Annotated in this window: 46 protein-coding genes and 5 pseudogenes (2 of these 51 cut by a window edge); 13 read left to right on the top strand and 38 right to left on the bottom strand. The window is 59.6% G+C overall.

The window, feature by feature from the left end; genetic code table 11:
* From FX982_RS17620 to tssA, 8 genes are all read right to left on the bottom strand, one after another.
* On the bottom strand, positions 1-334 hold the 5' end (the start) of the coding sequence (locus FX982_RS17620) for a sigma-54 interaction domain-containing protein (protein WP_172611810.1). 1,184 nt of this gene lie to the left of the window's left edge; only the first 334 of its 1,518 coding nucleotides appear in the window; its start codon is at positions 332-334; its stop codon lies off the left edge, out of view.
* A 10-nt stretch (positions 335-344) separates the two neighbouring features.
* Positions 345-2,993: a type VI secretion system ATPase TssH gene (gene tssH / locus FX982_RS17615; RefSeq protein ID WP_172611809.1), complete on the bottom strand. Its 2,649-nt coding sequence runs from the start codon at positions 2,991-2,993 to the stop codon at positions 345-347.
* The gene (gene tssG / locus FX982_RS17610; RefSeq protein ID WP_172611808.1) at positions 2,993-4,012 is read right to left on the bottom strand and encodes a type VI secretion system baseplate subunit TssG; all 1,020 of its coding nucleotides are present in this window, start codon (positions 4,010-4,012) and stop codon (positions 2,993-2,995) included. The genes tssH and tssG overlap by 1 nt, the downstream gene beginning before the upstream one ends.
* Positions 3,976-5,763: a type VI secretion system baseplate subunit TssF gene (gene tssF, locus FX982_RS17605; protein ID WP_172611807.1), complete on the bottom strand. Its 1,788-nt coding sequence runs from the start codon at positions 5,761-5,763 to the stop codon at positions 3,976-3,978. The genes tssG and tssF overlap by 37 nt, the downstream gene beginning before the upstream one ends.
* A 110-nt stretch (positions 5,764-5,873) precedes the next feature.
* Positions 5,874-6,293, bottom strand: a complete 420-nt coding sequence (gene tssE / locus FX982_RS17600; RefSeq protein ID WP_172611806.1) for a type VI secretion system baseplate subunit TssE — start codon at positions 6,291-6,293, stop codon at positions 5,874-5,876.
* A 13-nt stretch (positions 6,294-6,306) separates the two neighbouring features.
* Positions 6,307-7,782 (bottom strand): type VI secretion system contractile sheath large subunit, encoded by a 1,476-nt coding sequence (gene tssC / locus FX982_RS17595; RefSeq protein WP_172611805.1) that lies wholly within the window; start codon positions 7,780-7,782, stop codon positions 6,307-6,309.
* 26 nt (positions 7,783-7,808) lie between these two features.
* A complete protein-coding gene (gene tssB, locus FX982_RS17590) occupies positions 7,809-8,312 on the bottom strand; it encodes a type VI secretion system contractile sheath small subunit (RefSeq protein ID WP_172611804.1) in 504 nt (167 codons plus the stop codon).
* Positions 8,313-8,343: 31 nt separating this feature from the next.
* The gene (gene tssA / locus FX982_RS17585; protein ID WP_172611803.1) at positions 8,344-9,900 is read right to left on the bottom strand and encodes a type VI secretion system protein TssA; all 1,557 of its coding nucleotides are present in this window, start codon (positions 9,898-9,900) and stop codon (positions 8,344-8,346) included.
* A 666-nt stretch (positions 9,901-10,566) separates the two neighbouring features.
* On the opposite strand from tssA, the gene FX982_RS17580 reads away from it, so the two are divergent.
* Positions 10,567-11,085: an Hcp family type VI secretion system effector gene (locus FX982_RS17580; RefSeq protein WP_122534661.1), complete on the top strand. Its 519-nt coding sequence runs from the start codon at positions 10,567-10,569 to the stop codon at positions 11,083-11,085.
* 735 nt (positions 11,086-11,820) lie between these two features.
* Here FX982_RS17580 and FX982_RS17575 read toward each other — a convergent pair.
* The 4 genes and pseudogenes from FX982_RS17575 to FX982_RS17560 all read right to left on the bottom strand — a co-directional run bounded on the left by FX982_RS17575 (position 11,821) and on the right by FX982_RS17560 (position 14,373).
* Positions 11,821-12,264, bottom strand: a complete 444-nt coding sequence (locus FX982_RS17575; RefSeq protein ID WP_172611802.1) for a hotdog fold thioesterase — start codon at positions 12,262-12,264, stop codon at positions 11,821-11,823.
* A 75-nt stretch (positions 12,265-12,339) separates the two neighbouring features.
* Positions 12,340-12,798 (bottom strand): phosphohistidine phosphatase SixA, encoded by a 459-nt coding sequence (sixA, locus tag FX982_RS17570; protein ID WP_172611801.1) that lies wholly within the window; start codon positions 12,796-12,798, stop codon positions 12,340-12,342.
* Between the two features lie 209 nt (positions 12,799-13,007).
* Positions 13,008-13,340: pseudogene (locus FX982_RS24565) on the bottom strand (DUF4389 domain-containing protein); the annotation flags it as partial.
* A 7-nt stretch (positions 13,341-13,347) separates the two neighbouring features.
* Positions 13,348-14,373 carry an NAD(P)H-dependent glycerol-3-phosphate dehydrogenase gene (locus FX982_RS17560; protein WP_172611799.1) on the bottom strand — a complete coding sequence of 342 codons (1,026 nt, stop codon included), beginning with the start codon at positions 14,371-14,373 and terminating at the stop codon, positions 13,348-13,350.
* Positions 14,374-14,686: 313 nt separating this feature from the next.
* On the opposite strand from FX982_RS17560, the pseudogene FX982_RS24880 reads away from it, so the two are divergent.
* The 4 genes and pseudogenes from FX982_RS24880 to fabB all read left to right on the top strand — a co-directional run.
* Positions 14,687-15,056 (top strand): annotated as a pseudogene (locus FX982_RS24880) (hybrid sensor histidine kinase/response regulator); the annotation flags it as partial.
* 68 nt (positions 15,057-15,124) lie between these two features.
* Positions 15,125-16,624 (top strand): annotated as a pseudogene (locus tag FX982_RS17555) (response regulator); the annotation flags it as partial.
* A gap of 210 nt (positions 16,625-16,834) precedes the next feature.
* Complete coding sequence (gene fabA / locus FX982_RS17550) at positions 16,835-17,350, top strand: 3-hydroxyacyl-[acyl-carrier-protein] dehydratase FabA (protein WP_122538421.1); 516 nt, start codon at positions 16,835-16,837, stop codon at positions 17,348-17,350.
* 10 nt (positions 17,351-17,360) lie between these two features.
* Entirely contained in the window at positions 17,361-18,587 is a 1,227-nt protein-coding gene (gene fabB, locus FX982_RS17545) for a beta-ketoacyl-ACP synthase I (RefSeq protein ID WP_122538419.1), read from the top strand.
* Between the two features lie 214 nt (positions 18,588-18,801).
* On the opposite strand, the pseudogene FX982_RS24875 reads toward fabB, so the two are convergent.
* Positions 18,802-19,398: pseudogene (locus FX982_RS24875) on the bottom strand (methyl-accepting chemotaxis protein); the annotation flags it as partial.
* Between the two features lie 309 nt (positions 19,399-19,707).
* Positions 19,708-20,412, bottom strand: a pseudogene (locus tag FX982_RS24870) (MCP four helix bundle domain-containing protein); the annotation flags it as partial.
* Positions 20,413-20,618: 206 nt separating this feature from the next.
* Here FX982_RS24870 and FX982_RS17535 point away from each other — a divergent pair.
* Positions 20,619-21,482: a pirin family protein gene (locus FX982_RS17535; protein WP_172611796.1), complete on the top strand. Its 864-nt coding sequence runs from the start codon at positions 20,619-20,621 to the stop codon at positions 21,480-21,482.
* 108 nt (positions 21,483-21,590) lie between these two features.
* On the opposite strand, the gene FX982_RS17530 is transcribed toward FX982_RS17535, so the two are convergent.
* Together FX982_RS17530 and htpG are read right to left on the bottom strand one after the other, a co-directional pair.
* Entirely contained in the window at positions 21,591-22,316 is a 726-nt protein-coding gene (locus FX982_RS17530; RefSeq protein ID WP_172611795.1) for a dienelactone hydrolase family protein, read from the bottom strand.
* Positions 22,317-22,394: 78 nt separating this feature from the next.
* Positions 22,395-24,299: a molecular chaperone HtpG gene (gene htpG, locus FX982_RS17525; protein ID WP_172611794.1), complete on the bottom strand. Its 1,905-nt coding sequence runs from the start codon at positions 24,297-24,299 to the stop codon at positions 22,395-22,397.
* Positions 24,300-24,626: 327 nt separating this feature from the next.
* Here htpG and FX982_RS17520 point away from each other — a divergent pair, with 327 nt between their 5' ends.
* A complete protein-coding gene (locus FX982_RS17520) occupies positions 24,627-24,878 on the top strand; it encodes a hypothetical protein (RefSeq protein ID WP_065986299.1) in 252 nt (83 codons plus the stop codon).
* 101 nt (positions 24,879-24,979) lie between these two features.
* On the opposite strand, the gene brnQ is transcribed toward FX982_RS17520, so the two are convergent.
* From brnQ to sdhC, 10 genes are all read right to left on the bottom strand, one after another.
* Positions 24,980-26,293, bottom strand: a complete 1,314-nt coding sequence (gene brnQ, locus FX982_RS17515; RefSeq protein WP_172611793.1) for a branched-chain amino acid transport system II carrier protein — start codon at positions 26,291-26,293, stop codon at positions 24,980-24,982.
* A gap of 313 nt (positions 26,294-26,606) precedes the next feature.
* Positions 26,607-27,494, bottom strand: a complete 888-nt coding sequence (sucD, locus tag FX982_RS17510; RefSeq protein ID WP_037009399.1) for a succinate--CoA ligase subunit alpha — start codon at positions 27,492-27,494, stop codon at positions 26,607-26,609.
* On the bottom strand, positions 27,494-28,660 hold the full coding sequence (sucC, locus tag FX982_RS17505) for an ADP-forming succinate--CoA ligase subunit beta (RefSeq protein WP_004882574.1): 1,167 nt from the start codon (positions 28,658-28,660) through the stop codon (positions 27,494-27,496). The genes sucD and sucC overlap by 1 nt, the downstream gene beginning before the upstream one ends.
* A gap of 201 nt (positions 28,661-28,861) precedes the next feature.
* A complete protein-coding gene (gene lpdA, locus FX982_RS17500) occupies positions 28,862-30,298 on the bottom strand; it encodes a dihydrolipoyl dehydrogenase (RefSeq protein WP_172611792.1) in 1,437 nt (478 codons plus the stop codon).
* 172 nt (positions 30,299-30,470) lie between these two features.
* Entirely contained in the window at positions 30,471-31,715 is a 1,245-nt protein-coding gene (gene odhB / locus FX982_RS17495; RefSeq protein ID WP_122624268.1) for a 2-oxoglutarate dehydrogenase complex dihydrolipoyllysine-residue succinyltransferase, read from the bottom strand.
* Between the two features lie 42 nt (positions 31,716-31,757).
* A complete protein-coding gene (locus tag FX982_RS17490; protein WP_122538403.1) occupies positions 31,758-34,589 on the bottom strand; it encodes a 2-oxoglutarate dehydrogenase E1 component in 2,832 nt (943 codons plus the stop codon).
* 269 nt (positions 34,590-34,858) lie between these two features.
* Entirely contained in the window at positions 34,859-35,563 is a 705-nt protein-coding gene (locus FX982_RS17485; RefSeq protein ID WP_122538402.1) for a succinate dehydrogenase iron-sulfur subunit, read from the bottom strand.
* 11 nt (positions 35,564-35,574) lie between these two features.
* Positions 35,575-37,347, bottom strand: a complete 1,773-nt coding sequence (gene sdhA, locus FX982_RS17480; RefSeq protein ID WP_122538400.1) for a succinate dehydrogenase flavoprotein subunit — start codon at positions 37,345-37,347, stop codon at positions 35,575-35,577.
* Positions 37,348-37,350: 3 nt separating this feature from the next.
* Positions 37,351-37,719, bottom strand: coding sequence for a succinate dehydrogenase, hydrophobic membrane anchor protein (gene sdhD, locus FX982_RS17475; protein WP_172611791.1), 369 nt, complete (start codon positions 37,717-37,719; stop codon positions 37,351-37,353).
* A complete protein-coding gene (sdhC, locus tag FX982_RS17470; RefSeq protein ID WP_172611790.1) occupies positions 37,713-38,087 on the bottom strand; it encodes a succinate dehydrogenase, cytochrome b556 subunit in 375 nt (124 codons plus the stop codon). Before sdhC ends, sdhD begins: the two co-directional genes overlap by 7 nt.
* A gap of 362 nt (positions 38,088-38,449) precedes the next feature.
* Between sdhC and gltA the strand changes: the two genes are divergently transcribed.
* The gene (gene gltA / locus FX982_RS17465) at positions 38,450-39,739 is read left to right on the top strand and encodes a citrate synthase (RefSeq protein WP_037009384.1); all 1,290 of its coding nucleotides are present in this window, start codon (positions 38,450-38,452) and stop codon (positions 39,737-39,739) included.
* A gap of 85 nt (positions 39,740-39,824) precedes the next feature.
* Here gltA and FX982_RS17460 read toward each other — a convergent pair whose 3' ends face one another.
* From FX982_RS17460 to FX982_RS17420, 9 genes are all read right to left on the bottom strand, one after another.
* Positions 39,825-40,433 (bottom strand): START domain-containing protein, encoded by a 609-nt coding sequence (locus tag FX982_RS17460; protein WP_172611789.1) that lies wholly within the window; start codon positions 40,431-40,433, stop codon positions 39,825-39,827.
* A 44-nt stretch (positions 40,434-40,477) separates the two neighbouring features.
* On the bottom strand, positions 40,478-40,735 hold the full coding sequence (locus FX982_RS17455; protein WP_172611788.1) for a YkgJ family cysteine cluster protein: 258 nt from the start codon (positions 40,733-40,735) through the stop codon (positions 40,478-40,480).
* Between the two features lie 94 nt (positions 40,736-40,829).
* Positions 40,830-41,507, bottom strand: coding sequence for a translation initiation factor 2 (locus tag FX982_RS17450; protein WP_172611787.1), 678 nt, complete (start codon positions 41,505-41,507; stop codon positions 40,830-40,832).
* 156 nt (positions 41,508-41,663) lie between these two features.
* Complete coding sequence (locus FX982_RS17445) at positions 41,664-43,103, bottom strand: PLP-dependent aminotransferase family protein (protein WP_122538388.1); 1,440 nt, start codon at positions 43,101-43,103, stop codon at positions 41,664-41,666.
* A 150-nt stretch (positions 43,104-43,253) separates the two neighbouring features.
* A complete protein-coding gene (locus FX982_RS17440; RefSeq protein WP_172611786.1) occupies positions 43,254-44,069 on the bottom strand; it encodes an OmpA family protein in 816 nt (271 codons plus the stop codon).
* Positions 44,066-44,419, bottom strand: coding sequence for a DUF4398 domain-containing protein (locus FX982_RS17435; RefSeq protein WP_172613090.1), 354 nt, complete (start codon positions 44,417-44,419; stop codon positions 44,066-44,068). Before FX982_RS17435 ends, FX982_RS17440 begins: the two co-directional genes overlap by 4 nt.
* Before the next feature lie 21 nt (positions 44,420-44,440).
* Positions 44,441-45,262, bottom strand: coding sequence for a substrate-binding periplasmic protein (locus FX982_RS17430; protein ID WP_438826335.1), 822 nt, complete (start codon positions 45,260-45,262; stop codon positions 44,441-44,443).
* A gap of 130 nt (positions 45,263-45,392) precedes the next feature.
* Positions 45,393-46,322, bottom strand: coding sequence for an electron transfer flavoprotein subunit alpha/FixB family protein (locus tag FX982_RS17425; protein WP_122538382.1), 930 nt, complete (start codon positions 46,320-46,322; stop codon positions 45,393-45,395).
* Positions 46,322-47,071 (bottom strand): electron transfer flavoprotein subunit beta/FixA family protein, encoded by a 750-nt coding sequence (locus tag FX982_RS17420; protein ID WP_065986283.1) that lies wholly within the window; start codon positions 47,069-47,071, stop codon positions 46,322-46,324. Before FX982_RS17420 ends, FX982_RS17425 begins: the two co-directional genes overlap by 1 nt.
* 561 nt (positions 47,072-47,632) lie before the next feature.
* Between FX982_RS17420 and FX982_RS17415 the strand changes: the two genes are divergently transcribed.
* The gene (locus FX982_RS17415; protein ID WP_172611784.1) at positions 47,633-49,297 is read left to right on the top strand and encodes an electron transfer flavoprotein-ubiquinone oxidoreductase; all 1,665 of its coding nucleotides are present in this window, start codon (positions 47,633-47,635) and stop codon (positions 49,295-49,297) included.
* 202 nt (positions 49,298-49,499) lie between these two features.
* Here the strand turns inward: FX982_RS17415 and FX982_RS17410 are convergent, their stop codons facing one another.
* On the bottom strand, positions 49,500-50,405 hold the full coding sequence (locus FX982_RS17410) for an AraC family transcriptional regulator (protein WP_172611783.1): 906 nt from the start codon (positions 50,403-50,405) through the stop codon (positions 49,500-49,502).
* A gap of 177 nt (positions 50,406-50,582) precedes the next feature.
* On the opposite strand from FX982_RS17410, the gene FX982_RS17405 reads away from it, so the two are divergent.
* Positions 50,583-51,635: an NAD(P)-dependent alcohol dehydrogenase gene (locus FX982_RS17405; protein ID WP_172611782.1), complete on the top strand. Its 1,053-nt coding sequence runs from the start codon at positions 50,583-50,585 to the stop codon at positions 51,633-51,635.
* Positions 51,636-51,681: 46 nt separating this feature from the next.
* Here FX982_RS17405 and FX982_RS17400 read toward each other — a convergent pair whose 3' ends face one another.
* Both FX982_RS17400 and FX982_RS17395 read right to left on the bottom strand, forming a co-directional pair.
* Positions 51,682-52,386: an AlgP family protein gene (locus FX982_RS17400; RefSeq protein WP_172611781.1), complete on the bottom strand. Its 705-nt coding sequence runs from the start codon at positions 52,384-52,386 to the stop codon at positions 51,682-51,684.
* A gap of 214 nt (positions 52,387-52,600) precedes the next feature.
* Positions 52,601-53,404 carry an IclR family transcriptional regulator gene (locus tag FX982_RS17395; protein WP_172611780.1) on the bottom strand — a complete coding sequence of 268 codons (804 nt, stop codon included), beginning with the start codon at positions 53,402-53,404 and terminating at the stop codon, positions 52,601-52,603.
* A 240-nt stretch (positions 53,405-53,644) separates the two neighbouring features.
* Between FX982_RS17395 and FX982_RS17390 the strand changes: the two genes are divergently transcribed.
* The 3 genes from FX982_RS17390 to eprS all read left to right on the top strand — a co-directional run.
* The gene (locus FX982_RS17390) at positions 53,645-54,664 is read left to right on the top strand and encodes a metallophosphoesterase (RefSeq protein WP_254074814.1); all 1,020 of its coding nucleotides are present in this window, start codon (positions 53,645-53,647) and stop codon (positions 54,662-54,664) included.
* Positions 54,665-54,923: 259 nt separating this feature from the next.
* Entirely contained in the window at positions 54,924-55,124 is a 201-nt protein-coding gene (locus FX982_RS17385; RefSeq protein ID WP_172611779.1) for a helix-turn-helix domain-containing protein, read from the top strand.
* A 719-nt stretch (positions 55,125-55,843) separates the two neighbouring features.
* Positions 55,844-57,671, top strand: the 5' portion of a protein-coding gene (gene eprS, locus FX982_RS17380; RefSeq protein WP_172611778.1) for an autotransporter serine peptidase EprS. 1,175 nt of this gene lie beyond the right edge of the window; only the first 1,828 of its 3,003 coding nucleotides appear in the window; the start codon lies at positions 55,844-55,846; its stop codon lies beyond the right edge, outside the window.

Genomic DNA, 57,671 nt, shown 5'->3' with positions numbered 1-57,671 from the left:
TGGTTTCGTGGAGGCTGCCTGGCAAATCGGCAATGCACACAATGCGGTTCTGGCACAACGCAAACTGCAGCAGTTGATCGCCGTTGTAATCGGCTGGGAGGCTGTGTGCCCCACGGGGTTGCACGCTGCCCTCAAGACACTCGGCAGTCATGCCCAAACTCGTGTGTGTCGCGTCGAGCAGATAAAGCTGGGTCAGCTCGCACCCGCTCAACTCGGCAAGTCCGACCACAAGGCCGCCCAGCAGTGCAGCATCGTCTGCAGCACGTGCGAGGCGAGTGAACTGCTCCAGCAACACTTCGGCATAGGCCAGCGGCTGTGGCACCTGTAGGAACATGGCACCCATCTCAGGCAAACTCGCAGGTCACGGCGCCGCCATGATCAAGCGTTGCGTGCACCGATGTGAGACGTTGGCCTGCGGCCATGGCGTCGAGCAGCCGGTCAGCCACCTGCGGCAGAACGTGAAGCTCCAGCAAGTGGTCGATCAGACGTGCGCCGCTGTCGCCCTGGCTGCAGCGTTCAAACAGTTGATCGACCAGCGCCTCGGAAAAGGTGAACGCCAACTGACGGCCGTTCAAACGCTCACCGAGACCTTTCAGTTTGATCTCGATCAGCTCACGCAGCACCGACCCGCTCACCGGGTAGTACGGGACGACGCGCATGCGTGCGAGCAGCGCCGGTTTGAAATGTCGCGCGAGAACCGGAAGGAGATGCTCCTCAAGCACCTGCGCAGAGGGACGCGCGCCGTCGGCGCAGAGGTGGCTGATGAGGTCGCTTCCAAGGTTCGAGGTCATCAGGATCAGCGTGTTGCGGAAGTTGATCTCCCGCCCTTCCCCATCGTTGGCCACGCCCTTGTCGAAGATTTGATAGAACAGGTTCAGAACGTCCGGGTCAGCCTTTTCGACTTCGTCGAGCAGGACCACGGAATACGGCCTCTGCCGCACCGCTTCGGTGAGCATGCCGCCCTCGCCATAACCGACATAACCCGGTGGCGCGCCAATCAGACGCGAGACGGTGTGCTTCTCCTGAAACTCGGACATGTTAATGGTGGTGATGAACCGCTGGCCGCCGTACAGCAAGTCGGCGAGGGCCAGCGCTGTCTCGGTCTTGCCGACCCCGCTCGGTCCGACCAACAGGAATACGCCGACCGGTGCGTCAGTTTTGTTCAGGCCGGCAGCAGTCGCGCGCATTGAACGATCAAGGGCGTGAACAGCTGGCTCCTGACCCCGAATGCGGGCGCGCAGGTCAGTGGCAAAGCTGGCGACCCTGGCGTTGTGCTCCCGCGCCAATTGCGCCAAGGGGACGCCGGTCCAGGCACTGATCACTTCGGCAACAAGCCGAGGGCAGACTTCGAAGCTCACCAGCCGTTCTGTGGCCTGGGCCTGAGTCAAAGCGCGGTGAGTCTCGTTGAGCTCGACTTGCAGGTCTTCGATACTTTGCGCTTGATCGATGGACCGGTTTTCGATCGCAGCACCTTCGGTACCTTCCGCAACGGTAACGTTCTGTTCACCTTTTGCCCGATCACGCGCTAGCGCCAGTCGCTGACGCAGATCGAGCAGTTGCTTGGCCAACCCTTTCTGTTCGGACCAGAGAGATTCGAGAGCACGGCTTTCTTCGTCCGCAGCGCGCAGACGGTCTTCCAGCGCATTCAGTGCGGGAAGATCAATGGGCAAACCGGCTTCTGCGTCGCGTCGCAACGCATGACGCTGACGGCTGCCTTCAGCCCGTTCGCTGCGCAGACGCTCAAGACTTCGCGGCGCGGCAGCGAGGCTGATGCGGACGCGGGCGCACGCCGTGTCGAGCACATCAACGGCTTTGTCCGGCAACTGCCGGCCAGCCAGATAGCGAGCAGACAACTCGGCGGCGGCCACCACTGCATCGTCACGCAAATAGATGCCGTGGCTTCGCTCGTAGACCTGCGCGAGGCCACGGAGAATAGTCACCGCTTCATCAACGGTCGGTTCGAGCAGCTGCACTGGCTGAAAGCGACGGGCGAGCGCCGGGTCTTTTTCAAAATACTTTTTGTACTCGGACCAGGTGGTCGCAGCAATGGTGCGCAGTTCACCGCGCGCCAGTGCCGGCTTGAGCAGATTGGCTGCATCGGAACCACCTGCCTCACCCCCGGCCCCGATCAGGGTGTGGGCCTCGTCGATGAACAAAATGATCGGCTTGGGCGACGCTTTGACCTCGTCGATCACTCCCTTGAGGCGACGCTCAAACTCCCCTTTGACGCTGGCGCCGGCCTGCAGCAGGCCCATGTCCAGCGACAGCAGCTCAACGCCCTTTATTGCATGGGGCACTTCACCGGCGGCAATGCGCGACGCCAGCCCCTCAACGATCGCCGTCTTCCCAACGCCGGCCTCACCCACGACAATCGGGTTGTTTTTCCGCCGTCGAGCGAGAATATCCACCATTTGCCGAATGGCCTCGTCACGGCACAGCACCGGATCGAGTTTGCCGTCTCGCGCTTGTTGGGTGAGGTTATGGGTGAAGCGCGCCAGCAATGACTCGTCGGCCGCACCGGGCTTCGTCCTGTCGGAATGCTCCCGCTGCGACAAGGCGAAAGCTTTCAATCGCTCCGTATTCAGGCGGGCCAGCAGTGCCTGATACCGGCTGCCTGCGTAACGCATGGGGTTGCGCAACAGCGCGAGCACTAACGCACCCTGCTCAACCTGGGTCTGGCCCAATTCGAGGTTGGACACCAGCAGAGCGTCCTGCAACCACTGCACCAGTTCCGGCGCGAATACCGGGTTGCGTGACGCGCTGTTTTCCACCCGCATCTGCAGCGCCGCGCGGAATTCACCCGCGTCCACATCGGCATCCTGCAGCGCTCGAGAAAGCAGGCCCTGCGGGCGCTCCAGCAAGCACAGCAAAAGATCTTCGACAAGGACCTTGCTGCCGCCGCGTCCCACACAGCGTTCAGCGGCGTGCTCCAGGTCGCGACGGCTTTCGCCGTCGAGGGCCTGAATAAGTTGTTGCAGGTTGACGTTACTCATTATCCGGCTGTCCTTATTGATTTGCTGGCCAGGGTCACCACGCCGTCCGCGCGTTCGCGGCCCAGCCAACTGGTCCATCCCAGGCGACACGCGTTCTGCTCGGCCAGGCGCAGTTCGCGAATTTCGTCCTGACGCAGCGCCAGGCGAACGTCGTAATCAAGCGGGTCACGCAGCGTGAATCGCACCAATGCGCACAGCGGCTGGTAACCCGCGCCAATCGGCAGGAACTCGTGAAAACGCTGCCAGCCAAGCTCTCGAATATGAATGCGGAACTTGCCACTGCGGTCGCGAACGTGTTCGCCAAGCACCAGGTCCTCGCCTAGCTGGCTGTTGGCTTGGCCAAGACTGTTGCGCTGCTCTTCGAGAATTTCCACGCGACGCTCCATGCATTGCTCGATCGTCAGTTCTGCGTGTTTGAAGTAGTAACGCAGCACCGCCTCGATCAGCGCTGCCGAATGCGCGCGCAAGCTGAGCAAACCGAGGTACGGCAGCAGTCGCTTCCAGTTCAGCTCTCGTGCACTTCGAATGTCCTCGCTGCCCAGTCCGATCAACGCGAACAACTGCGAAGAAAACGGATCGATCGCGCCGCTTTCAAAACGCGCGCGGTAGCGATATTTTTTCCAGATCGGCAGCATCAGCCGATGCAGGCGATGGTGAAACAGATCGAGAAACTGGCGAGTGGGATTGCCCGACTCGCTGTCACCCAGGGCTTGCTCGCTGTAGAACGCCGGCAAGGGTGATCCAGACCCGACAAGCCCCAGCAGGTTGAAGCGCAGGCGTGCACGCATCAGCCCGGATTCTTCAAAAAACTCCACACAGTCCACATCACTGCCTGGGAAGCCCAGGCTCGGGTTGGCCTGGAATTCCAGCTGGTCGTACAAGTCGTCATCGTTCAGATGCGGCTGTGCAGTGCGCAGTCGCTCGATGACCAGCAAAACGGCCTGAAACAGCGAGTATTCGCGTATACCTTGGGTCAGCCCGCTCAAAGCAGGGGCTGCAGGCCCATACGGGGTGTCCATTGGTACACCTCTCCCTGTGTGCTTTTTACGCGCAGTTCGTGATACGAATTGAGGCTGGCGTAAAGCGCGAAAAATTCGTTGAGAACAGAGGCGAACACGAACACATCGCCCTCCCCGATATAGCCCTGCGGATCGATGGTCAGTTCGGTGCGCAACCCGCGTACCGGCAACCCTCTGTGCAGCCGGTCGACATGCTGATGCCGGATCGACTTGAGTCCGCCCAGCAGGCGCTCACTGACCTTTGCGGCGTGCGGGTCGTAATAGCGCGGCAGGTCGTATGTTTCGAGGATCACCTTCAACGCGTTGACGTCGGCGAGGGACAGGTAGTTGAGCGACATGTTGCTGATCAACTTCCAGAGGAAGTCCTGATTCAGCGGCGGCGCATAACACGGTGTGCCCGGGGTGATGTTGCGGAAGGTCAGAAATTCCGGCGTCTGTTCGCAGGCAATGCAGATGTCACCCAACTTGAGCTTGCGCGGCAAATTCTGGTTGGTGCACATCATCTCGATCGACAGCGTTTCTGATGTTTCAATGGGACGCATGCCAAAGCTCAGGTAGGTGTCGAGGCCATCGTGAAGCGATGACGAACGCTGGCGAATGCTGTAATGCGGTTGGCGGTCAGGCACATCGAAACTAGGGTCATGTTCGAACGATTCGAACGGCACGTACGTCTCGTAACCCAAGCCGCCGGGCTTCCAGCCGATCACGGATTCGACCGAAAACACGCCGCAGTTTTCCGGGGCGTAGAGCGCCGGCATCAGCAGGTACTCGTCCTGTTTGCCCTCAAGGCGGATAGGCGTGGCATCGTGATTGAACAGGTTCACGATCGGCGTGCAATGCAGCTTCACGTTTTCCAGCGTGGGACGCAGACGCTGGACGTCGCTTTTGCGAATGTCGAAACGCAATTCAAGGCCGCGCACATGCTTGAGCGTGTCTTCTGGCAATGCGGCAAGCAGGTCGAGACCGGTCACGTCGACGAACAGGAACTTGTCCTGAAAGGCGAAGTACTCCTGCAAATAGCGATAACCGCGGAAGGTATTCAGCGGATATGGAATCAACGCTTCGTCCTCGGCAAAACCCACGGGCTGGATACGATCGCCAGGCATTCTGAACGCCAAGGGCGTGCCGTTGACGCCGTGCAGGGGGTTGCCGTCCGAGCCCAGCGGTACCAGCTCGACACACTCCAGATTACGCAGCAGGCTTAGATAGAGCATCTGGCTTATGTAGCGCTCGCCAGCAAAATGCAGCCGCAACCGGCTCAACTCCAACTCGCCAAAATGGCCTTCGCCATTTACTTCCAGACGCAAGCTCAACAGCGAGCCATCCCCCTTGACCGAATACGTCAGCGCGACCAGACCCAGCGCCTGGACGTCGGTTGGATAGCAGGTACGGAAGCGACACTGCACGCCATCGATCGGCACACTGTCCACCGGCGTATTGCGCTCGACCCTCAGCGCAGGCGCGGCTAGCTTCAACGGGTCAAACTGGAGAATGCTGAAGGCCGGCAGCGGTTGCATGTAGTTGGGCCAGAGAAGCTGCATCAGCGAATGAGTGAGCTCAGGCAGCTCGTCATCGAGCTTCTGGCGCAGGCGTCCGGTCAGAAAGGCAAAACCTTCCAGCAACCGCTCCACGTCCGGATCCCGACCGGCCTGCCCCAGAAAAGGCGCCAATGCCGGGCTACGCTCGGCGAATCGACGACCTAACTGGCGAAGTGCGGTGAGTTCGCTTTGGTAGTAGTGATTAAAGGACATGGTTTTACCTTCGAGCGGAGCTGTTTGATTCAAGAGTGCGCGTTGCGGAAAACTGCCTGCTGGCGCCTTATGACGTCAGGTGCAACCAAGAGCGGCGGGATTTCCCGACATCAGGCTTTCCTGTGATTGACCTGTACCTGACCGCCACCCTCCACGCGTGCGGCGAAAGTGACCTGACCCTTGAAACCCTGAACCTGCAGCAGCCCTTCGATACGGAAGGCGAGCCGAAGCTGATCGCCGTCATGGGGCAGTGCGGTGACCTGGACACGACTCAGGCGTGGCTCGTAGGTTTCGATGAAGACTTCAATGGCGAGCCGCGCCTTCGTTAAAGCGTCATGAAGGCTCAAGCTCATGTCATTGAGATCCGGTAGCCCGTAGTCGGAAAGCGTCTGAACACTGCCCGCCCGCGTACTAAGCATCTTGGCCAGATGGGCGGCCACCGAAGCCGTGGCAGAGTCTTCGGGGCTCCAGCCGACGCGCTTGCCTGCGTCGCCACCCAGGCGTTCGAAAAGGGTGCCGTATCCAGTCATGGGTTGTATCCCTTCACTCTTTGTCCAGCTTGCCCACCAGCGACAGGGTGAAATCGGCCCCCATGTACTTGAAGTGCGGGCGCACGTTCAGGCTGACGCGGTACCAGCCGGGCTCGCCCTCCACATCACTGACGATGATCTGCGCGGCACGCAGCGGACGACGACCACGGACTTCCGCGCTCGGATTTTCCTGGTCGGCTACGTACTGGCGAATCCACTTGTTCAATTCCAGTTCGAGGTCGGTGCGTTCTTTCCACGAACCCAGCTGCTCGCGTTGCAGGACTTTCAAATAGTGAGCAAGACGGTTAACGATCATCATGTACGGCAGCTGTGTGCCGAGCTTGTAGTTCAGCTCCGCCGCCTTGCCTTCCGCGCTCGTGCCAAAAAACTTCGGCTTTTGTACCGAGCTGGCGGAGAAGAACGCCGCATTGTCTGAGCCCTTGCGCATGGTCAGCGAGATGAACCCCTCCTCCGCCAACTCGTATTCACGACGATCGCTCACCAATACTTCGGTGGGGATCTTGGTTTCGATTTCACCCATGCTCTCGAAGTGGTGCAGAGGCAGGTCTTCGACCGCGCCACCGCTCTGCGGGCCGATGATGTTCGGGCACCAGCGGAACTTGGCGAAGCTGTCGGTCAGCTTGGTACCGAAAGCGTACGCCGTGTTGCCCCACAGATAGTGCTCATGGCTGTTGGCAACGGTTTCCTTGTAGACGAACGACTTGACCGGGTTCTCTTTCGGGTCGTACGGATTGCGCAGCAGGAAACGCGGCACTGTCAGACCAACGTAACGGGCGTCTTCCGACTGGCGGAAACTCTGCCATTTGGCGAACTGCGGGCCTTCGAAGTGATCCTTCAGATCTTTCAGGTCTGGCAAGCCCGTGAAGCTTTCCAGGCCAAAGAACCTGGGGCCAGCAGCGGCAATGAACGGCGCATGAGACATGCAGGCAACGCTGGAGACGTACTGCATCAGCTTCACGTCTGGCGAGCTCGGGGACATGAAGTAGTTGGCGATGATCGCCCCTACCGGCTGCCCACCGAACTGACCGTACTCGGCGGTGTAGATATGCTTGTAGAGCCCGGCCTGCATGACGTCGGGTGAAGCTTCGAAATCTTCCAGCAAGTCCTCTTTGGATACGTTGAGGATTTCGATCTTGATGTTCTCGCGGAAGTCGGTCCGTTCTACCAGCAACCGCAGTCCACGCCAGGACGACTCCAGAGACTGGAAGGCCGGGTGGTGCAGAATCTCATCCATCTGGCGGCCGAGCTTGGCGTCGATCTCGGCAATCATGCGGTCAACCATTGCCTTCTTGACCGGCTCACCCGCGTTTTGCGGTTTGAGCAGCTCTTCGATAAACGCCGACACGCCGCGCTTGGCGATGCCATAGGCATCCTCATCTCGAGGCAGACGGGTTTCGGCGATGATGCTGTCGAGAATGCTGAGCTCGCCGGACGCTCTGCTCTGCTGCTGCGATGGTGTCGTACTCATGATATTGGCTCCTTGGCGGGATGGACTCAGGTGTCCTGGGCGGCGGCATTCAAACCGAGCTCGCCGAGCACGCGACCGCGGGACTCGTCATCGGCGAGGACACTTTCGATGGCTTTGCGAAAAGCGGGCGCGTTACCCAACGGTCCTTTAAGCGCCACCAGGGCGTCGCGCAGTTCCATGAGTTTTTTCAGTTCGGGTACCTGGTCCACCAGCGAGGCGGGATTGAAGTCCTTCATCGATTTGACGTGCAGTTGCACCGCCAACTCTTCATTGCCTTCACCCTCTTGCAGACGGTTCGGCACGCTCAGCGTGAGGCTCAGATCCTGCTTGGCCAGCACCTCGTCAAACGTCATCTTGTCGATGCTGATGGGCTTGCGCTCTTCAACTTTTCGCTCGTCTTTACGCAGGGTGTAATCACCGATGGCGAGGAGCTTCAGCGGCAGCTCGATCTCTTCCTGCGCACCACCCGTCGCGGGCTTGAACGTGACATTGATGCGTTCTTTGGGCGCTACCGATCCTTCTTTGGCCATGGCCGTTCTCCTGTTATTAAGGCTCTGAGGCCTATTCAAGTAAGACTTCGAGGTCGAGGTGGCACAGCCTGCGATACACCTCTTCCTTGCGCTGCCGGGCTCCGTGATCCTGAGGCAGCAACTCGAAACAGCTGTGCAAGAGATGCAACACTTCCAGCGCAAGCTCAGGCTCCCAGGCATCGATGCCTGAGTCCTGCAGGGTTTTGTCGAGGGTTTCGAGTTTGGTCTTGGCGAGTTCGTATTTCCTGGCGGTCAAGCACAGCCGGGCAAGAGCTAACTGCCAAAAAAATCGTGCGCGACCGCCTTGGGCGCTGTGCATGCCTTGCTTGAGAAATTGCACCCCCGCTCTGAGGCCATCCTTGCGCAACACCGACGACGCGTTTTCCAAGGCAAACTCCCAGACAGGTTGCGTGTCAGCCATTTCTACTTTGCGGGGGGCGCTGGCGGCCTGCAGGCGAGGCATGACGCTAGCGGTGATCCAGGCCCGGGTTGCCTGATCCGCAAAAGGCGCGCCGTCGTGAAAACGCAGTTCGATGACACCCGGTAATCGTTGAATCAACTGAGCAAAGTGAAGTTCTACCTCTCGCATTGCTGTCTCAGCGCTCATCCCTTGCAGGCACTCCCAGACCATTCGCTGGCCATCGAACCAGAACGGCGCCTTTGCCAGGCTCGCCTCCAGCTCAAGGAGCAAATCGGCGTAGCTGCCGTGATCATATTTGTCCTGATAGCCCTTGAGCTTGTCTGCGGGAAGTCCACGAAGCGCAGTGATTTGGTCTGAGTTGCGCTCTGGCAGCGTCTCGATTGGTAACCAAAGCATTGTGCGATTGAGGCGCAACGCGCGCAGGTCGCAAGGTTTCTGACTGAGCCACCAGGCACACAACGCACGCGCGCGCTCCTGCTGGAGACGCAAGGACTTGTGGGCGTCTCTCTCATCGCTGATCACTGCCGATGGGGCGAATAACTGGGTAGCAGCCTGCTTGACCTGCTGTACAGCCGCGCCAACGGCCCCGGTGTTCGGCAGGTTGTCGGTCGCCCGCTGGGCCATGTTCTTCAAGCGGCGGGAGATCGGCAGGAGCAAGGGCGCGTCATCGCCCATGTGCTGTGTAAATACCGCATCAAGGTCTTCAAGAATTTCAACGAGGCGACTGAATAGCGGTGATTGCTCATCGACCGAAACGTTATCGTTGAGCACCTGCTCAATACGGGGAATCAGCCAACCCATGGCTGCGGAACGCGTGCGGGCTTTGGCGGGATGAACTTCGGCCCAATGATGCACGCAAAGATGGTGAAGAAGTTCAAGTCCTGCCAACAGCCCATGAAACGACTCACGCTGATATAACGCCCAGGCAAGCCATGCCCCAACGCGTAGATCTTTGGACAGGTTGCGGAGCAGGTTTTCACATTGATCGCGCACTTTTAGCCAGTCGAGCTGACCTTGTACATGCATGGATTGAGCTTTATTCAGCTCGCTCTCCAGCGCTTCGTATTCATTTGAAAATCGAACGTCTTCGCCCGCAAAGCTCCCGACGGAAATAGGGGCGTGAGCGACTTCAAGATAATGAGCGGAGAGCTGGCTTGAATAGGACATGCATAATCTTCGATATAAAACCCCGTCAATGCAGCGAATAAAGCTGCTGATGTAACGGAATTATTTTAGAAACTGCTGCCGGGTTGATATGTAACAAAACGTCTACCCTTCTGAGGCCGTAGATAATACTCAGCGTGTTTATCACTATCAAGCCATCCATGAACGCGATAATTCCATATGCTCCGTAGGAAATATCCACAAACTTCACAGTTATCGTTGAGTTCCAGCGATCCGGCTTCCTGATCACTAGCGCGTAAAGCTAAATATAAGAGTAGTCAAAGAGAGCTCCACGCTGCCACACACAGCACCTAACGAAGGCCGATGAACTTCAAAAGGTCTTTGCTCCACAGCAATTGCGGAATAGCACCCAGCCATTATGCGCAATAAGTTGCGCACTCTCGATCTCATGAAACGGCAAATAATGCGCCCCCAGCCTTGTCGGACGGGCCTTTGCTGCGAGTGCGCAAGAAGTTGCGCACTACTGCGCAACTTCTTGCGCACATTACAGCGACTAGCCTGGCTTCATAACGACCTGATCACTGAATTTTATTACAAGCGTTTGATTTATATAGGTTTTATGAAATTGGCACGAAGTTTGGAATACCTCATACACCCAAAGCAAATACGCTCTCGGGTATTTCTATTTATGAGGCAAGGAGCATCTCCATGGCGACACCAGCATATATGTCCATCACGGGCACCAAGCAGGGTCTGATCACCGCAGGCGCTTTTACTGCTGACTCGGTCGGCAACACTTACCAGGAAGGTCACGAAGACCAGGTCATGGTGCAAGGGTTCCAGCATGAGATGATCATTCCCCGCGACCCGCAATCCGGCCAGCCAACCGGTCAGCGTGTGCACAAGCCGGTCAAGATCACCAAGGTGTTCGACAAGTCTTCACCCCTATTACTGGCAGCTTTGACATCGGGCGAACGTTTGACCGAAATTACCATCCAGTGGTATCGCACTTCCGCAGCGGGTACACAGGAGCATTACTACACCACCAAACTTGAAGACGCGATTATCGTCGACATCAAAGACTACATGCATAACTGCCAGGACCCGTCGAACTCGCACTTCACTCATCTGGAAGACGTAGAGTTCACCTATCGTAAAATCACCTGGACCCATGAAGTGTGTGGCACCTCGGGTTCCGATGACTGGCGCTCTCCAGTTGCTGGCTAACTTCAGCTGACATCCTCAAGACCTCGGCCGATGCTGCCGGTTGAGGTCTTGACCATAAAGGCCAACTTAACTTTCTGACGTTTGTCTCAGGGTGAGGAACTCCATCACACGGCAGTAAGGATGGATGTTCGCGCCGACCAATCAAGCTATAGGCGACCAAAGTGCCTGCTCCCGATCTGGCCCCTTCTACGTCGGGTTCCCTCACTCGACGACGCTCCGTGGGCCCAAGTCGCGACTGTCGTCGTCCGAATTTTTTATGTACGAAGATCAAAAGGCACAGCAACAGCATTCGCGAGCAAGCTCGCTCCCACAGGCAGGGGTCCGATCAGCAAAACTGTCGGCACCTTGGCTGACCTCTTCCCGGCTAAAGCCGGTCCCACTAACAGACCGCGCGAGCATGTAGGACGGCTTCAGCCGGGAAGCTGTTGATCTGCTTTTGATGTTCATGCGCAAAAAGCCCAGACACCGCCAATCGCGACTTGGGTGCAGGCTGAACGCAGGTCTCGTGGAGTGGGCCCAGCCGCATGGATGCGACGAGAGCGCCGTCAGGACATGGATGTCCGTTCGGCGCGGGCCCACGGAGCGGGACCGGAGTGAGGGGATTCCGACGAAGGAGGAACCAAGCCAGGAGCAGGCACTTTTCCTTACTTTTGGAGGGTGCGACTTTCGACTTTTCAAAAGTAAGTCGCCGAAGGCGAAACAGTCTGCCCCTAGGCAGACGCTCTGGATCTTCGCTCAACGACCGGGCGGCTGCTCTCCATGAGGCACCACCGCCACCGTCAACCGGGAAATACAACACGCCTTGCCATCCTCAGTCGTCAGCCGGATATCCCAGACATGGGTCGTACGCCCGATGTGCACCGGGTGCGCCACCGCCGTCACCCGCCCACTGCGCACCCCGCGCAAATGGTTCGCGTTGACCTCGATCCCCACACAGAAGAACCGCTCAGTATCGATCACCAGATAACTGGCGGTAGAACCCACCGTCTCCGCCAGCACCACCGAGGCGCCGCCATGCAACAAACCATAAGGCTGATGAGTGCGCTCATCCACCGCCATACTCGCCGTCAGCGACTGATCGTCGACGGCTTCAAATCGAATATCCAGCACCTCACCGATGGTGTTCTTCTGCTTCGCATTAAGCGCATCAAGGTCTGGAGGGCTACGCCATACACTCATGGTTCTTCCTTGTTATTTGAGGGTTTGCACTGCATCTCACACACAGCGGGGAACGCAGAAACGCTCGCCGCTCCATCATTCAACGTGCCGAACATCCACCAGTTGCATCCCGCCAGCAAGGGGCAGATCTGCCTCAAGATAAGCAAGACTGGCGGTGTGCATCGGTTGCGCCTGCTGCAAAGAGCCATGCACCGCCAGCCCGATCAACGTGCCCACCAAAGGTTGATGACTGACCAGCAAGACATTCTCTGCACTGTACGCATCCAGCTGTTCCAGTACCTTGTGGGGATTGCCGTCCGGCGTCAGCCACGGCACGGTCACGATGGCATCGGTGAACCCGAGGGCCTGACGGACCAGTTCGGCGGTCTGCTGGGCACGCACATACGGGCTGGCAAGGATCCGCTGCAGCGGCTGACCCATGAGGTGAGCGGCACTGCGCAAGACCTCTTCGCGACCCTTGGCGGTCAGCTCGCGCTCGGCGTCCATACGCGCCTGAGGTTTCGCCTCGCCGTGGCGCAGAATCCAGACCTTCACGGTTTCGGCTCCTCACCCCGCGTGGACGGCGGCGTAACCGGCGCAGAGGGCGGTACGTCGGCAACCCCGTGCGACGTGTCGGCAACCACCGACGGCGCTTCGAAGACCGGTGGTGTCGTTTCGGAAACCGGTGGCGTCGCAGCAGGTACCGGCTGCGGGGTAACAGGCGCCGGTGGCGGCGTGGCTGCAGCGGGTTGCGGAGCAGAAGGCGCCGGTTGCGGCTTATCGACCACAACATGCGGCGCCTCGCCCTCCGGTGCACGCGGCGTTGGCCAATCGGCAAAAGGCCACGGCTTCTGATCGGTGTGGAAGGTGCCAAAGCGGCCGATCTGCGCCAGGTACTGACTCAGGCTGTCACCGAACGACATCACGCTGAGGCTCGGCGCGCCGTTGAACAGGCGGTAAACCAGCTGCACCAGGACCGCCACGCCCAGCACGACTTCCGCCACCTGCCAGACCAGCACAAACAGCAGCATCCACAGGATGCGCAGCAGGATTGGTTCGTGTTGCTTGAGTTTTGATTCGTTCAAGAGCTTCTCCATGTGGGGATCAGTTGAAACCACTGGTTGAGATGAAATCGACGTCGGTCTTGGGCTCGGCGTGCATCAACAGCTCGATGACCTGCTCCAGCGTACGGCCCTCGAACAAAATCGCGTGAAGCCCGGCCACCAGCGGCATGTAAACCTGCAGTTCCTGCGCCTTGGTCTTGAGCACCTTGAGCGTATTGACGCCCTCCGCGACCTCGCCCAGCCGGGTAACCGCTTCGTCCAGGCTCAAGCCCTGGCCCAGGGCAAAGCCGACCTGGTAGTTACGGCTCTTCGGCGAGGAACAGGTGACGATCAGATCGCCGACCCCGGCCAGCCCGAGGAAGGTCATTGGATTGGCACCCTGACTGACCGCAAAACGGGTCATTTCCGCCAGCGCCCGAGTAATCAGCATGCTCTTGGTGTTCTCGCCCATGTTCAGCGCCACTGCCATGCCGGCGATGATGGCGTAGACGTTTTTCAGCGCGCCGCCCAGCTCCACGCCAAAACGGTCGGCGCTGGCGTACACGCGGAAGGTGCGGCCGTGCAACGCGGCCTGAACCTGTTGACAGAGGTCTTCATCTTCGCTGGCGACGACCGTAGCGGTCAGGGCGTGCTCGGCGATTTCGCGGGCCAGGTTGGGGCCGGACAGCACGCCGATTCGCGCAGCAGGTGCGATGTCCTGAAGGATCTCGCTCATGAGCTTGAAGGTGTCGGCCTCGATGCCCTTGGTCAGGCTGACCAGCATCTTGCCGGTGAGCAGATCGACATGCGGCGTCAATACGCCACGCAGCGCACTGGACGGCAGCGCGACGAAGACCAGTTGACTGCCCTGCAAGGTAGCGTGCAGATCAGTGACCGGCTCGACGCCTTCGAGCACCTTGATGCCCTTGAGGTAGCGCGGGTTCTCGCGATTGACGCGGATCGCCTCGGCCTGCTCCGGATCGCGCATCCACTGCGTCACCCGATGACCGTTGCCGGCCAACAGATTGGCCACTGCGGTCCCGAAGCTGCCGCCGCCAAGGACCGCTATTGGTTGCTGCTGGGTCATAAAACAATCCATTCAGGGCCATCACATCTGGCGATGCGGGCATTATACGGAGCGTCAGGCTCGCGGCCAGCGGCAAAAGTTGCCCCCACGAACTTATAGCCGATCCCCCACTCTTGCCGAGGAAAATGCCCACAGCTCAGTTAAGATGCGCACCCGAAATGAAAATTCCTCAACGGCGCCGATGAGCTATCGTCAGGTCGCTCCCGAAGAGATCCGTCACATGACACGAAGCGTCCACCTCTCGTGCCCCGTCAGGCTTCGCCATGCCTGAACATCGGCAAACCCTCCGGGCCCTGACAGCCGGAACCGCCTCGTGACAGCTCAACGCGGCTGGAACATCAGCACCCGGACGCAGATCCTCAGCCTGGGCCCGGCCCTGTTGCTGACCTTGCTGCTGATCAGCTTCTTTACTGTGGTGCGCATTCAGGACCTGCGACAGGAGCTCAATCACACCGGGCAGCTCATCGCCAACCAACTGGCCCCCGCGTCGGAATATGGCGTCATCGTCGGCAACAATGCCGTTCTGGAAAACCTCATGAAGGCCACGATGAACACGCCCCACGTGCGTTTTCTCGAGGTTCGCAACAGCGCTGGTGTGGTTCTGGTGCATGTCGAGCCTGCCGAGGAGCAGGGGCGTTCGCGGCAGATGGAAGTGTTTCAGGCACCGATTCGCCTACAGCCTGACAGGTCCTCCCGGCTAATCGAAAACGCCGATACGGCACGTGCCGATGACGATCCCAGCGTGCCGGTCGAAGGTTACCTGGGCCGGGTGCTGGTGGGCATGTCCAGTGATGCGTTCAATCAGCGGGAACAGGAGATATTGCTGAAGGCCGGTGTGCTGGCGATGTTCGCCCTTCTGTTCACCTACATGCTGGCGAGGCGCTTGTCGCTGAGCCTGTCCCAGCCGATCAGTGCCATGAGCGCAGCGGTGAAGGCCATCCAGCACGGTGACTATTCAGCGCCGCTGCCGGTTGCGGATGATGCCGAACTGGGCGATCTGGCGCGGCACATCAACAATCTGGCCCTGGGCCTGGAAAAGGCGAGCCGCGAGCAGAAGCAGGCGATGGACGAACTCATCCGCACCCGCGAAGAAGCCGAACGCGCCAACAACGCGAAGTCCGAATTTCTGGCAATGATGAGCCACGAGCTGCGCACGCCCATGAATGGCGTGCTGGGCATGCTGCAGTTGATGGAAACCACCAGCATGACCGACGAGCAGGCTGAATATGCCGCGCTGGCGATGGAATCCACCGAGCATCTGCTGCGGGTCATCAACGACATCCTCGATTTCTCACGCTTCGAACGCGATGCGCTGGAACTGGAGAGCATTTCATTCAATCTCGCCGACCTCATCAGCACCTCGGTTCAGGCGTTTGCCCACAACGCCCAGCAGCGCGGTCTGGCACTGGAACTGGATACGCCGCCTTCGATAGAGGCCTTGCAGGTCAAGGGCGACCCCACGCGAATCCGGCAGATTCTGGTCAACCTGATCGGCAATGCGCTGAAATTCACCGAGTTTGGCAGCGTGCGCGTCGAAGCGGGTTTCACCTGCCCCGACCCGCAGCACATCCTGTTTACCTGTGCAGTCCGCGACAGCGGCATCGGCATTTCCCCGGATTTGCTGGAGTCAATGTTCGATGCGTTTCAGCAAGCGGACAACTCCATCTCCCGGCGATACGGGGGCACCGGGCTGGGACTGCCTATCGCGCGCAATCTGGCCGAACGTATGGGCGGGTCGCTCCAGGCGCAGAGCAGCGAAGGACTCGGCTCGGTGTTCCAGCTGCAAATCCCGCTGCAGCGGGTTCAGCAGCCGGTGATCGAGCCTGCGCCCGGCGCCGTCGGTGAGCTGCCCCAGAGCCGCGACGCCTGTGTGCTGTTGGTCGAAGACAACCCGGTGAACCGCACGGTGGTCGACGCAATGCTGCGCAGTCTGGGCCTGCAGGTGAGTATGGCGGCGGATGGTGTTGAAGCAGTAAGCATGGCCAGTCGGGAAAGCTTCGCGCTGATTCTGATGGACTGCCGACTGCCGGTCATGGACGGCTACGAAGCAACGCGCCGAATCCGGCTGTTGCCGGGGCTGGCGACGTTGCCCATTATTGCCCTGACCGCCAATGCCCAGCACGGCGACCGGGATATTTGTCTGCAAGCCGGAATGAACGATTACCTGGCCAAGCCGTTCAAACGTACTGATTTACAGCAGGTTTTGCAGCGATGGCTGACCATTAAGCCATCTGCGACTGGCGGTAAATGATAAATTGCGGCAGTCTTGTGCGCAGATTCGACCCACGCCAACGCGCGGACTAAATATTTCAGTGCACAGGTGTACATTCATTTCACCCGTGCTGTGACTTTCACTACAACGCAATAGTCTATGAGTAGGCTGCCAGCCGAGGGATTTCCCGCTGGCCAGATTGGGTAAGTAACGCCACACCCTGCCGCACAGGATTATCGAGGAGCTCGCATGACCAAACAAAACGCCTTTACCCGGGAAGATCTGCTGCGCTGCAGTCGCGGCGAGCTGTTCGGCCCAGGTAACGCGCAATTGCCCGCCCCCAACATGCTGATGGTTGATCGCATCACCCATATCAGCGAAGAAGGCGGCAAGTACGGAAAGGGTGAATTGGTCGCCGAACTCGATATCAACCCGGACCTGTGGTTCTTCGCCTGTCACTTCGAAGGTGACCCGGTGATGCCAGGTTGCCTGGGCCTCGATGCCATGTGGCAACTGGTCGGCTTCTTTCTGGGCTGGCAAGGCTTGCCAGGCCGCGGTCGCGCACTGGGCTCGGGCGAAGTGAAATTCTTCGGCCAGGTCCTGCCGACCGCCAGCAAGGTCACCTACAACATCCAAATCAAGCGCGTCCTCAAAGGCAAGCTGAACCTGGCGATTGCCGATGGTTCGGTCAGCGTGGACGGCCGCGAAATCTACACCGCTGAAGGCCTGCGTGTCGGCGTCTTCACTTCCACTGACAATTTCTAAGGGTATTCGCATGCGCCGCGTCGTTATCACTGGTCTGGGCATTGTTTCCTGCTTGGGCAATGACAAAGACACCGTCTCCGCCAACTTGCGTGCAAGTCGCCCTGGCATCCGTTTCAATCCGGAATACGCCGAAATGGGTCTGCGCAGTCAGGTCTCGGGCTCTATCGATCCAAATCTGCCGCTCAAGGAACTGGTCGACCGCAAGACCCTGCGCTTCGTCGGTCAGGCGGCAGCTTATGCATACGTCGCCATGAAGAGCGCCGTGGAAGACTCCGGGCTGACTGAAGAGCAGGTCTCCAACCCGCGCACCGGTCTGATTGCCGGCTCCGGCGGTGCGTCGACCCTGAACCAGATGGAAGCGCTGGACATCCTGCGCGAGAAAGGCATCAAGAAGGTTCTTCCGTACTACGTCACCCGCACCATGAGCAGCACTGTTTCAGCGTGCCTGGCGACGCCATTCAAGATCAAGGGCCTGAACTACTCCATCGCTTCTGCCTGCGCCACCAGTGCTCACTGCATCGGTACCGCCATGGAACAGATCCAGATGGGCAAGCAGGACATCGTGTTTGCCGGCGGTGGTGAAGAGGAGCACTGGAGCCAGTCGTTCCTGTTCGACGCGATGGGCGCGCTGTCCAGCAAGCGCAACGACACGCCTGAACAGGCTTCCCGTGCCTACGACGCCGACCGTGACGGTTTCGTCATCGCTGGCGGCGGCGGCATGGTGGTAGTTGAGGAGCTGGAGCATGCTCTGGCCCGTGGCGCGAAGATCTACGCCGAACTGGTTGGCTACGGCGCAACTTCCGACGGTTATGACATGGTCGCGCCGAGCGGCGAAGGCGCCATCCGCTGCATGCAGCAGGCGCTGTCGACCGTAGACGGCACCATCGACTACCTGAACACCCACGGCACCTCGACTCCGGTCGGCGACGTCAAGGAAATGGAAGGCGTGCGTGAAGTGTTCGGTGACAAGGCGCCTGCGATCAGCTCCACCAAGAGCCTGTCAGGTCACTCCCTGGGCGCCGCCGGCGTTCACGAAGCGATCTACTGCATGCTGATGATGGAAGGCAACTTCATGGCGGGTTCGGCGAACATCGACGAGCTGGACCCCGCCGTTGCCGACATGCCGATTCTGACCAAGACCCGCGAAAACACCGAGCTGAATCTGGTGATGAGCAACAGCTTCGGCTTCGGCGGCACCAACGCCACGCTGGTGATGAAGCGCTGGACTGGCAAGTGATTTAGCCGGTTGCAGACAAAAGGCGCCCTTCGGGGCGCCTTTTTTGTGGGCGAGGTAAATGCATTGGCGCGGACCCGGTTTTGTAGGACCGGCTTTAGCCGGGAAGACGTCGGGTGTCACACCGCGAAATTGATGGTGCGCAAACCGGCCTCTTCCCGGCTAAAGCCGGTCCCACAAAGGCACCACGTACATTCCGTGGGACCGGCGTCCGGTGTTACACCGAGAACGCTGCGACCATGCCGTTGAGGTCGGTTGCCAGTCGAGACAGCTCCTGGCTCGCGGCGCTGGTCTGGTTGGCGCCTGCCGAGCTCTGCAGCGAGATGTCGCGGATATTGGTGAGATTGCGGTCCACCTCCCGAGCGACTTGCGCCTGCTCCTCTGAGGCGCTGGCGATGACCATGTTGCGTTCGGTGATCAGCGTGATAGCGGCAGCGATGTCATCCAGCGCCACCCCGGCAGACTGCGCCAGCTCCAGGGTGGTCTGCGCGCGGCTGTTGCTGTCTTGCATGGCGGCCACGGCGTGATCGGTGCCCTGACGGATGTCGCCCACCAGTTGTTCGATTTCCAGGGTTGACGACTGCGTCCGATGGGCCAAAGCTCGAACCTCATCCGCCACCACCGCAAAGCCGCGTCCCGCCTCCCCTGCCCGCGCGGCTTCAATGGCTGCGTTCAACGCCAGCAGATTGGTCTGCTCGGCAACCGAGCGAATCACGTCCAGCACCTTGCTGATGCCATATACCTTCTGCGCAAGGGTCTGTACCTGCTCGCCGGCGTCGGTCACGTCTTCGGCCAGATGGGCAATGGACGCCACGGTCTGCTGGACCTGTTGACGACCGTGCTGGGCAATCCGGTCAGACTCCCCGGACGCCTCTGACGTGGCCACCGCATTGCGCGCCACTTCCTCGACAGCGGCGGTCATCTGATTGACCGCCGTTGCCGCCTGATCGATCTCCAGGCTTTGCTGATGAAGGCCGCGCGTCGCGTCTTCAGTGACGGTACTCAATTCCTCTGACGCCGACGCCAACTGATTCGACGAATCGGCGATGCGCATGATCGTGCTGCGCAAACTCTGCTGCATGGACTTGAGCGCTTCCAGCAATCGGGCCGGTTCATCACGACCCTGCACGACGATCTCCCCGGTGAGATCCCCCGCCGCCACCACCTGAGCAATGCCCAGCGCCTGGGTGATCGGCCTGACGATGCTGCGGGTCAAACCCCACGCCAGCAGTAACGTAATCAACGCCGTCAACAGCATCATGCCCATGACCCAGGCGAACGCATTCGAGAAAACCGCCCGCGCCAGATGACTCGCCTGTCCTGCGCCCTCCTTGTTCAACGCCGTCAGTTCGGTCAGGGCGAGGGTGATGTTGTCGGCGAACTGGTTCATCTCGCCATTGACCAGCTGCATTGCGTCCTCCACCTGATTGGCAGCGGAGAGCTCCATGACCCGATTCTGGCGCTGGAAATAAGCCTGTTGCGCACTGGAGAAACTGTCGTACAGCTCACGCTCGCGGGGCGAGCCGATCAGGGCAGCGTAGTTTTGCTGCGTGGTTTGCAGGCCTGCCTTGAGCTCATCGAGCTTGGCTGTGTTGTCACGAAGAGCCTCTGGACTGCGGTTGAGCATCAGCCGCAACGTGAGGGTACGAATCCGCATGAGGTCCTGGCCCATGGTGCCAAGCTCCATAATGCCGGGCAGCCAATTGTTTTCCACCTGGTCCGACTGCTTGCGCATGTTCGACATCTGCAACAACGCAAAGGCGCCCAGACCGAACACCAGTAAGGCCAGTACGCCGAAACCGAGTGCGGCCCGGGGTGCGATATTCATGTTTCTCACGGTCATGCCTTGTCCCTTCCCAAGACTCCGCTCTGGAAAGAGCAGTTGCTCGTGATGTCGGCTCAGAGATGAAGCTCTGTAGGACAATTTCTTGAGCACTTCGTAATAATTCATTACAGAGTACGTAGCACCGGCATTCCAGCCACGTACGCGAGTGATCTATATCCTGTGTGCCCTATTCAGAGGAGAGCGCCATCATGCTGACCATCATTCCCCGCGCCGAGGACGTCGAAGGCCAACCCATCCTGCGCCCCCTCCCCGCTGCGCAATGCCGGAGCGTCGGGCCCTTCGTATTTTTTGATCACATGCTGGAAACCACCTATGCGCCCGGCACCGGCATGGACATCCGCCAGCACCCACACATCGGTCTGTCGACCCTGACCTACCTCTTTGAAGGCGAAATCCGACACAAAGACAGCCTCGGCAGCGATCAGCACGTAAGACCCGGCGAAGTCAGCTGGATGACCGCCGGCCGCGCCATCGCCCACATCGAGCGTACACCCGAAGCCCTGTACGCCATCGGCTCGCGCCTGCATGGTTTGCAGGTCTGGCTGGCATCGCCCACATCCCATGAGCAGGGCGAAGGTCATTACAGCCATCACCCTGCCGATACACTGCCGGTCAGTGATGGCATGGGCATTCGTATCCGCCTGATTGCCGGCGAAGGCTTTTGCCTGAAGTCGCCGGTGCCGGTGCTGTCACCCACGATTTACGCCGAACTGAACCTGCAGACCGCCACGACGCTGTGTGTGCCCGCCGAGCACGAACAGCGCGCGCTGTACGTCATCGAAGGCGATTTGCTGCTGGATGGCGAGCCGGTGCAGGCGCGCAGTCTGGTGGTACTGGATGCTGGAAGCGAGCCGACGCTTTGCGCGGAAAGCGAATGTCACGCGGTGCTGATTGGCGGTGCGCCACTGGATGGGCCGAGAAGGATGAACTGGAACTTCGTAGCCAGCGACCCGGCGCTGATTGAACAGGCCAGAGCAAAATGGGCGGCCGGGGACTGGCCAACCGTGCCGGGAGAAGTGGAGCGGATTGAACTGCCAAGGCCCCGGAAATAGCCGCAGGGTCACACACCCTGTGGGAGCCGACTTGCTGGCGAACCCTTCAGACGAGGCAACTGCTGACATTGGAAATTCAAGCGGTCAGCAGCCTCCTGCTTCAGGTGATCAGCCCGCAAACACCTCGTCCAGCAGGTTGTGCATTGAGGTAAACGCACGCTTCGACACGGTCGGGTTGTACATCTGTACGCCCGGGTTGTTGGCGTGCGGGTCGGTAAAGGAATGGAACGCCCCGCCGTAGCTCAGCAATTGCCAGTCGACGTTGGCAGCGTTCATTTCCGCTTCGAACGCCGGCAGTTGCTCTTTCGGCACCAGAGGATCGGAAGCGCCGTGCATCACCAGCACCTTGCCCTTGATGTTGTTGGCGTCAGCCGGGTTCGGCGTGTCGAGCGTGCCGTGAAAGGACACCGCAGCCTTTAACGGCGCACCGGTACGTGCGAGCTCCAACGCGCAGCAACCGCCGAAGCAGAAGCCAAATGCCGCCAGCCGGGACGTGTCGACAGCGGCAATGGTCTGCGCGGTCAGTTGATCCAGAGCGGCCTTCATGCGCTTGTTCAACAGCACACGATCATTCTTCAACGGCATCATGGCAGCCGCCGCTTCGTCACCATTAGTCGGGCGCACTTGCTGGCCGTAAAGATCTGCCAGCAAGACCACATAGCCCTTCGCCGCCACGTCTTTGGCAATCTGCTCGGCGTCTTCGCTGACGCCCATCCAGTTAGGCGCCATCACCAGACCCGGTGCGGCCTGAGCGCTTTCGCTGAAGGCCAGACGGCTCTCGTAGCTCACGCCGTCGATTTCATAGACGATGGACTGCACAGTCACATTGCTCATAGCGAACTCCTGCTGACAAGGATGGAGGGAGATTAAATGACAAAACCCGCCGGAGCGGGTTCTGCCGTGACGCGGATGTTAAACCGAGAGCTCAACCAACAACTTGTTCAAACGGCGCACGTAAGCCGCCGGATCTTTCAAGCTGTCGCCGGCTGCCAGCGCAGCCTGGTCGAACAGGATGTGCGACAGATCGCCGAAGCGGTCTTCATTCTGCTCATTGTCCAGCTTGTCAATCAGCGGGTGCGACGGGTTAAATTCGAAGATCGGCTTGGAATCCGGGACCTTCTGACCACTCGCTTCCAGAATCTGACGCATCTGCAGACCCAGGTCCTGCTCGCCAATCGCCAGAATCGCCGGCGAATCGGTCAGACGGTGGGAGACGCGGACTTCGCTGACGGTATCACCCAGCGCCGTTTTCAGGCGCTCGATCAGCCCTTCCTTGTCCTTAGCGACTTCTTCCTGGGCTTTCTTGTCCTCTTCGGAATCAAGCTTGCCCAGGTCCAGGTCACCGCGCGCCACGTCAACAAAGCCTTTGCCGTCGAAGTCGCTCAGGTAGCTCATCAGCCACTCGTCGATACGGTCGGTCAGCAGCAGCACTTCAATGCCTTTCTTGCGGAAGACTTCGAGGTGCGGACTGTTCTTGACCTGCGCGTAGCTTTCGCCGGTGAGGAAGTAGATCTTGTCCTGACCTTCCTTGGCGCGCGACAGGTAGTCGGCCAACGAAACGCTTTGCTCGCCGCTGTCGTCGGAGCTCGATGCAAAGCGCAGCAGGCCGGCGATCTTCTCTTTGTTGGCGAAGTCTTCGGCCGGGCCTTCTTTCAGCACCTGACCAAAGTTTTTCCAGAAGCCCTTGTAGTCTTCCGGCTGGTTTTTTGCCAGCTTCTCCAGCATGTCCAGCACGCGCTTGGTCAGCGCCGACTTCATCGAATCGATGATCGGGTCTTTCTGCAGGATTTCGCGGGACACGTTCAGGGACAGGTCATTGGAATCGACCACGCCCTTGATGAAGCGCAGGTACAGCGGCAGGAACGATTCGGCCTGGTCCATGACGAACACGCGCTGCACGTAGAGCTTCAGGCCGCGCGGCGCTTCGCGCTGGTACAGATCGAACGGTGCGCGGGCCGGCACGTACAGCAGGGAGCTGTATTCCAGCTTGCCCTCAACCTTGTTGTGGCTCCAGCTCAGCGGGTTTTCGAAATCGTGGGCGATGTGCTTGTAGAACTCCTGGTATTCCTCGTCCTTGACCTCGGCACGGGGACGGGTCCACAGCGCGCTGGCGCGATTGACGGTTTCCCACTCTTCAACAGGCTCCGCATCGCCCTCGACAGGCGCCTGCTCCTTCGGCAGTTCGATGGGCAGAGCGATGTGGTCGGAGTACTTCTTGATGATGTTGCGCAGGCGATAGCCGTCCGCGAACTCGTCTTCGGCGCTCTTGAGGTGCAGCACGATGCGGGTACCACGATCAGCCTTCTCGACCGTGGCGACTTCGAACTCGCCCTCGCCTTTCGACGACCAGTGCACACCTTCGCTGGCGGAAAGGCCGGCGCGACGGGTGAACACTTCAACCTGGTCGGCCACGATGAAGGCGGAGTAGAAGCCGACACCGAACTGACCGATCAGATGGGAATCTTTCTTCTGATCACCGGACAGATTCTTCATGAAATCGGCGGTGCCGGACTTGGCGATGGTGCCCAGATGAGTGATGACATCTTCGCGGCTCATGCCGATGCCGTTGTCTTCCAGGGTAACGGTCTTGGCGTCCTTGTCGTAGCTGACACGGATCTTCAGCTCGGCACCGCCTTCCAGCAGCTCGGGCTTGGACAGCGCCTCGAAACGCAGCTTGTCCACCGCGTCGGACGCGTTGGAAATCAGCTCGCGAAGGAAGATTTCCTTGTTCGAGTACAGCGAATGGATCATGAGGTGTAGCAGCTGCTTCACCTCGGTCTGGAAGCCCAGGGTTTCCTTTTGAGTTTCCACACTCATGGTCATCAAACTCCAATCAGTCCACACAAATAGGGGTAGCTGCGCGAAACGCCGAGGGCGGCTCCGAGCAGCGGGTTGTCATCAAGGTGGGGGCTGAGGAGACGATTTCAAGGGAGAGACATCCTGTCAGTGAAGAATCTTCGTCATCGAAACCCCCAAGGCCATAGATCTGATGACTGACGACGGAACATTAACGATTAGCCTCCTGTGATCCGCAGAGGTGTTACGTCGCTGAGACGCTAATGTATTAATCCCGTCGGAACATGGAACTAACCCTGCGACCAAGTGCTCGAAGCCACGTTGATGACCAATAAGGAGAAACACCCCATGCGTAAATCTTTAGCTATTGCCCTGATGCTTTCTGCCACTCTGGGCCTCGCCGCCTGTGACAAAAAATCCGAAGATAAACAGCAAGATGCAAACAAGGCTGCCGAGCAGTCGCAAGAATCGATGCAAAAAGCGCAAGACAAAGTGAACGACGCTGCCAAAGAAAGTCAGGAAGCCGCTCAAAAGAACGCTGAAGCCGCTCAAGAGCGCGCTAAAGAAGCGAACCAGGCAGCACCTGCAACTAAGCAGTAAGTTTCCAGAGTTTCAAAAAACAAAGCCCGCATTTAGCGGGCTTTGTTTTGTCTGCTCGAAAAAGATCGGCGCGTTTATTCCGCGATGCGCCGACCTCCTCCTCAGGCCAGCGCTTCGCTGCGCTTGCCCAGCACGCGATCCACCACGAACGCGACGAACAGCGTGATCAGTGACGGGATCAGCCATGCCAGGCCTTGCTCGCTCAACGGCAGATGAGCCAGTGCATCCGGCACATACCCCCCCAGCGCAGAACCTTTGACGGCATCCACCACACCGATCAGGAATGCCACCAGCATGACCGGGGCGACGATCCGCCCTTGCTCGTGCCAGAAATCCTTGCAGAAGCTCAACGCCACCAGCGCAATGCATGGCGGGTAAATAGCGGTCAGCACCGGTATCGAGAACTGGATCAGCTTGGTCAGACCCAGGTTGGAGACCAGCAGCGAAAACGCCGCCAGCAGGATCACCAGCGTCTTGTAGGACAGCGGCAGCACGCGGCTGAAGTACTCGGCGCAGGCGCAGGTCAGACCCACCGCGGTCACCAGACACGCCAGCGAGATCAGCACGGCGAGAAAGCTGCTGCCCAAGGTGCCGAAGGTGTGCTGGACGTAGGCGTGCAAGACGGCAGCGCCATTGGTTGCACCGGCGGCGACGGCATGGCTGTCGGAACCCAGACGGAACAGGCTGATGTAGACCAGTGCCAGACCGACACCGGCAATCAGGCCGGCGATGATGGCGTAACGGGTAATCAGCCGGGGCGACTCGACACCGCGCGAGCGTATCGCGTTGACGATGACGATGCCGAAAACCAGCGCGCCCAAGGTGTCCATGGTCAGGTAGCCGTTGATGAAACCTTGGGAAAACGGCGCCGCAACATAGGCAGGTTCGGCGATACCGACCTCACCCGCCGGCAGGACAAAGGCAGCAATGCCGAGGATGGCCAGGGCGATGATCTTCAGCGGCGCGAGGAAGCGGCCCACGGTGTCGAGCAAACGACCCGGATAAAGGGAGATCCAGAACACCAGAACGAAATAAACCAGGCTATAAAGGAACAGCGCCAGCGGGCTTTCACCGGTCAGCGGGGCCAGGCCGACTTCAAACGACACCGTCGCCGTGCGCGGCGTGGCGAACAACGGGCCTACGGACAGGTAGCAGACGGCGGCGAGGATGGTCCCGGCGACCTTGCCGATCGGACTGCTCAACGCGTCCATCGCGCCGCCCACCTTGGCAAGCGCGATGACCGTCACCACCGGAAGGCCGACGGCCGTGACCAGAAAGCCCAGGGCCGCCATCCATACGTTGGGGCCGGCCTGGAGGCCTACGATCGGGGGGAAGATGATATTGCCAGCGCCCACGAATAGCGCAAACGTCATGAAACCCAATGCCAGAATGTCCTGGCCTTTCAACACTTTCATTAAGGAAACCACACTGCTGAATCGGAATTAAGAAGAGGATTTCCCTGAGGGTGGGGGAAATGCTGCCCGCCCTTTTAAGACAGACCCTGAGCGCGCTGCCGCTCCTTGTGGGAGCCGACTGCACAAAACGGCGGCTAGCCTACCCTATTTGGCGCACCGATACAGGGCGGTGCGACCACTCAACGCACGTTCGTGTCGCATATCAGAAATGTCTTACAGAATTAAGGTCAAAGCATCAGCGCAAATCGAAACGCCGGAAACGCAAAAGCCACCCGAAGGTGGCTTTTGTTGATCAAGCAGTGAGACGAAGGGATTAAGCCTTCTTCACTTCCCAACCGGTCAGCTCAGCCAGGGCTTTGCCGATGTCTGCCAGCGAACGCACGGTTTTCACGCCTGCGTCTTGCAGCGCAGCGAATTTCTCGTCTGCAGTGCCTTTGCCGCCAGAGATGATCGCGCCCGCATGGCCCATGCGCTTGCCCGGAGGAGCAGTCACACCGGCGATGTAGGAAACGACTGGCTTGGTCACGTGTGCCTTGATGTAGGCAGCCGCTTCTTCTTCAGCCGAACCGCCGATCTCACCGATCATGACGATCGCTTCGGTCTTCGGGTCTTCCTGGAACAGCTTCAGGATGTCGATGAAGTTCGAACCCGGGATCGGGTCACCACCGATGCCGACGCAGGTCGACTGACCGAAACCGGCGTCAGTGGTCTGCTTCACAGCTTCGTAAGTCAGGGTGCCGGAACGCGACACGATACCGACCTTGCCTGGCAAGTGAATGTGACCTGGCATGATGCCGATCTTGCACTCGCCCGGGGTGATGACGCCTGGGCAGTTAGGGCCGATCAGGACCACACCCAGTTCGTCGCACTTGACCTTGGCTTCGAGCATGTCGATTGTCGGGATGCCTTCGGTGATGCAGACGATCAGCTTGATGCCGCCGAACGCTGCTTCAAGGATGGAATCCTTGCAGAACGGAGCCGGGACGTAGATGACCGAAGCGGTTGCGCCGGTTTTTTCTACTGCTTCGGACACCGTGTTGAACACTGGCAGGTTCAGGTGCGTGGTGCCGCCCTTGCCTGGGGTCACGCCGCCAACCATTTTGGTGCCGTAGGCAATGGCTTGCTCGGAGTGGAAGGTACCCTGGGAGCCGGTGAAGCCCTGGCAGATAACCTTGGTGTCTTTATTGATCAGGACGCTCATTATTTGCCCTCCGCAGCTTTGACGACTTGTTGAGCAGCGTCGGTCAGGCTGGTAGCTGCGATGATGTTCAAGCCGCTTTCTGCCAGTACTTTAGCGCCCAGCTCAGCGTTGTTGCCTTCAAGGCGAACAACCACCGGGATTTTCACGCCGACTTCTTTCACGGCGCCAATGATGCCTTCGGCAATCATGTCGCAACGAACGATGCCGCCGAAGATGTTGACCAGTACTGCAGCGACATTGGTGTCGGACAGGATGATCTTGAACGCTTCGGTAACGCGCTCTTTGGTTGCACCGCCGCCTACGTCGAGGAAGTTGGCTGGCTTGCCGCCATGCAGGTTGACGATGTCCATGGTGCCCATGGCCAGACCGGCACCGTTGACCATGCAGCCGATGTTGCCTTCCAGTGCCACGTAGTTCAGTTCGAACTTGGCAGCGTGGGCTTCACGTGGGTCATCTTGCGATGGGTCGTGGAAAGCCTTCAGCTTTGGCTGACGGTACATGGCGTTGGCGTCGATGTTGATCTTGGCGTCGAGGCAATGCAGATCGCCGTCAGCCTTGATCACCAGCGGGTTCACTTCCAGCAGGGCCAGGTCGTGGTCCTGGAACAGCTTGGCCAGACCGGTGAAGATCTTGGCGAACTGAGTGACCTGCTTGCCTTCCAGACCCAGCTGGAATGCCAGATCGCGACCCTGGAATGGCTGAGCGCCAACCAGTGGATCGATCGTGGCTTTGAGAATCTTCTCAGGCGTGTCGTGAGCGATTTTCTCGATGTCCACGCCACCTTCGGTGGACGCCATGAACACGATACGACGGCTCGAACGATCGACTACAGCGCCCAGGTACAGCTCTTTGGCGATGTCAGTGCACGATTCAACCAGGATCTTGGTGACCGGCTGACCGTTGGCATCAGTCTGGTAAGTGACCAGACGCTTGCCCAACCACTGTTGAGCGAACGCAGCTGCGTCTTCCTTGCTGCGAACCAGCTTGACGCCGCCCGCTTTACCGCGACCACCAGCGTGAACCTGGGCTTTGACGACCCACTCGGTTCCGCCGATCTTGTCGCACGCTTCTGCTGCTGCTTCCGGGGTGTCTACTGCATAGCCCTTGGAAACTGGCAGGCCGTATTCAGCAAACAGCTGCTTACCCTGATACTCGTGAAGATTCATGCTTATTACCGTCTTCGTTAGGTACTGCGCATTCGGTGCTGCTCGTCAAAGCGTGCCGCACCACCTGTGACCGCTTCTCCCGGCGAACGCAGGTCAGGCATCAAGCGCCTGCCCTGTGCTGCCAAGAGTTCGAGTCCAACGGACCTTCCGCGGTAAGCCCTGCGAGCAGGGCCTACGACGGGCGGACCGTCGTGGTTATTTTCAGCGTTTTTTCTTGTTCTGGATGTGGATGGCGCCGCCATTCACAGCAAGTGCCGCTTCGTGCAGCGCTTCGGACAGCGTCGGGTGGGAGAAGACCATCATGCCGATGTCTTCGGCACTGGTGCCGAACTCCATACCGATCGCGCCCTGCTGTACCAGCTCTGCAGCGCCCGGACCAATGACGTGTACACCCAGTACACGGTCGGTCTTGGCATCAGCGATGACCTTGACGAAACCGCCGGTGTCATTCGCTGCCATTGCACGGCCGCTGGCCGCGAACGGGAACTGACCGACGTTGACTTCAACGCCTTCAGCCTTCAGCGTCTGCTCGGTTTTACCGACCCAGGCGATTTCCGGGTGGGTGTAGATCACCGACGGGATCAGGTCGTAGTTCATCTGGGTCTTGTGACCCTTGATGCGCTCGACGACCATGATGCCTTCTTCGGACGCTTTGTGCGCCAGCATCAGACCGCGAACCACGTCACCGATCGCGTACACGCCAGGAACGCTGGTCTCGCACTGCTCGTTGACGAAGATGAAACCGCGCTCGTCGATGTCGACGCCGCTGTCGGCAGCCAGCAACTCGGTGGTCACCGGGCGACGGCCCACGGCCACGATCACGCGGTCGAACGTGATGTTCTGCTCGCCGTCCTTGTCGGTATAGGTCACGACGACTTCGTCGCCATCGACCTTTGAACCGGTGACGCGTGCACCCAGCTTGATGTCCAGACCCTGCTTGTTGAAGGTCTTCTGCGCTTCTTTGGCAACGGCTTCGTCAGCGGCTGGCAGGAATTTCTCCAGGGCCTCGAGGACGGTTACCTTGGCACCCAGGCGAGCCCAGACCGAACCCAGTTCCAGACCGATGACACCGGCGCCGATGACGCACAGACGCTCAGGCACGGCGGGGAATTCCAGGGCGCCTGTCGAATCGACGATGGTGACCTGATTGACCGGAGCCGGCGGAATGTCGATCGGACGCGAACCGGAAGCCAGAATGATGTTCTCGGCTTCGATGACTTCGGTGGTGCCGTCTGGCTTGGTCAGCTCGACTTTCTTGCCGGCCAGCAGTTTGCCGTGGCCTTGCAGGGAAGTGACGCCGTTGGCCTTGAACAGGCTGGCAACGCCGCCGGTCAGGCCTTTGACGATCTGAGCCTTGCGACCAATCATGGCAGCAATGTCCATTTTCAGGTCGCTGAGCGAGATACCGTGAACACCGAACTGGTTCTTGGCTTCGTAGAACTTCCAGGAGCTGTCCAACAGTGCCTTGGAAGGGATGCACCCCACGTTCAGGCAGGTACCGCCGAGGGCCAGCTTGCCCTCCTTATCCTGATACTTCTCGATGCAGGCAGTCGTGAGACCGAGTTGCGCGGCCTTGATAGCGGCCACGTAGCCGCCAGGGCCAGCGCCAATCACTACCACGTCGAATTTCTGGGACATAGAAAAGAGTTCCTCTTTAGCTGCGAGCTTTAAGCTGCAAGCTACAAGCTGACCTGCGATGAACTGCAGGATCGGCTTGCGACTTATTCATTGATACCAACCGCGAGTGACAAGCTGCATACCGTACCGCTTCTGACTTGAAGCTTTCGGCTTGCAGCTTGACGCTGCTTCGTTAGATGTCCAGCAACAGACGAGCCGGGTCTTCCAGCAGGTTTTTGATGGTCACCAGGAACGTCACGGCTTCTTTACCGTCGATCAGGCGGTGATCGTAGGACAGCGCCAGATACATCATCGGGCGGATGACGACCTGACCGTTGATCGCCATAGGACGCTGCAGAATGTTGTGCATGCCCAGGATGGCCGCTTGCGGCGGGTTGACGATCGGGGTCGACATCATCGAACCGAAAGTACCACCGTTGGTGATAGTGAAGGTACCGCCAGTCATCTCGTCGATGGACAGTTTGCCGTCGCGGGCTTTCTTGCCGAAGGTAGCGATGCCGCCTTCGATTTCAGCCAGGCTCATCTGCTCGGCATTGCGCAGCACCGGAACCACCAGACCACGATCGCTCGATACGGCAACGCCGACGTCGGCATAACCGTGGTAAACGATGTCGGTGCCATCGATCGAAGCGTTGACCGCAGGGTAGCGTTTCAGCGCTTCGGTCGCGGCCTTGACGAAAAACGACATGAAGCCCAGGCGCACGCCGTTGTGGGACTTCTCGAACAGGTCCTTGTACTTCGAACGCAGCGCCATGACTTCGGTCATGTCGACTTCGTTGAAGGTGGTCAGCATCGCCATGTTCGACTGAGCTTCAACCAGACGCTCTGCCACCTTGGCGCGCAGACGGGTCATCGGCACGCGCTTCTCGGTGCGGTCGCCAACGGCAGCCACAGGAGCAGCGGCAGCAGCCGGTTTGGCGGCAGGTGCAGCGGCCGGCGCGGATTTCTTCGCTTCGATGGCGGCAACCACGTCTTCCTTGGTCACGCGGCCGTCTTTGCCCGTGCCTTTGACGCTGGACAGGTTGATGCCGTTTTCTTCAGCCAGCTTGCGGGCAGCCGGAGCGCCGATGGCGTCTTCGTCACCGGAAGCAGCAGGTGCAGCGGCAGCCTGGGCCGGCGCAGCAGCCGGAGCCGATGCAGCAGCGGCTGGAGCGGCGGCGGCAGGAGCGGCAGCAGCGCCGCCCGCTTCGATCGAGCCCAGCAACTGGTTCGACAGGACGGTGGCGCCCTCTTCGGCAACGATTGCGCCCAGTACGCCGTCAGCTTCGGCCAGTACTTCCAGCACGACCTTGTCGGTTTCGATGTCGACGATCAGGTCGTCACGCTTGACGGCGTCGCCCGGTTTCTTGTGCCAGGTGGCAACGGTGCCATCGGCAACGGATTCCGGGAAAGAGGGGGCTTTGATCTCAATAGCCATTATCTGTAATTCCTTTAATTCGGTTTCTAGTGCGCGAAGGCGTTAAACGGAGAACGCGTCTTTCAGCAGTTTTTCCTGCTGCTCGGCGTGCATCGAAGCGTATCCACAAGCTGGGGCAGCGGAGGCATCACGGCCGGCGTACTCGAGAACGAGGTTGCGGTTGTGATTGCCGATGCTGCGGCGCAGGTGGTGCTGACTGCTGTACCAGGCGCCCTGGTTCATTGGTTCCTCCTGACACCAGACCACGTTGGTCAGGTTGGTGTACGACGCGATAGCGTCCATCAGGTCGTCTTCCGGGAACGGATAGAGCTGCTCGAGACGCACAATGGCGATGTCTTCGCGGCCTTCGGCACGGCGTTTTTCCAGCAGGTCGTAGTAGACCTTGCCGCTGCACAGCACCAGACGCGTCACTTTCGCGGCATCGAGGGTGTCGATCTCCGGGATGACAGTCTGGAACGAGCCATGGGCCAGATCTTCCAGAGTCGACACGGCCAGCTTGTGGCGCAGCAACGACTTCGGCGTCAACACGATCAGCGGCTTGCGCAGCGGACGGATCACCTGACGACGGAGCAGATGGTAGATCTGAGCCGGGGTGGTCGGTACGCAGACCTGAATGTTGTGCTCGGCGCACAATTGCAGGTAACGCTCAAGACGTGCCGATGAGTGCTCCGGGCCCTGCCCTTCGTAGCCATGGGGCAACAGCATGGTCAGACCGCACAGACGGCCCCACTTGTGCTCGCCACTGGTGATGAACTGGTCGATCACCACCTGTGCACCGTTGGCAAAGTCACCGAACTGGGCTTCCCAGATGACCAGCGCGTTAGGCTGAGTCGTCGAGTAGCCGTATTCGAACGCCAGAACGGCTTCTTCCGACAGGAACGAGTCGTATAGGTCAAAGCGCGGCTGACCGGCGTACAGGTTCTGCAGAGGCACGTAGGTGTCGCCGTCCTTCTGGTTGTGCAGCACGGCATGACGGTGCGAGAACGTACCGCGACCGACGTCCTGCCCGGTGATGCGCACCTGATGGCCTTCGAACGCGAGCGTTGCGTAGGCCATGGTTTCGGCATAACCCCAGTTGATCGGAAGGCCACCGACTTGCATCTTCTGGCGGTCTTCGTAGATTTTCTGGACCTGACGCTGAACCACGAAACCTTCTGGCACTTCCATCAGCTTGGCTGACAGTTCCTGCAGGGTCTTGAGGTCGAAACTGGTGTCATGACGTGCGGTCCACGCGTGACCCAGGTACGGACGCCAATCGACGAACAATTCCTTGTTCGGCTCTTTGACGAGACTTTTGACGACGTGCATGCCGTTGTCGAGCGCGTTGCGGTACTCGTCGACCTTGGCCTGGGCGGCTTCGGCGTTGAGAATGCCAGCGGTGGCCAGCGCATCGGCATACAGCTCACGGGTGGTGCGCTGTTTGGCAATCTGCTGGTACATCAGCGGCTGGGTGCCACTCGGCTCATCGGCTTCGTTGTGGCCGCGACGACGGTAGCAAACCAGATCGATGACCACGTCACGCTTGAACTGCATGCGGTAGTCGATCGCCAGTTGGGTCACGAACAGCACAGCTTCAGGATCATCGCCGTTAACATGGAGGATCGGCGCCTGAATCATCTTGGCAACGTCGGTCGCATACTCGGTGGAGCGCGAGTCTTCCTGCTTGCTGATGGTGAAGCCGACCTGGTTGTTGATCACGATGTGGATCGTGCCGCCCGTCTTGAAGCCACGGGTCTGCGACATCTGGAAGGTTTCCAGCACCACACCCTGGCCAGCGAACGCAGCGTCACCGTGAATGGAGATCGGCAGCACTTTCTCGCCAGTGGCGTCGTTGCGACGGTCCTGACGGGCACGCACCGAACCTTCGACCACAGGGGACACGATTTCCAGGTGGGACGGGTTGAACGCCATCGCCAGGTGGACTTCGCCGCCAGTGGTCATCACGTTGGACGAGAAGCCCTGGTGATACTTGACGTCACCGGAACCCAGCTCGACCTTCTTCTTGCCTTCGAACTCGTCGAACAGGTCGCGCGGGTTCTTGCCGAAGGTGTTGACCAGCACGTTGAGACGGCCGCGGTGGGCCATGCCGATGACAACTTCCTTGGTGCCGTAGGAGCCGGAACGCTGAATCAGCTCGTCGAGCATCGGGATCAGGCTTTCGCCGCCTTCCAGACCGAAACGCTTGGTACCCGGGTATTTGGTGCCCAGGTACTTTTCCAGACCCTCGCCCGCCGTCACACGCTCGAGCAGATGGCTCTTGATGTCGGCGGAATAGGCAGGACGGCCACGCACGCTTTCGAGGCGCTGCATGAACCAGTTGCGCTGGTTGGAATCGACGATGTGCGTGAACTCGGCGCCGATGGTGCGGCAATATGTCTGCTGCAACGCCTCGACGATTTCGCGTAGGCTCGCTTCTTCCTTGCCGATGAACAGGTCGCCGGCACGGAATGTGGTATCGAGGTCAGCGTTGGTCAAACCGTAATGGTTGATCGACAGGTCGGCTGGCGCAGTACGCTTCCACAGACCCAGAGGATCGAGTTGCGCACCCTGATGGCCGCGCATACGGAATGCCTGGATAAGTCGCAGCACTTCAACTTGCTTCTTTTCATGCTCGCTGCTCACGCTGCCGGCAGAGACCGGTTGGGCGCGGCGCTGGTTTTTCCCCAGCAACACAAAATGATCGCGAACCGTAGAGTGCGATACATCGGTGGCAGTGCTGCCGTCAGCCGGCAACGTCTGAAAATAGGTGCGCCACTCTTCTGGCACAGCGTTAGGGTCGTGCAGGTAGAGCTCGTAGAGCTCTTCCACATAGGCAGCGTTACCACCGGAAAGGTGGGCGCTGTTCCACATGCGCTGCATCACGCTTTCTTGCATGCTTGGTCACCCTCGATTAGGGGACACCATCGGCGTCGATGCCAGCGCAAACTTGAAAAGTCCATGTGCAGCGACTTCAAGTCACTAGGAATCACGCAGATAGTCCGGGTACCAGCCCGGATGCCCCTGCTGGTTTCATTTCTTCAAAATAAGAGCTGAAGCCATACGACAACTGCTCAGGTTAAAACTACGGCGCCGGTTGAAGCCTGCGCCGCAGCGTTTACGGGTGCTGCAGTAGCGGGTGCTGCGATGTTACAGGTGTGGCGAACTCAGACACCGCTTTTGAGCAACATGTTGCGCACGTGACCGATAGCCTTGGTTGGGTTAAGGCCTTTCGGACACACGTTGACGCAGTTCATGATGCCGCGGCAGCGGAACACACTGAACGGATCGTCCATGGAGGCCAGACGCTCTTGCGTTCTGGTGTCGCGGCTGTCGGCCAGGAAACGATAGGCTTGCAGAATCGCAGCAGGACCCAGGAACTTGTCGGGGTTCCACCAGAAGGACGGGCAGGACGTCGAGCAGCAAGCGCACAGAATGCACTCGTACAGGCCGTCGAGTTTTTCCCGCTCTTCCGGGGTCTGCAGGCGCTCGATGGACGGAGCCGGCGTGTCGTTCTGCAGGAATGGCTTCACCTTCTCGTATTGCTTGTAGAAGATGCTCATGTCGACGGCGAGGTCACGGATGACCGGCAGACCAGGCAGTGGGCGAACCACCAGCTTGTTGCCCTTGACCACAGCCGACAGCGGCGTGATGCAGGCCAGGCCGTTCTTGCCGTTGATGTTCATGCCGTCGGAACCGCACACGCCTTCGCGGCACGAACGACGATACGAGAAGCCTTCGTCCTGCTCTTTGACCAGAGCCAGGACGTCCAGCACCATCAGGTCTTTGCCACCGGTGTCGACCTGAAAATCCTGCATGAACGGCGCGGCGTCCTGATCAGGGTTGTAGCGATAAACACTGACTTGCAACATGGCGGTCACCCTTAATAAGTCCGAATCTTAGGTTCAAAAGTCGGAACAGTTTTCGGCGAGAAGTTCACGGCACGCTTGGCTACACGCTTGTCACCCGGGAAGTACAGGGTGTGGCACAGCCAGTTCTCGTCGTCGCGATCTTCGAAGTCTTCACGGGCGTGGGCGCCACGGGACTCCTTGCGATGCTCTGCGGCGATCGCCGTTGCTTCAGCGACTTCCAGCAGGTTTTGCAGCTCCAGCGCTTCGATCCGGGCAGTGTTGAACGCCTGGCTCTTGTCGTTGATCTTGACATTGGAAATACGCGTGCGCAGGTCAGCCAGCTGGGCAATACCCTTTTGCATGTATTCGCCGGTACGGAACACACCGAAATAGTTCTGCATGCAGCTCTGCAGCTCTTTGCGCAGGGTTGCGACGTCTTCGCCATCGGTACGCGAGTTCAAGCCATTGAGGCGAGCCAGCGCTACGTCGATGTCGGTTTCGGAAGCGCGACGGTAGTCGACGCCTTCGTTGAGCGCCTGCTCCAGGTGCAGACCAGCAGCACGACCGAACACCACCAGATCGAGCAGCGAGTTGCCGCCCAGACGGTTGGCACCGTGAACCGAGACGCACGCCACTTCACCCACCGCGAACAGGCCGGGGATGATGGTGTCGACGCCGGCAGCGTCCTGGGTGATCGCCTGACCATGAATGTTGGTGGCAACGCCGCCCATCATGTAGTGGCAGGTCGGTACGACAGGGATCGGCGCAACGGCCGGGTCAACGTGTGCAAAGGTCTTGGACAATTCCATGATCCCTGGCAGGCGGCTGTGCAGCACTTCTTCCCCGAGGTGATCGAGCTTGAGCATTACGTGGTCGCCGTCAGGACCGCAACCATTGCCGGCGATGATCTCTTTAACCATCGAACGAGCCACAACATCACGACCAGCAAGGTCTTTGGCGTTTGGCGCGTAGCGCTCCATGAAACGCTCGCCGTGCTTGTTGATAAGGTAACCGCCTTCACCACGGCAACCTTCAGTGACCAGTACACCTGCGCCGGCGATGCCGGTCGGGTGGAACTGCCACATTTCGATGTCCTGAACCGGTACACCGGCACGCAACGCCATGCCCACGCCGTCGCCGGTGTTGATCAGGGCGTTGGTGGTGGAGGAGTAGATGCGGCCGGCACCGCCGGTAGCCAGTACAGTCGCGTCAGCGCGAATGTAGGAGGTTTCACCGGTTTCGATGCAGATGGCGATGATGCCGACGAACGCGCCGTCCTGGTTCTTAACCAGGTCAACTGCGTAGTACTCGTTGAGGAATACGGTGCCGGCTTTCAGGTTGGCCTGATACAGGGTGTGGAGCAGCGCGTGACCGGTACGGTCGGCGGCCGCACAGGTACGTGCAGCCTGACCGCCCTTGCCGAAGTCTTTCGACTGACCGCCGAACGGACGCTGATAGATGCGGCCCTGCTCGGTACGGGAGAACGGCAGCCCCATGTGCTCGAGCTCGAACACGGCTTCCGGGCCCACGGAACACATGTATTCGATAGCGTCCTGGTCACCGATGTAGTCGGAGCCCTTGACGGTGTCGTACATGTGCCAGCGCCAGTCATCGTTCGGATCGGCCGAAGCGATTGCGCAGGTGATGCCACCCTGGGCGGAAACGGTGTGGGAGCGAGTCGGGAAGACCTTGGTGACGACAGCGGTCTTGTGGCCGCCCTGAGCCAGCTGCAATGCGGCACGCATGCCCGCACCGCCGCCGCCAATAATAATGGCGTCGAATGAAAGCGTATTAATGTTAGCCATGAATCAGATACCCCAAAGAATCTGCACACCCCAGACGAAGTAAGCGAACATCGCAATGCCGCACACCGCCTGAAAAAGGAAACGCACCACTGTCGCGGACTTGCCCAGCGCCATCGGCGTCAGGTAGTCGGTCGCGATGGTCCACATGCCAACCCAGGTGTGAGCCGCCAGGGCTACAAGGGCCAACAGGCTGAAGATGCGCATTGCGTTATGGGAGAAGAGCGCGTGCCACGTGGCGTATTCGATGCCAGGGTGAACGATCAGGTACCCGATCAGGAAAATGAAATAAGCCGCGAGTACAACGGCGGAGACGCGTTGCGCCATCCAGTCATACAGGCCCGAACGAGAAAGGTTGGTGACGTTGGTTACCATATCCACACTCCTGCCAGAACGATCACCACCACAGACACGGCGATAACGATTTTAGAGCCCAGCTTGCCGCCTTCCAGCGTCTCGCCAATGCCCGTGTCCATGATCAGATGACGGATGCCCGCCACCAGGTGATACAGCAGCGCGGACAGAAGAGCCCAGATCACAAACTTGGCCAGCGGACTGGTCAGCCCTGCTTTCACCGACGCGAAGCCTTCCTCGGAGTCGAGCGACAAGTCCAATGCATAGAGCATGATGGCAATGCCGACGAAGAGGATGACACCGGAGATACGATGAAGGATGGACGTGTAAGCAGTGATAGGGAGTTTGATGGTCCTTAGGTCTAGGTTTACAGGTCGTTGGCTTTTCACGGCTTTTTTTCACACTGAAGAGCCCTAACACTCAGGGCAAGTTGTTGGGAAGTGTACTGGTCAGGTACCCACTACCCAGGAAGTGACCAACCCCGTTGAATCGGGCCTGAAAGCCCCTGGCGGTCGGACGCCGAGTATAGACAGTTAGCCAACTAATGACAACGCGCAGACCCCGTCCCAAGGGTGGATTGCTTTAGCCCGATAATTGGCGTAAATGGCCCGTAATTTCGACGAAAATCCCCCGTTAAAGCCTTCTGCTACAAGACTTTTGGCAAATTGACTTTAGAATTTATCTCACTATAGTGATGCGGGCCCTGCGTGGGGGGTCTGTCTGATGATTTGAAGCATAATTAGGAGGCCACATGGCTGATAAAAAAGCGCAGTTGATCATCGAGGGCGCAGCCCCCGTCGAGCTGCCCATTCTGACCGGCACCGTTGGTCCCGATGTTATCGACGTACGCGGCCTGACTGCCACCGGACGCTTCACATTCGACCCAGGCTTCATGTCCACCGCCTCATGCGAATCGAAGATCACCTACATCGATGGTGACAACGGCATTCTTCTGCATCGCGGCTACCCGATCGAACAGCTGGCCGAACAATCGGACTACCTGGAAACCTGCTACCTGCTGCTCAACGGCGAACTGCCAACCGCCGAGCAAAAAGCCGAATTCGTCGTCACCGTGAAGAATCACACCATGGTGCACGAGCAACTCAAGACCTTCTTCAACGGTTTCCGTCGCGACGCCCACCCGATGGCCGTCATGTGCGGTGTGGTCGGCGCCCTCTCGGCGTTCTACCACGACTCACTGGACATCAATAATCCGCAGCACCGCGAAATCTCCGCGATCCGTCTGGTCGCCAAGATGCCGACCCTGGCGGCCATGGTTTACAAGTACTCCATGGGTCAACCCATGATGTACCCGCGCAACGACCTCAGCTACGCGGAAAACTTCCTGCACATGATGTTCAACACGCCGTGCGAGATCAAACCGATCAGCCCGACGCTGGCCAAGGCCATGGACCGGATTTTCATCCTCCACGCCGACCACGAACAGAACGCCTCGACGTCCACCGTGCGCATGGCAGGCTCGTCGGGCGCCAACCCGTTTGCCTGTATCGCCGCCGGTATCGCCGCACTCTGGGGCCCTGCCCACGGTGGCGCGAACGAAGCCGTGCTGACCATGCTCGATGAGATCGGCGATGTGTCCAACATCGACACCTACATCGCCAAGGCCAAGGACAAGAACGATCCGTTCAAGCTGATGGGCTTCGGTCACCGGGTTTACAAGAACCGCGACCCGCGCGCCACTGTGATGAAACAGACCTGCGACGAAGTCCTGCGCGAACTGGGCATCACCAATGACCCGCAGCTCGAGCTGGCCATGCGTCTCGAAGAGATCGCCCTGACCGACCCGTACTTCATCGAACGCTCGCTGTACCCGAACGTCGACTTCTACTCGGGCATCATCCTCAAGGCCATCGGCATCCCTACCAGTATGTTCACCGTGATTTTCGCCCTGGCGCGAACTGTCGGCTGGATCTCTCACTGGAAGGAAATGCTCTCCAGCCCGTACAAGATCGGCCGTCCACGCCAGCTGTACACCGGCGAAGTGTCGCGCGACATCGTTCCGCTGGCCGAGCGCAAGTAACTCGACAGCCACCACGACGACGCAAAAAAAGGCTGCCCTCGGGCAGCCTTTTTTGTGTGTGGCTTTAGCGTCTCAAGCGAACCGATCAGTTCTTTTCGGCTCGGTCCTTCAGCGCTTTCAGGGTGTTGAACGGCGCATCCACCACGAACTTGTTCGCCAGCCAGGACGGCACGCTGCCGCCAGGCTCGGTGTGCACCTGATAGGTCACCTCGGTCAGGTTGTCGCCCTTGGGCACGAACTTCCAGAACCCCTCAACCTGCGCCACCCGCACAAAGCCCTTCTCTTCCGGGATGTACTTGGGCTCGCCTTCCAGCTCACGGGTCACGCTGCCATCGGCGCCTTCCACCGTCGTCACTTTCAGCACCGAATCCCGCGGCGTGACCGGCCACGGTGTATTGAACTGGGAGTAAGTCCAGGTCTTGTCGCCGTCGTGCTTGAGGATCTTCTGCAGTTTGCATTCGTGAATCCAGGCACACGCGCTGGCCACATCTTCCTGCAAAGCACGGAGCTTGCCGATGCCCGCCTTGATCGTGGTCACGCCTTGATAGGCCTTGTACTGCGATCCGGGCACATCGCTGAGGGAGACTTTGATGCCCTCCTCGTTCTTCGCGACTTTCCACTCTTCAGCCTGGGCCGACGCTGCGACCCATACAGTCAGTCCCAGCCCGAAAGCAATGCGGTACAGCGAACTCATATGTTGTTCCTTATTGTTGAAGTTCAGTCACGACCGGTCGCACTTCATGCCACCGATGTCATCTTTTCCCACCAGCCGATCAGTCGAATTGCCTCCTCTGAACTGGTGCCGCAGACTTCAGGCTCCGCCGCAAACTGGCCACACACCGCCGGCCTTTCCGGCTGTCCAAATATGCCGCAGAGCATGTCCAGCGACAGGTGCAGACAGCGCATGCCCGCAGGTTTGCCGTTGGGCATGCCGGGAATCGGTGAGGTAATGGACGGCGCGATGCAGCATGCGCCGCAGCCTGGACGGCATTCCATGAAAAAAACCTGTGTGGCGGTGAGAACGATGGCAGGATCTTACGCGCTAAAACACACGTTTGAAATCGGGCACTGAGACCGGGTCACGGGTTCATCACTTCTTGAATGTGAAATCCAGCGCAGCGCCTTCCACGTCCTTGCGCGCCTCATTGCGCAACTGCAAGTCCATTTCGTTGCTCAGCAGACGGCCTTGCATCTGGAAGTCAGGGTCAGCGTTCGCGTCAGGAAACATTTTCGGAAGCAGGGGCTTGGCACCGGTTGAGGGCGCCTTGGACTTCAACGCGGAGCTGATCACATTAGCCGGCGGGGTCAGCTGCTTGACCATCTCAGGGGGCAGGCTAAGGTCCAGCGGCACTTTGTTCAGCTTGGTTTCCTTCACCACTTGGGACGCCGATTTACTCTTGCTGGCCACTGGGGCACGCCGCGCCACTTCGGCATTATCCGCTTTAACCTTGGCGGATTTGGCGTTGGAGCCCGCCGCCTTATCGTCAGCCGTTTTGGCGTTGGTAATCGCTCGCGGCGTTTCAACCGACGCCTTCCCCGACGCGACAACCGGCACGGTCTTGATATTCGGCGAAAGGGCATGGACCTCTGGCGCTTCAACCGCAGGCTTGTCCGGCACTGCAGACGAAGGCTCAGCTCCAGAGGCAGGCTTCGCTGGCTCGGGAGACGCAGGCGACACAGCGGGCGCATCAGCACGCGCACCGAGCGCCGACGCAGTGGCTTTCGCCGGTGGCGTGGGCGCTTTGTCGGCATCACAAGCGCTAAGCATCACCAACAACATCACACTTACACAACGCAGTGATTTCATAGTCTGAACGGCAGTAAGTAAGACAGGGGCCATATGCTGGCCCTTTGCATGGCGACTGACAAGTTGGCCCTGTCTGCCTCCCCCGATAACGTATGGAAAGCTGGCAACCCTACGAGTTCACCAGGATTGCCCGGCATCCTGGCACAGCTGCTTGGCGAGCATGCCCACTGTCATCAACGCCCTCTCCGCTTCACGGTTCCACGGCAGACCGCAATTCAGGCGAATGCAGTGGTTGAACTGCTCCGTATTACTGAAAATCAGGCCCGGTGCGATGCTGATGCCCTGCTCCAGCGCACGCACGTGCAACTCCTGGGTGTTCACCCGTCCCGGCAGGCTGATCCATAGAATGAACCCACCCGCAGGTCGACTGATCTGCGTGCCTTCCGGGAACATCTGCTGCACCGCCAGCTGAAACGCGCTGAGATTTTTGCGGTGCTCCTGGCGGATAAAGCGCAAGTGCCGGTCATACCCGCCGTTTTCGAGATAAGACGCCACCGCCATCTGCGTCACGCTGCACGCTGAGTGGGTGCTGAAGGTTTGCAGACGCTGGATTTCAGCCTGGTATTTCCCGGCGATCATCCAGCCAATACGCACCCCGGGAGACAGGGTCTTGGAAAAGCTGGAGCAGTAGATGACATGGCCCAGCCGGTCGAAGGCTTTCAAGGCTTTCGTCTTGTTCTGCTCGTACATCAACTCGCCGTAGATGTCGTCTTCGATGATTTGAATGTCGAAGTCCGACGCCAGGCGCAGCAGGTGTTTCTGCCGCTCCTCCGGCATAGTGCTGCCCAGCGGATTGCTTAGCCGGGACGTCATCACCAGCGCTTTGATCGACCATTGATTGGCAGCCAGCTGCAAGGCTTCGAGGCTGATGCCGGTGTTGGGGTCGCTGGGAATTTCGATGACTTTCAGGCCAAGCAGATCAGCCAGCTGCAGCAGGCCGTAGTAGGTCGGGGATTCTGCGGCGATCAGGTCGCCCGGACTGGTCAGCACCCGCAGTGACATTTGCAGCGCGTCGACGCAGCCATGGGTGATCACGACTTCAGACGGGTCGATCACCACGCCAGCGTCGCGCATGCGAATCGCCACCTGACGGCGCAGCGGCTCGAAGCCGGGGCTGAACATGTAATTGAACGCCCGAGGGCTCTGAAAGCGGGTGACCTTGGCCAGTTGCTGGTGCAACGCGCGCAGGGGCAGGTAATCGATGTGCGGGACCGCCGCGCCAAACGCGAACACCCCTTCCCGCCGCGCCTCGACCAGCACCTGTTGAATGATGCTGGCGCGGGTGACCAGGCCGGGGCGCTCCACCCGAGCGATATCGGGAGTCGCCGCCGTGAGGGCCGGGGTTTGGTGCACGTAGTACCCGGACTGTGGCCGGGCGCGGATCAAACCCTGGTCTTCAAGGTTGGCGTAGGCCTGCAGGACGGTGGCATGACTGACGTTGAGCTGAGAGCTCATCTTGCGCACGGACGGCACGCGTTCGCCTGGCTGATACACGCCCCGGCGAATGTCTTCGGCCAGCTGTTGGGCGATGCGTTGGTACAGCAACAGACTGGTCATTTCGCGTCCCTCGATCCTGTGCTTTGATCTTGTATCCGTTGATCAAAAAGCAGGATCACCGGAACAGTTCGGAAGTGTACGGTGACAGTTCCTGTTCCGGCTAGAGGGCGCGGCGTTTGAATCACTCGGATTCCGACATTCCTCTGCGCCTTAGCGAGGCGCGCTCAAATGTCCCTTGTCGTCCGAGAAGACGATTTCGACACGGCGATTCTGTGCACGGCCGCTTTCAGAGGTGTTGGCGTCCACCGGGTACTGATCACCGTAACCTTCAACCTGCATGCGGTCTTCCTCGATGCCCAGATCAGACAGCACGTCAGCAACGGCCTGTGCGCGGTCCTTCGACAGTGCAAGGTTTTCCCGAGCATCGCCAGTGCTGTCGGTGTAGCCCTCAATGCGCACCACACGCTTTGGATTGAATTGCAGGAACTGCACGACCTTCAGCACCGTGCGGTTGGCCGAGCTTTTCAGTTCGGCGCGGCCGGTATCAAAAAGCATGTCGCCGAGGGTCATCACCAGCCCGCGCTCGTTCTGCTGTGTCGACAGACTGATCACCTGATCTTCCGCCCACTTGCCTTGTTGCTGGGCACCTGCCAGCTTGGCTTCACGCAAAGCCAGCTGCAGGCGCTGACGCTCCAGCTCCAGTCGCGCGAGCTTTTCCTGATTCAACAGCAGCTTGCTGTGCTCCCGGGCGATGGCGCTGTAACGGCTGCTCAAGTACGCGTAATGGCTGACGTCGTCAGCGCTGCCGATATAGCTCGACAGGCGCTCGGCCCGGCCGAGCAATTCACCGGCGCGGATGACATCCTTCGGCGCGCTGCGCAGGACGTTGGTGTCTTCCTTGACCTTCTGGTAATCGGCAATGGCACCCTGCAATGACTGCTCACTGCTCTGGTGGCCGGCACAGCCCGCAAGACCGGCACTGGCCAGCATGAGGCCGAGACTGAGGCTTCGCACGACAGCATTCATTGGCTGGCCCCCAACTGCTTGCGCAGACGCTCGAGCCGGGTGTTGACCTGAGCCACCTGCGCTTCGCTCTTCTGGGTCAATACTCGGGCCTCGGCCAGACGCGCGTCCAGCTCGGCCTGTTCGGCCTGCATACGCGCATCCTTGTAGGACTTGTCCGCCATGTCGGCGCGAGCTTGGGTCAGCTTCGCCTGGGCTGTCACCAGGTCCGCCTCTTCATCCGTAGCACCGACTGCAGTGGCCTGGGCGACAGCCTGTTCGGTGAGTTTGAGTTGTTCGGTGGGCGCCGGGTCGTTGGCACAGCCGACGAGGGCGGCGAGCACGACAGCGCCGAATACAGGCTGGATTTTCAAGAGAAAGCTCAAAACACATTCCTACTGATGGAGGGCATTGCCGGACTGCTGCAATTGGTTTTTCCACAGGTCCAGATTGCGCGTGACGGCTTCACCGGAGCGACCGGAAGCCGCCAATTCTGTCATTTTTTTCGCCAGCTGTCCGCGCAGCCATGGATCGTTGCAGGCCGAGTTGAACGACAACGCCAGATAAAACCCCGGATGATCAAGAACCGCGGGCTGGGTTTGCAGGTCTTTGGCGATGTCCAGCGCCTGGGTCACGGCCATCCCGGCGTAGCGGCCCGCCAGGACAAATCCGACCTGCCCCGCCGCCAGTTTCTGAAACGCCTGAACGAGACTGGCCTGCTTCTCCAGCGTCAACTGCGCCCTGATCGCCTGATCGAATCCGGCGGTCACCCGGGTCTTCTCAGACATGGCCCCAGTATGGCCCTGCAGATCGGCCAGTGAGTTGAAGGGCTGCTCGTGGCCGTTGCGGGTCCAGACCATGATGTCGTTCTGGGCGATGGGCGGATGGATAAAGTCCAGGGATTCCAGCTCGGCGCTGTTGAGCGGCGTGTCGGCGAGCATGTCCATGCGCCCGGTGCGCACTTCCTCAAGGGCCTGGCTGCGCTTGCCGCCATACAGCAGCTCGACCTTGACGCCGACCTGCTGCGCGACCTCCTTGAGCAGGTCGGCATTGGCGCCCATCAGGTGTTTGGGGTCCTGCGGGTCGCGCCACAGGTACGGCGGCGCATCCGGGCTGCCGGTGACAATCAGCCGGTCACACTTGCCCGCAGACCAGGCCAGCGACGGCAGCAACAGCAACCCGCCCAGCAGTGAAGCCAGCGTCTGCTTTGGCGACAACATGACGACGTCCTTTTTTCAGCCCATAAAAAAACCCGTCAGATCCGACTGCTTGAGCGCTGGTTCATCAAGTGAACACGCTTGCGGCAGCCCGAACGAACGGGTTCTCTTTATAAGTCAGGGAAGTGGATTAAACCAGCTTCTCCAACTCAGGGATCGCTTCGAACAGATCCGCGACGAGGCCGTAATCCGCCACCTGGAAGATTGGCGCTTCTTCGTCCTTGTTGATCGCGACGATCACTTTGGAGTCCTTCATGCCTGCCAGATGCTGGATCGCGCCGGAGATGCCGACCGCGATGTACAGCTGTGGCGCGACGATCTTGCCGGTCTGACCGACCTGCATGTCGTTGGGCACAAAGCCTGCGTCGACGGCCGCGCGGGAAGCGCCGACCGCTGCACCCAGCTTGTCAGCCAGGGTGTAGAGGTGCCTGAAGTTGTCGCCGTTCTGCATGCCGCGGCCGCCGGAAACAACGATCTTGGCAGCGGTCAGTTCCGGACGGTCGGACTTGGCCAGCTCTTCGCTGACGAAAGACGACTTGCCCGCATCGTGAGCTGCGCTGACGGCTTCAACCGACGCAGAACCGCCTTCAGCTGCCACGGCGTCAAAGCCGGTAGCCCGAACGGTGATGACCTTCACGGCGGCCGACGACTGAACGGTCGCAATGGCGTTGCCCGCATAGATCGGGCGCTTGAAGGTGTCAGCGCTTTCAACCGAGATGATCTCGGAGATCTGGTCGACGTCCAACTGGGCGGCCACACGCGGCAGGATGTTCTTGCCGTTGGAGGTTGCAGCAGCCAGCACGTGGCTGTAGGCCGAAGCCAGCTCGACGACCAGCGGGGCGACGTTTTCCGGCAGTTGGTGTTCGTAGGCCGCATTGTCAGCCACGAGGACCTTGGACACGCCTGCGATTTTTGCAACAGCTTCGCCAACGGCACCGACGTTGTGGCCCGCGACCAGAACGTGAATGTCACCACCGATCTTGGCAGCCGCGGCAACGGTGTTGAGGGTGGCGGGAGCGATTGCGCCGTTTTCGTGCTCAGCGATAACCAGGGTCGTCATCAGATCACCTTCGCTTCGTTTTTCAGTTTATCGACCAGTTCAGCAACCGACTTGACCTTGATGCCTGCACTGCGGGCAGCCGGAGCTTCAACCTTCAGGGTCTTGTTGGTGGACGCAATCGAAACACCCAACGCATCAGGGGTCAGCACTTCGAGCGGCTTTTTCTTGGCTTTCATGATGTTTGGCAGCGACGCGTAGCGCGGCTCGTTCAAGCGCAGGTCGGTGGTGACAATGGCCGGCAGCTTGAGAGAGACGGTCTGCGCGCCGGCGTCGATTTCACGGGTGACATTGACGCTGTCGCCGGAGACTTCGACTTTCGAGGCAAACGTGCCTTGAGCATAGCCGCTCAGCGCAGCCAGCATCTGGCCGGTCTGGTTGTTGTCGCTGTCGATTGCCTGCTTGCCGAGGATGACCAGCTGCGGCTGCTCTTTGTCGACAACAGCCTTGAGCAACTTGGCCACGGCCAGGGAGGTCAGTTCGTCAGCGGATTCTACGAGGATGGCGCGATCGGCACCCAGTGCCAGCGCGGTGCGCAGTTGCTCCTGAGCCGTGGTCGGACCGATGGAAACGACAACGATCTCGGTCGCAACGCCCTTCTCTTTCAGGCGCACGGCTTCTTCTACAGCGATTTCGCAGAAGGGGTTCATCGACATTTTAACGTTGGCGAGATCGACGCCGGAGTTGTCCGCTTTGACGCGAACCTTGACGTTGTAGTCGACCACTCGTTTGACAGCTACAAGAACCTTCATGGATTCCTCGTTTCTCTCCGGTGAAAAGAAAATCGCCAGGCCATGCCCGGCGATGGGTACTCGTCAGTGTAAAGAACACCTGTGAAAACAACGTATTCGCGGTTGCCGAACGCTGATGTCAGCAAAAGTGGCGACGCTACAGCGGCAATCCAAGCCAGACGCTGATCGCCCGTGTAAACTGCAGCGCGCCGCCGGGGTGGGGCTGAAGGTGGCGCGGGGGCGATGCTCACGTTGCTTTTAGCGGTGTTCTGCTGCCAACGGGTTTGTACCGGCAGCCGAGGCGAACAGCCAGCTGGGCCGAGTGCAAAACCGCCCGTATCTTGACCGCAACGTCTGGTCGGGTCAATACGACATAAACGCCAGTCACAAGCCGCCTCACCATGATTTATCAGGGTTTCGGCCGATTCAAACAAACGTTTGTATTGGACCTGCGAGGTGGTGTAGATATAATGCGCGCCTTCACGATGACACCCGGGTGAACGACCTTCCCGGTGTCGGTTTTAGCCATCTATAACAATACGTCTAAAAATACGCCGTTGAGCCTTGAGTAGGAGATAGCCTGTGGAACGCGAATTTATGGAGTTCGACGTCGTCATCGTCGGAGCCGGGCCCGCCGGGCTGTCTGCCGCTTGCCGCCTGAAACAGAGAGCCGCTGACGCCGGTCAGGAAATCAGCGTCTGCGTCGTGGAAAAAGGCTCCGAGGTCGGTGCCCACATCCTCTCCGGCGCGGTGTTCGAACCCCGAGCCCTCGACGAACTCTTCCCTGACTGGAAAGCCCTCGGCGCCCCGCTCAACACCCCGGTTAAAGACGACGACATCTATGTGCTGACCGGTGCCGACGCCAGCCAGAAAGTCCCGGGGGCATTTGTTCCCAAGACCATGCACAACGAAGGCAACTACATCATCTCCCTGGGCAACCTGTGCCGCTGGATGGCACAGCAGGCCGAGAACCTGGGCGTCGAAATCTACCCGGGCTTTGCGGCTCAGGAAGCGCTGATCGATGAAAGCGGCGTGGTGCGCGGGATTCTCACCGGCGACCTGGGCGTTGACCGCGAAGGCAATCCGAAAGAAGGCCTGTACACCCCCGGCATGGAACTGCGCGGCAAGTACACGCTGTTCGCCGAAGGCTGCCGTGGTCACATCGGCAAGCAACTGATCAACCGCTTTAACCTCGACAGTGAGGCCGACGCCCAGCATTACGGCATCGGTCTGAAGGAAATCTGGGAAGTCGATCCGGCCAAACACCAGCCAGGCCTGGTGGTGCACACCGCCGGTTGGCCGCTGGACATCATGGGCACTGAAAACACCGGCGGCTCGTTCCTTTACCACTTGGAAAACAATCAGGTCGTGGTCGGGCTGATCGTGGATCTGTCCTACGCCAACCCGTACCTGTCGCCGTTCGATGAATTCCAGCGCCTCAAGCACCACCCGGTCCTCAAGCAATACCTGGAAGGCGGCAAGCGCATCAGTTACGGCGCTCGGGCCATCTGCAAGGGCGGACTGAATTCGCTGCCGAAGATGGTCTTTCCCGGTGGCGCGCTGATCGGTTGCGACCTGGGCACCCTGAACTTCGCCAAGATCAAGGGCAGCCACACCGCCATGAAGTCCGGCATGCTCGCCGCTGAAGCAGTGGCGGATGCGTTGTTTGCCGGCAACGAGGGTGGCGATGCGCTGAACGGCTACGTTGAAGGTTTCAAAGCCAGCTGGCTGCACGAAGAGCTGTTCGCCAGCCGCAACTTTGGCGCGGCGGTTCACAAGTTCGGCGCCATCTTCGGGGGCGCCTTCAACTTTATCGATCAGAACCTGTTCGGCGGCAAGATCCCCTTCACCCTGCACGACAACAAACCTGACTATGCGTGCATGAAGCTGGCGGCCGACTCGAAGAAGATCGACTACCCGAAACCCGACGGCAAGCTGAGCTTCGACAAGCTAAGTTCGGTGTTCATCTCTGGCACCAACCACGAAGAAGAACAGCCCTGCCACTTGAAGCTGAAGGACCCGAGCATCCCGATCAGCGTCAACCTGCCCAAGTACGACGAGCCTGCGCAGCGTTACTGCCCGGCAGGGGTTTACGAGGTGGTGACCCAGGAAGACGGCGCGAAACGCTTCCAGATCAACGCGCAGAACTGCGTCCACTGCAAAACCTGCGACATCAAGGATCCATCGCAGAACATCACGTGGGTAGCACCGGAAGGCGCAGGCGGGCCGACCTATCCCAATATGTAAGGGAAGCGGCAAGCTTCAAGCTTTGAGCTGCAAGCTTCCCGGCTGAATCCGGTCCTACTGACACTGCGCGTGTTCAGTGGGACCGGCTTTAGCCGGGAAGACGCCAGCGGCCTTAGCGTAAAATTAAAGGTGTGCACACTGGCCTCTTTCCGGCTGAAACCGGTCCTACTCCCGGGAAGCTTGTAAGTTTCAACAACCACCCTCACGCTGATATTTTCAGCCTCTCGCCCTCTTCCCCCGGATTGCGCTCGAAGTAGCGTTTGTACTCGCGACTGAATTGCGAGGTGCTCTGATACCCGACCTTGTGCGCGACCTGTGCCACCCCCATGCCTTCGCCGATGAGCATCTGTTGAGCCTTGAGCAGCCGCACGCGCTTCAAGTACTGAACGGGTGACAGCAGCGTGCTGCGTTTGAAATGCTCATGGAAGGTTGAAGCGCTCATGTTGGCGCAGCGGGCCAGATCCTCGACGCTCAATGCCTCGTCGTAATGGTCGCGCAGGTAGTGCAACGCTGCCGCGATACGGGCGAAGTGGCCGGTCTGCTCGACCAGCGCACGCAGCACCCCGGCTTGCGGACCGCGCAATGCGGCATACACCACTTCCCTGACCCGGGCCTGGCCCATCACTTGCGCGTCGAGTGGATCGTGCAGACAGCGCAGCAACCGCTCCACGCTCTCGCGCATCGGCGCATCCAGCTCGGCGGAGGTCATGGACTCCGGCGTCTGCGCCTTGACCTTGACGTTCGGCGCCTCGCCCATGGTCTGAACAAGCTCACCCAACAGAGCCCGATCAATTGATACGGCGACGCCATACATCGGCGCCTCGGCCGTCGCGAAGGTTTCGCACATGAACGGTACCGACAACGCCTGCACCAGATAATGACCGGCGCCGTATTCCAGGGTTCGCGGGCCAAGGCGCGCGAGCTTGCTGCCCTGAGCAATGATCACCAGGCTCGGTTCATAGATCTGCGGGCTGCTCGCGACGTAATACTCCCAGGACATCGCCTGCACGCCCGGCACTCGGGTGTCGACGAAACCCGGGCGCGGCGCCAGCGGTTTGATAAGGGAGACCAACTCGGCGTTGGCGTCGGAATGGGAGAGAGGAGACATGGGCAGCCGTACGGAGGATTTGACACCGCCATCATCGCAGATCAGCGGCGCGAAGCCCTACTCGATCGATCAAATCCGGAGGATCAGGCATGACAGGCGGAGGAATGACCATGGCCGACGATGCGCTGCGTGAGGAGAATGGACCGCCTCAACTGTCATCGTTTTGCGAGGTTCTTTATGTACACAGCCATCGGTTACGCCGCCCAGTCCGCCACCACCCCCCTCGCCCCCATGACGTTCAGCCGCCGCAGCCCGCGGCCGGACGACGTGGCCATCGAGATCCTCTACTGCGGCGTCTGCCACTCCGACATCCACCAGGCGCGCAACGAGTGGGGCATCGCCGTGTACCCCCTCATGCCGGGCCATGAGATCGTCGGCAAGGTCACCGAAGTCGGCGCCAACGTCAGCAAGCACAAAGTCGGTGATCTGGTCGGCGTCGGCTGCATGGTCGATTCCTGCCGTCAGTGCGAAGCCTGCGCCCGCGACCTCGAGCAGTATTGCCTCGAAGGCGCGACCATGACCTACGCCACTCCGGACCGCGTCGACGGCAGCAACACCATGGGTGGCTATTCCAACAGCATCGTGGTCAGCGAGCACTTCGTCGTGCGTATCCCGGAGAAACTCGACCTGGCCGCTGCCGCGCCGATCCTGTGTGCCGGCATCACCACCTATTCGCCGCTCAAGCATTACGGCGTCAAGGCTGGCGACAAAGTGGGTGTGCTGGGCATGGGCGGTCTGGGCCACATGGGGATCAAGTTCGCCAAGGCCATGGGCGCGGAAGTGACGCTGTTCACCCGCTCGGCGAGCAAGGCCGAAGAAGGTCGTCGTCAGGGTGCCGACCACGTCATCGTCTCGACGGATGCCGAGCAGATGAAAGCCGCTGCTGGCCATTTCGACTTCCTGCTGGACACCATTCCTGTGCAGCACGACCTGAACCCCTACCTCGAAACCCTGCGATTTGACGGCGTGCACATTCTCGTCGGCCTGATCGAACCCGTGGACCCGGCGCTGCATGCTGCCAATCTGGTGATGAAGCGTCGCGTGCTGGCGGGCTCACTGATCGGTGGCATCGCCGAAACCCAGGAGGTGCTGGATTTCTGCGCCGAGCACGGCATCACCTGCGACATCGAGATGCTCGATATCAAGCACATCAACGAGGCCTACAGCCGCATGATCGCCGGTGACGTGAAATACCGTTTCGTGATTGATATGGCCACGTTGAAGGCCTGATCCACGGGTTCGCCCCGCGCGCAATGCGGGGCGAACGGCGACACCCCTACCGCGAGCGTTCAAGCCACTCCGGCTGGAGCGCCGATTCAGCATGAGGCGCCTCATCCGGCTCGGGCGCAGCGCTGGCCTCGGCGACCCCGTGGGCCAATGGTGCAACCTCGCTGGGTGCATGCTTCCGTCCCTTGACCACCGTCACCGTAGGCGTGGCGACCACCGCATTAGCCATGGCTTTCAGTGCTGTGGCTTCCCTCGTGGCGCGGCGAGCCGCAGGCGAAGGCTTCACGGCAGACTTGGCGGTCACCTCCGTTTGTGCGGCTGGCGAGGTAGCTCCGCTGATTTCGAGTTGGCCGAGCTCGCGCTGGCGCAGCATTTCGCTGGCAGCTTCACGCACCTCGCCCACGCCCTGCAATAACGCCAGGCTTACGTGGACGTCGTGCTTGAAGTCGCGGATGTAGTGCCGGGTTTCATCAGCCTGGCGCTGCATGTCAACCAAAGCTGTCTCCAGCAGTGAAATAGTGGCCCGCAGCTTCATCTGTTTTTTGCGTTTTCCGGCTGGCGTGGAGTCGAGACGGTCCCGCTGCTTGCCAAGCTTCTTCTCCACCTTGCTGCGTTTCTTTTCGAGCTTGGCGAGCTTCTTTTCAGCCCCGGCGAGGGCTTGCCCACAGGCGTGCTCAAAATGCTCCAGCAAGATTGTGGCCAGTTCCTGAAGCAGCTGCAGTGGTGTGAGCTCAGTTTTTTGTTTATTCGCCATACCAGCCTCTCCTTCCCGAATCGCATGTGCCCTGGCCGGTCGGCCAATGGCGTCTGAACAGTTAAGACCGCGGGCCGGGATTATGGTTGGGTCGATCACGAGCCCCTTTATCGATCGCTTCACCAGCAGGCGCTTTCCAGGATTTCAACAGGGGTGATTGCCGTCGATTGCTTCAACAGTTCGCCCGTTATCCCCTGCTCTGCTCATCTAGACGCTAGCCACCCAACTCCGCAGACAACCGTGCCGCGGCGTCCTTGATCACCGGCACCAGCTCGGCCATCTTTTCCAATGGCATGTAGGGCACGGTGCTGGCGATGCTGATGCCAGCGACAATCTGCTTGCTGGCATCACGCACCGGCGCGGCCACGCAGCGGATCGACGGTTCGTTGTCTTCCAGATCGAACGCATAACCGCCCTGCACGTACTCGCGCATGCGCGCCTGCACCTGCTCCCAGGTCTGCTCTTCATGGGCCGGCCACAGCGGGTTTTTGCCAGTGGTAGGCACGCTGATCTCATACAGCCGTTGCCATTCGCTTTCCGGGCTGTCCAGCAGCAGCGCCTTGCCGATGCCGGTGCGCGCCAGCGGCATGCGATGGCCCACCCGCGAACGCATCTCCGGACCATTGCGGCCGGGATTCTTGTGCAGGTACAGCACCTCGTCGCCATCGCGCATTGCCAAGTGCACAGTGTCGCCGGTGAGCGCCGACAATTGGTCGAGAAAGGGTTTGGCCAGCACCAGCAGCGGCACTTCTTCCTGGGCCTGGAACCCCAGTTCGATCAACCTGGGCCCGAGGAGATAACCGGTTTGCGGCACCACTCGCAGGTAGCGTTCCTCCACCAGACAACTGGCAAGCCGGTGCGTGGTGCTGCGGGTGGTGCCGATGAGCCGGGCGATTTCCTTGAGGTCGCGAGCGCCGCTGGCGACCGCATGAATCACGCCCAGGCCGCGAATCAGCGTTTGCGTGCCGGTGGGTGCAGGGTCTTTGCCAGTGACGGCGGTGTCGGATGCATCTTGCATGGCGCGCCTTATCGAATCAGAAAACCGGCGACATTATCGTCGCCAGCCTTGAAGCCTGCCAGCGCTGCGCAGAATTTGCTCGGCGTCGGCGCAGGGTCATACTCACTCGATGCGCTCGACCTTGCCCACCAACAGCATGTCGGACAACGCGCCGTACGCACGCTCGAAGACCATCGCATTTTCCCCAAGATTCACCTTGGTAGCACGCTTCCCAGGGCAGATAATTAAGCAGTTTCGCTGATGAAGGATTCCGCAGGCATGAGGCAAAAGGTTCTGAGACTTTCGCAAAATCACCATGGCCGTGACTTTGTCGTAGGTGACATTCACTTCAAAACCACCGACTTGTACAAAGGCCTGCACAAACTCGGCTTTGACAGCAGGACTGACCGAGTCATCGGCGTCGGCGACCTCATTGATCGCGGCCCGGGCGTGCTCGATGGGCTTAAGCTTTTGGGCGAGCCGTGGTTTTTCACCGTAATGGGTAACCATGAACAGATGTTGATTCGGGCTTACCGTGAAAACCCGGATGCTCGTTATGGCTCTCATGGTGCTGGTTGGTGGGCAACCGTCGCCGATGAGTCGAAAGAAATGATCATCGTCAAGCTTGAGACCCTCCCTACCCTCATCGAGATCGAATCACCCCTGGGGGTCGTCGGCGTTATACACGGGGATGTACCGAGAGGCTTGTCCTGGCAGCGGTTCGTCAACGATATCGACAACGCGCAAGTCGAAGAAATAGCCCTTTGGGGGCGAGAGCGGATCAAAAAACATTACCGTCAAGGCGTCGCCGGCGTTTGGCGTGTTTGCACGGGTCACACATGGATTCCAGAGCCGTTACGCCTCGGGAACGTGCTCGCGCTGGATTGCACCGGAGGCGGCGACGGGCCTTTGGGAATTTACTGCGTCCAGGACGATACCCTCTATGTCGACGGTCTTCCCGTGGCGCTTGACCAAGCTGAAGTTTTCACGGAGTTGCTTAACGATCTAGAGCGCACGCAGGCAGAACTCAACAACACATTGGGTGCTGGCACGCTAATCGAATCCCAACGCCTGAGTCGTAAGGCTGAAGGTTTAGCGGGTCGGGCGAATATTGCCTGGCTTGCACTGCAGCCTGAGGTCGAAGCGTCTCAGAAGCTCTTGAATGAGCTCCACGGGCTCAGCCTGCTTGGCGGGGAGCGGAGGGTCATGAAGCTCGAAGAATTACGGTCTGGATACGAAGGAACGCACATTGAAGGATTACTGAACAGGCTGTTCTCCTAGACGCGAGAGCTATTGCTTCCCGACAGTATCCATGGATCTGCCCTGCGGTCCTTTTCGTGGCAAACGGGCCGACCGGCAGTGCGAAGCACTGATCCAGTGCCCGGTGCCGGCGAAGCTAATCGACAAGTGCATCCCCACTGCCGGCCTGCTGGCCTGCTGGCCTGCTGGCCCATAGATGGCGGCCGGTTTAATCATTCAAGGCAAGATGCTGCATGCCTACCTCTGACGGGATTGTTGATGTTCACATCGACTCGCTTCATTGATCAAACGTTCAGATGTCGACGGCGGCTACTGCCTGAAAGTGAGCCAGGAAAAAATTGCGCAACAGCTTGGTGTTTCTCGTCAGAGCATCAACCGCCAGCTGAAAATTTGGGAGACGCAGGGCTTATTGGTTGTTCGATACAGCGCTATCACAATTCTCGATCTACAAAAACTCAAAGAGACAGCAGGCGGCGAGTAAGCATCCAGGTGCCCAACTACAAGCGGAGGCACGACTGATGACTTGGAACAGGTGATGGATCATCGATGGCTGACCTTGCACGCCACAACTCGTTGAACATTGTGGCGCGTCTTGTGATTGCTCGGTCGGCATAACAATGGGGCGCTACCCCATAATCCAGGGTGTATTTGCCATTCGCTTGCGGTGTATTCGCTGGTTGCATACGACGTATCGTTTGCTGTGACCAGCACTGCGGGAAATTGCGCGAACGTAATCATTGCGCCAAGGGAGTCTTTGGCACTTTTGCACTTAAAGACCATTTCTGTAAATTCAAAAGTGCCGCGGGGTAAGCGCGAAGTCCCTTGAGCCAGAAGTCTATCTTGCGTCGTGGCTAAGTAGTGGCTCAGAAGTTCCCGCGATCTATTACTTGAATACCTCTCTATTACTCATCCCGCGTAGACATGCGACTGCGGAGGTCGCCAAACCCACAAGCTAAGCCAACTAAAGACGCGCCACCTTCTAGACACTGGAACTAAAATGCCACTATTCCACATTGCACCTTAGTTGTGCCTGCTCCGTCTAGATGCCTCATCACAGCGCCTTGTGGCCTATTACCCGAGTGATTTCATGCCATTGGCTTTGTATCAAATTTGAAACAAATAAGTTGCCATCCCCTGCGCAGCGGACTATTTTCTTACGGCGCTCACTAGGGAGCTAACAAATAAAAAAGGTGTGCAGGGATGCGAAGGTTCAAGCCGTCCAATGCTGTCCGTTATTCCGTTAAACCCGCAACCACTACCGCACTTTGCGCGTTGTCTTTAACCTTTGGCTGCTCGACTTATGCCGACTATGCAGAACAGGGGAAGCTAGGTGACGCGGCCAGTTGGCGCTCGGAAGAATTTCAGAGTGACTGGGGATTGGGCCGTATCCAGGCTGATCAGGCCTATGCTGCCGGTATCACCGGCAGCGGGGTAAAAATCGGCGCGATGGACTCAGGATTCGACCCCTCTCATCCCGAAGCCAGCCCATCCCGCTACCATGCGGTAACGGCCAACGGCACCTACGTAAATGGTTCGCCCTTTAGCATCACGGGTGCCATCAACCCTAATAACGACACCCATGGCACGCACGTGACCGGGACCATGGGCGCGGCCCGGGATGGCGTTGGCATGCATGGCGTGGCGTACAACGCGCAACTCTATGTGGCCAACACCAACCAGAGCGACAGCTTCCTGTTCGGCCCGAGCCCGGATCCGCAGTACTTCAAGGCGGCCTATGGCGCGCTGGCCGATGCCGGTGTGCGGGCGATCAACAACAGTTGGGGTAGCCAGCCGCCGGATGTGACCTACGCGACGTTGAAAGGCGTGCAGGCTGCCTATGCCCAGCATTACAACCGGGGCACTTGGCTGGATGAAGCGGCTAACGTGTCGCGCAGGGGCGTGATCAACGTCTTCAGTGCTGGCAATACCGGCTATGCCAACGCCAGTGTGCGTTCTGCGCTGCCGTATTTCGAGCCAGACCTGGAAGGCCACTGGCTGGCGGTGTCTGGCCTGGATAGCGCCAATGCCCAGCGCTACAACCAGTGCGGCATTGCCAAATATTGGTGCATCACCACGCCCGGGAGGCTGATCAACAGCACCGTGCCTGGCGGCGGCTATGCGCTCAAGTCCGGTACGTCCATGGCCGCGCCCCATGCAACGGGCGCATTGGCGCTGGTGATGGAGCGCTACCCGTACATGAACAACGAGCAGGCCTTGCAGGTGCTGCTCACCACCGCGACCCAGCTCGATGGTTCGGTCACCCAGGCGCCCAATGGCACTGTGGGCTGGGGTGTGGTCAACCTGGAGCGGGCCATGCGCGGCCCAGGGCAGTTGCTGGGGACCTTCAACGCCAACCTGAGCGCCGGCCAAACCGATGTCTGGAGTAACGGTATCTCTGATCAGGCGTTGATCCAGCGTCAGGCCGAGGACACTGCTGAACAGACCGCCTGGCAGCAAACCCTGGTCAGCAGAGGTTGGCAGAACGGCGTGGCCAGCACCGCCAGCCAACAGGACCAGACCGACTACGCCGTGGGCAGCGCCCGTGCAGCGGCAGCGGCTCAGCGCCAGTATCAAGGCAGCCTGATCAAGTCCGGCGCGGGCCGACTGATCCTTGAAGGGAACAATACCTATCGCGGCGATACCCAGGTCAACGGTGGTGTGCTGTCGGTCAATGGCTCCCTGGCGTCCGCCGTGCAGGTCAATGCGGAGGGCACCCTAGGCGGCAATGGCCAGGTCGGTAACCTCACCGCGTTGAGCGGCGGGCAGATTGCGCCCGGTAACTCCATCGGCACCTTGCGGGTGAACGGTGACTTAACCTTCGCGCCGGGCTCAACCTACGCGGTAGAGCTTTCGCCAACGACCAGTGACCGCATTGTGGCCACCGGCAGTGCCACGGTGTCGGGGGCTAACATGGCCCTGGCCCTGGACCCAACGCCGCTACCATTAAATGCCACGCCCGGCCAAACCCTGATTGGCCGCCAGTACAACGTGTTGCAAGCCGCCAATGGTGTGAACGGGCAGTTTGCTG

Source organism: Pseudomonas graminis (assembly GCF_013201545.1).
GTDB lineage: Bacteria > Pseudomonadota > Gammaproteobacteria > Pseudomonadales > Pseudomonadaceae > Aquipseudomonas.
This window is presented reverse-complemented; position numbering and strand designations above follow the sequence as displayed.

What these genes read in the sequence shown, in the direction of transcription:
- tssH (WP_172611809.1), bottom strand. Translation starts at nt 2,993, where the DNA reads ATGAGTAACGTCAACCTGCAACAACTTATTCAGGCCCTCGACGGCGAA.
- tssG (WP_172611808.1), bottom strand. Translation starts at nt 4,012, where the DNA reads ATGGACACCCCGTATGGGCCTGCAGCCCCTGCTTTGAGCGGGCTGACC.
- tssF (WP_172611807.1), bottom strand. Translation starts at nt 5,763, where the DNA reads ATGTCCTTTAATCACTACTACCAAAGCGAACTCACCGCACTTCGCCAG.
- tssE (WP_172611806.1), bottom strand. Translation starts at nt 6,293, where the DNA reads ATGACTGGATACGGCACCCTTTTCGAACGCCTGGGTGGCGACGCAGGC.
- tssC (WP_172611805.1), bottom strand. Translation starts at nt 7,782, where the DNA reads ATGAGTACGACACCATCGCAGCAGCAGAGCAGAGCGTCCGGCGAGCTC.
- tssB (WP_172611804.1), bottom strand. Translation starts at nt 8,312, where the DNA reads ATGGCCAAAGAAGGATCGGTAGCGCCCAAAGAACGCATCAATGTCACG.
- tssA (WP_172611803.1), bottom strand. Translation starts at nt 9,900, where the DNA reads ATGTCCTATTCAAGCCAGCTCTCCGCTCATTATCTTGAAGTCGCTCAC.
- FX982_RS17580 (WP_122534661.1), top strand. Translation starts at nt 10,567, where the DNA reads ATGGCGACACCAGCATATATGTCCATCACGGGCACCAAGCAGGGTCTG.
- FX982_RS17575 (WP_172611802.1), bottom strand. Translation starts at nt 12,264, where the DNA reads ATGAGTGTATGGCGTAGCCCTCCAGACCTTGATGCGCTTAATGCGAAG.
- FX982_RS17560 (WP_172611799.1), bottom strand. Translation starts at nt 14,373, where the DNA reads ATGACCCAGCAGCAACCAATAGCGGTCCTTGGCGGCGGCAGCTTCGGG.
- fabA (WP_122538421.1), top strand. Translation starts at nt 16,835, where the DNA reads ATGACCAAACAAAACGCCTTTACCCGGGAAGATCTGCTGCGCTGCAGT.
- fabB (WP_122538419.1), top strand. Translation starts at nt 17,361, where the DNA reads ATGCGCCGCGTCGTTATCACTGGTCTGGGCATTGTTTCCTGCTTGGGC.
- FX982_RS17535 (WP_172611796.1), top strand. Translation starts at nt 20,619, where the DNA reads ATGCTGACCATCATTCCCCGCGCCGAGGACGTCGAAGGCCAACCCATC.
- FX982_RS17530 (WP_172611795.1), bottom strand. Translation starts at nt 22,316, where the DNA reads ATGAGCAATGTGACTGTGCAGTCCATCGTCTATGAAATCGACGGCGTG.
- htpG (WP_172611794.1), bottom strand. Translation starts at nt 24,299, where the DNA reads ATGAGTGTGGAAACTCAAAAGGAAACCCTGGGCTTCCAGACCGAGGTG.
- FX982_RS17520 (WP_065986299.1), top strand. Translation starts at nt 24,627, where the DNA reads ATGCGTAAATCTTTAGCTATTGCCCTGATGCTTTCTGCCACTCTGGGC.
- brnQ (WP_172611793.1), bottom strand. Translation starts at nt 26,293, where the DNA reads ATGAAAGTGTTGAAAGGCCAGGACATTCTGGCATTGGGTTTCATGACG.
- sucD (WP_037009399.1), bottom strand. Translation starts at nt 27,494, where the DNA reads ATGAGCGTCCTGATCAATAAAGACACCAAGGTTATCTGCCAGGGCTTC.
- sucC (WP_004882574.1), bottom strand. Translation starts at nt 28,660, where the DNA reads ATGAATCTTCACGAGTATCAGGGTAAGCAGCTGTTTGCTGAATACGGC.
- lpdA (WP_172611792.1), bottom strand. Translation starts at nt 30,298, where the DNA reads ATGTCCCAGAAATTCGACGTGGTAGTGATTGGCGCTGGCCCTGGCGGC.
- odhB (WP_122624268.1), bottom strand. Translation starts at nt 31,715, where the DNA reads ATGGCTATTGAGATCAAAGCCCCCTCTTTCCCGGAATCCGTTGCCGAT.
- FX982_RS17490 (WP_122538403.1), bottom strand. Translation starts at nt 34,589, where the DNA reads ATGCAAGAAAGCGTGATGCAGCGCATGTGGAACAGCGCCCACCTTTCC.
- FX982_RS17485 (WP_122538402.1), bottom strand. Translation starts at nt 35,563, where the DNA reads ATGTTGCAAGTCAGTGTTTATCGCTACAACCCTGATCAGGACGCCGCG.
- sdhA (WP_122538400.1), bottom strand. Translation starts at nt 37,347, where the DNA reads ATGGCTAACATTAATACGCTTTCATTCGACGCCATTATTATTGGCGGC.
- sdhD (WP_172611791.1), bottom strand. Translation starts at nt 37,719, where the DNA reads ATGGTAACCAACGTCACCAACCTTTCTCGTTCGGGCCTGTATGACTGG.
- gltA (WP_037009384.1), top strand. Translation starts at nt 38,450, where the DNA reads ATGGCTGATAAAAAAGCGCAGTTGATCATCGAGGGCGCAGCCCCCGTC.
- FX982_RS17460 (WP_172611789.1), bottom strand. Translation starts at nt 40,433, where the DNA reads ATGAGTTCGCTGTACCGCATTGCTTTCGGGCTGGGACTGACTGTATGG.
- FX982_RS17455 (WP_172611788.1), bottom strand. Translation starts at nt 40,735, where the DNA reads ATGGAATGCCGTCCAGGCTGCGGCGCATGCTGCATCGCGCCGTCCATT.
- FX982_RS17450 (WP_172611787.1), bottom strand. Translation starts at nt 41,507, where the DNA reads ATGCTTAGCGCTTGTGATGCCGACAAAGCGCCCACGCCACCGGCGAAA.
- FX982_RS17445 (WP_122538388.1), bottom strand. Translation starts at nt 43,103, where the DNA reads ATGACCAGTCTGTTGCTGTACCAACGCATCGCCCAACAGCTGGCCGAA.
- FX982_RS17440 (WP_172611786.1), bottom strand. Translation starts at nt 44,069, where the DNA reads ATGAATGCTGTCGTGCGAAGCCTCAGTCTCGGCCTCATGCTGGCCAGT.
- FX982_RS17425 (WP_122538382.1), bottom strand. Translation starts at nt 46,322, where the DNA reads ATGACGACCCTGGTTATCGCTGAGCACGAAAACGGCGCAATCGCTCCC.
- FX982_RS17420 (WP_065986283.1), bottom strand. Translation starts at nt 47,071, where the DNA reads ATGAAGGTTCTTGTAGCTGTCAAACGAGTGGTCGACTACAACGTCAAG.
- FX982_RS17410 (WP_172611783.1), bottom strand. Translation starts at nt 50,405, where the DNA reads ATGTCTCCTCTCTCCCATTCCGACGCCAACGCCGAGTTGGTCTCCCTT.
- FX982_RS17405 (WP_172611782.1), top strand. Translation starts at nt 50,583, where the DNA reads ATGTACACAGCCATCGGTTACGCCGCCCAGTCCGCCACCACCCCCCTC.
- FX982_RS17400 (WP_172611781.1), bottom strand. Translation starts at nt 52,386, where the DNA reads ATGGCGAATAAACAAAAAACTGAGCTCACACCACTGCAGCTGCTTCAG.
- FX982_RS17395 (WP_172611780.1), bottom strand. Translation starts at nt 53,404, where the DNA reads ATGCAAGATGCATCCGACACCGCCGTCACTGGCAAAGACCCTGCACCC.
- FX982_RS17390 (WP_254074814.1), top strand. Translation starts at nt 53,645, where the DNA reads ATGAAGGATTCCGCAGGCATGAGGCAAAAGGTTCTGAGACTTTCGCAA.